Raw genomic sequence first — 55,261 nt, 5'->3', positions numbered from 1 at the left:
CGCAGGAATTGCAGGACATCATCAATGAGTTCGGCGGCGCCATGCCGCAAACCTTCGGGGTGCCGGTCGAGGAAATCGTGCGCGGTATCAAGATGGGGGTGCGCAAAGTCAATATCGACACCGATTGCCGGATGGCGATGACCGGCCAGTTCCGGCGCATCGCACAGCAAAGCCCCGCCGAATTCGACCCGCGCAAATTCCTCAAACCCGCGATGGATGCGATGCGCGATCTGTGCCGCGACCGGCTCGAGGCCTTCGGCACCGCGGGGCATGCCAGCCGGATCAAGGTGATCCCGCAAGACGAGATGGCGCGGCGCTATGCCAGTGGCGCGCTCGACCCGAAAACCGCCTGACCCCAGCCTGAACAGGAGAGAAAGATGGACCAATCGAACCGTTACGCCCGCCTCGACCTGCGTGAAGAGGATCTGATCGCCGCCGGGCGCCATGTGCTCGTCGCCTATATCATGCGCCCGAAGGCCGGTTACGGCTATCTGGAAACCGCCGCGCATTTCGCCGCAGAAAGCTCGACCGGGACCAATGTCGAAGTCTCGACCACCGACGATTTCACCCGCGGCGTCGACGCGCTGGTCTACGAGATCGACCCGGACCGCGAACTGATGAAGATCGCCTATCCGATTGATCTATTTGACAGAAACATCACCGACGGGCGCGCGATGATCTGCTCGTTCCTGACCCTGGCCATCGGCAACAATCAGGGCATGGGCGATGTCGAATATGCCAAGATGCACGATTTCTGGGTGCCGCCCGCGTTGCTGCGGCTGTTTGACGGGCCCTCCACCACGATTTCGGATCTGTGGCGCGTGCTGGGCCGCCCGCATGTCGATGGCGGCTTCATCGTCGGCACGATCATCAAGCCGAAGCTGGGCCTGCGTCCGAAACCCTTTGCCGATGCCTGCTATGATTTCTGGCTGGGCGGCGATTTCATCAAGAATGACGAGCCGCAGGGCAACCAGATCTTCGCGCCGATGAAGGAAACCATCCGGCTGGTGGCCGATGCGATGAAACGCGCTCAGGACAAGACCGGGCAGGCAAAACTGTTCTCGGCCAATATCACCGCCGACGACCCGTTCGAGATGATCGCGCGCGGCGAGTTCATCTTGGAAACCTTCGCCGAGAATGCCGAACATGTGGCCTTTCTGGTCGATGGCTATGTCACCGGCCCCGCCGCCATCACCACCGCGCGCCGCCGCTTCCCGCGGCAATACCTGCACTATCACCGTGCAGGCCATGGCGCGGTGACCAGCCCGCAGTCGATGCGCGGCTACACGGCCTTCGTGCTGTCGAAAATGGCGCGGATGCAGGGTGCCAGCGGCATTCACACCGGCACGATGGGCTTTGGCAAGATGGAGGGCGAGGCCGCCGACAAGCTGATGGCCTATATGATCACCGACGATTCCGCGCAGGGCCCCTATTTCCATCAGGACTGGCACGGGATGGCGCCCACGACGCCGATCATCTCGGGGGGCATGAACGCGCTGCGGATGCCGGGCTTCTTTGCCAATCTGGGGCATTCGAACTTGGTGATGACGGCGGGTGGCGGCTCGTTTGGCCATATCGACGGGGCGGCGGCTGGGGCAACCAGCTTGCGTCAGGCCGAGCAATGTTGGAAAGAAGGGGCAGATCCCGTGGAATTCGCCAAGGATCACAAGGAATTCGCCCGCGCGTTTGAAAGCTTCCCGGCCGATGCGGACAAGCTCTATCCCGGCTGGCGCGAGAAACTGCGGATCAACTCCGCCGCATAACTGACTGATTGGCGGGCAGAATTGCCCGCCACCCCTGCCCCTCTGGAGGATGCGCCCATGACCGAGTTTGACCGTTCCATCAAGATCGCGCCGTCGATCCTCAGCGCCGATTTCGCCAATTTCGGCGCCGAGATCAGGGCTATCGAATCGCAGGGCGCCGATTGGGTGCATGTCGATGTGATGGACGGCCATTTCGTGCCGAACCTGACCTTCGGCCCGCCCGCGGTCGCGGCGTTCCGCCCGCATGTGAAAACCTTCATGGACGTACACCTGATGATCGCGCCGGTCGACCCCTATATCGAGGCCTATGCCGAGGCGGGCGCCGATATGATCACGGCCCATGTCGAGGCCGGCCCGCACATTCACCGCACCCTGCAAGCCATTAAGGCGACAGGAAAAATGGCCGGTGTCAGCCTGAACCCGGGCACGCCGCTGGACAGCATCGAACATGTTCTGGATCTGGTCGACATGGTGCTGATTATGACGGTGAACCCGGGCTTCGGCGGGCAGAAATTCATCCACTCCGGCGTGGAAAAGACCCGTCGCCTGCGCCAGATGATCGGCGATCGTCCGATCCATATTCAGATCGACGGCGGCGTGACCACCGAAACCGCGCCGCTGGTCGCGGCGGCCGGGGCCGATGTTCTGGTTGCGGGGTCTGCCGTGTTCAAGGGCGGCTCGGTCAACACCCCCGAGGTCTACGGCGCCAATATCGCGGCGATCCGGGCGGCGGCCGAAGCGGCGCGCTGAACGCTTGCCCCGGGGCGCGGCCTCGTTCATATTCGCATGAATGAATACCAGTAAGGGAGGACTGGCTATGATCTTCACGCGACGGACGATCCTGCGGATGGGGGCTGCGGCGGGCGCCACCGCCCTGCTGCCCCTGCGCAGCTTCGCTGCCCAGACGATGACCCTGGGCAGCGCCACGCTCGACACCCTGTCTGACGGAAATCTGGTGCTACCGATGGGGTTTGTCACCGATCATCCGGGCGCGGCCGAGGTGATGGCGCGCTATGGCATCACCGGCCCGCAGGTCGAGCCGCCCTGCAATGTCACGCTGTATCGCGATGGCACCAACACCGTGCTGTTCGACGTGGGCGCCGGCCCCGATTTCATGCCGACCGCCGGCAAACTGCACGAGGCGCTGGATGCGCTTGGTGTTTCGGCGGATGAGATCACGCATGTCGTCTTCACCCATGCCCACCCCGATCATCTGTGGGGCGTACTGGACGAATTCGACGAGCCGATCTTTGCCAATGCCCAGCATATGATGGGCAAGGCCGAGTGGGATTTCTGGATCGACCCCGAAACGCAGAACACCATCGACGAGGGCCGCAAGACCTTTGCCGCCGGGGCGCTGCGGCGCATGTCCATGCTGGAAGATCGCATCGTAACCTTTGGGGATGGCGAGGAAATTCTTCCCGGTGTCGGGGCGCGTGCAAGCCACGGCCACACCCCGGGCCATATGGCCTTCGAGGTCCGCCAGGGCAATTCGGCCTGCATGGTGGTGGGTGACGCGATCGGCAACAACCACCTGGCCTTTGCCGAGCCGCTCTGGGCCTCGGGGTCCGATCAGGATGCCGAGATGGGCGCGCAGACCCGGCTCGGGCTGCTCAATCAGCTGGCCGACGCGCAGATGCCGATGATCGGCTATCACCTGCCCGAAGGCGGCATCGGGCGGGTCGAACGCGACGGCGCGGCCTTCCGCTTCGCGACCGAGGTGTGACATGAAGTATATGCCTCTTTTCAGTGCTTTAATGGCCATTCCTGCACTGGCTTTCCCGGCGTTCGCCTCCGAAGACATTCCCGATCAATACCCGCAATCGGTGCTGTATTCCAAACCCTACGAGGTGATCCCCGGGGTGTTTTCGGCAATCGGCGCCACCGCGCCGCCGACCTATGAAAATGCCGGTCATAACAACAACTTGTCGTTCATTGTTACGGGCGATGGCGTGGTTGTCGTGAACTCTGGCGCCTCGTATCTGCTGGCGCGCGCGCTGCATGATGAAATCAAGGCCGTGACCGATCAGCCGGTGAAGCTGGTGATCAATGAAAACGGTCAGGGCCATGCAATGCTGGGCAATAATTACTGGATCGAACAGGGCGTGCCGGTGCTGGCCCATGTCGAGGCCGCAGCCGAGTTCGAACATTCGATGGCCGGCGCCTGGACCGCGCTGAAGGGCTATGCCAAGGAAAACGCCGAGGGCACCGACCCGATGGGCCCGACCGAGACCTTCGAGGACGAGCGCGTCATCACCATGGGCGACTTCGACATCCATGTGATGCATCTGGGCCCCGCGCACAGCCCCGGCGACACCCAGGTCTGGCTACCGAAACAAGGCTTCATGATCGCGGGTGACATCGCCTTTCACGAACGCATGCCGCCGATTTTCGAGGGCACCTGCACCAGCTGCTGGATCGAGACCTGGGAGACGAAATTCGTCCCCCTCGCGCCGACCTATGTGATCCCGGGCCATGGTCATCCGACCAATCTGGCACAGGTCACCCGCTACACCCATGATTACCTTGTCTATTTGCGCGGCAAGATCGCCGAGCATATCGAGGCGGGCGGCGATCTGGCGGGCGCCTATTACGTCGACCAGACGCCCTATGCGCATCTGGATACCTACGAGGAGCTTGCGACCAAGAACGCGGGCGTCGTCTATTCCGAAATGGAATTCGAATAGGAGAGAACATGGCCGTCACCCCCCCGGTTTGCGATTTTGGCTGGAAGGCGCCCGGTTTCTGGCTGGGCGGTACCGATGGCAAGATCTGGTCGCTCGATGACATCCGCGGGCCGAAGGGCACGCTGATCATGTTCATCTGCAACCACTGCCCCTATGTGCAGGCAATCCTGGACCGGTTGCAACGCGACGCCGAGGCGTTGCGGGCGCAGGGCATCGGGGTGGCGGCGATTTCCTCGAACGACGTGACGGCCTATCCGCAGGACGATTTCATCAACATGGTGCGCCTGTCCAAGGAGCGCGGCTTCGCCTTCCCTTACCTGTTTGACGAAACGCAAGAGGTAGCAAAGGCTTACGGGGCGGTCTGCACTCCGGATTTCTTCGGCTTCGACGCCACGGACGGGCTGCAATACCGTGGACGGCTGGACGCCTCGGGGCGCAATCCGGGGCCTGTGGACGCCCGGCGTGAATTGTACGAGGCGATGTTGCAAGTGGCCGAAACCGGCCGCGGCCCGACAGAGCAGACCCCCTCGATGGGTTGTTCGATCAAATGGAAGGACAGCTGATGCGCCCCTGCGCGGTGATTTTCGACCTCGACGGCACGCTGATCGATTCCGCCCCCGATATTCATGCGGCCTCGAACGCGGTGTTGGCCGAGCATGGCTTCGCACCGCTGACCTTGCCGCAGATCCGCAGCTTCATCGGGCGTGGCGTGCCGCATCTGGTGCATTGCCTGCTGCAGGCCTCCGAGGCCGACCCGGCCGGGCCGCTGCATGCCCGCATGGTGGCCGATTTCACCGCCCGCTATGAAGAGGCGGTGACCCTGACCGCGCTGTATCCCGGGGTGCGCGAAACGCTCGACGCGCTGAAGGCGGCGGGGCATCAGCTGGGCCTGTGCACCAACAAGCCGATCGGCCCCACGGTCGCCGTGCTGCGCCACTTCGCCATGGAGGATCTGTTCGACACGGTGATCGGCGGCGACAGCCTGCCGGCCCGCAAACCCGACCCGCAGCCGTTGCTGCGCGCGCTTTGGGATCTGGGGGATGGCCGGGCGCTCTATGTCGGTGACAGCGAGGTCGACGCCCAGACCGCGCAGGCCGCGGGCCTGCCCTTCGCCCTGTTCACCGAGGGCTACCGCAAAACCCCGGTGGCCGAACTGCCCCATGCCATCGCCTTTTCCGATTTCGCCATGCTGGGCGGGATCGTCACGCAATTCCCCTGGGACTGAGCGTCGCAGCGCAACCGGATTGATCCCTGCGCGCGATACCCCATATCTGGACACAGACGCAAAAGACGGAGACTGCCATGCCGAGCCCCGAGATCGTGATCCCCGAGGTCAAAGCCTTCTTCGACGAGGCCACCTTCACCGTGACTTTCGTGGTCAAGGACCCGACCAGCACCGCCTGTGCCGTGGTCGACAGCGTTCTGGATTTCGACTATGCCTCGGGGCGCACCGATACCCGGTCGGCCGATGCGGTGATCGCCTATATCCGCGATCAAGGCCTTGATGTGCAATGGATTCTGGAAACCCATGTGCATGCCGACCACCTGAGTGCCGCCCCCTATATCCAGCAGCGCCTGGGTGGCAAGATCGGCATCGGCGACCGGATCAAGGTGGTGCAGGACACCTTCGGCAAGATCTTCAACGAAGGCACCGAGTTCCAGCGCGACGGCAGCCAGTTCGACAAGCTGTTCGTCGAGGGCGACACCTTCGAGATCGGCGCGCTGAAGGGGCATGTGCTGCACACGCCCGGTCATACCCCCGCCTGTCTGACCTATGTGATCGGCGATGCGGCCTTCGTGGGCGATACGCTGTTCATGCCCGACTTCGGCACCGCGCGCTGCGATTTCCCGGGCGGCTCGGCCGAGGCGCTTTATGCCTCGATCCAGAAAATCCTGGCGTTGCCCGATGAGACGAGGATCTTCGTGGCGCATGACTACAAGGCGCCCGGTCGCGACGAATACGCCTGGGAAACCACTGTGGCCGAGGAAAAGGCCCGCAATATCCACGTCGGCGCCGGAAAATCGGCCGAAGAATTCGTCAAGATGCGCACCGAACGTGATGCCACCCTGGCAATGCCCCGCTTGATCATCCCCTCTCTGCAGGTCAACATGCGCGCAGGCCAGATGCCGCCCCCCGAAGACGACGGGCGGACCTATCTGAAGGTGCCGGTCAACGGCCTCTGAGCTGGCAATACCGCCCGAGGGAGAACCGGGCCAAGGGAGACTGACATGGATTTGCGGCAGATTACGCCGGATTTTGCGGTTGCGCCGCAGATCACCCCAGAAGACGTCGCGCAGGCTGCGGCCCTGGGTTATCGCACCCTGATCAACAACCGCCCCGATACCGAGGTGGATGACCAGATCGACAGCGCGGCCATGGCCGCTGCGGCCGCTGCGGCGGGCATGGCCTATCACCACCTGCCCTATTTCCCCGGCGCCCTGACCCCCGAACTGGTGGCCGGTTTCGAGGGGGTCATGGCCGAGGCCGAAGGCCCGGTTCTGGCCTATTGCCGTTCCGGCACGCGCAGTTCGCACCTGTGGGCGATGTGGCAGGCGGGCCAGCAACAGCCGATTCCGGCCATCGTGGGCGCCGCCGCCGCTGCCGGATATGACCACACGGGTCTGGTGCCGCTGCTGCAGCAGCACGCTGAAAACAACTGAAAGAATGCCGCGTAATACCCCATGATAAAACGATATTTTCCGATCCTTACATGGGGGCGCGACTATACGCGCGCTACGCTTGAAGCTGATCTGGTCGCCGCGATCATCGTGACGATCATGCTGATCCCGCAGTCGCTGGCCTATGCGCTGCTGGCCGGGCTGCCGGCGGAGGTCGGGCTTTACGCCTCGATTGCCCCGTTGCTGATTTACACGCTTCTGGGCACCTCGCGGGCGCTGGCCGTCGGGCCGGTGGCGGTGGCCTCGTTGATGACCGCCGCGGCGGTGGGCGAGATCGCCGCCAAAGGCACGCCGGAATACCTAGGCGCGGCGATCGCACTGGCCTTCCTGTCGGGGGCGATGCTGCTGGCGATGGGCTTGCTGCGACTGGGCTTCATCGCCTCCTTCCTCAGCCATCCGGTGATTTCGGGCTTCATCTCGGCCTCTGGCATCCTGATCGCCGCCAGCCAGATCAAGCACCTTCTGGGGGTGTCGGCCGGGGGCAAGACCCTGCCCGACATCCTGTCCGGTCTGGCCGGTCACCTGACCGAGATCAACCTGCCCACGGTCGTGATCGCGATTTTCGCGACCGGGTTTTTGTTCTGGTCGCGCAAGGGGTTGAAACCCGTTCTTGAGGCGCGCGGGGTCAAGCCGCGCCTGGCCGCGCTGCTGGTGCGCACGGCCCCTGTGGTGGCGGTCATCGTGACGATCGTCGTCACCTGGGCGCTCGGGCTTCAGGAGCATGGCGTCAAGGTCGTGGGCGCCGTACCGCAGGGCCTGCCGGTACCCTCGCTGCCGCCGTTCGATCTGGCGCTCTGGGGGCAGCTGGCCATGCCTGCCCTGCTGATTTCCATCGTGGGCTATGTCGAGACGATCTCGGTCGCGCAGACACTGGCCGCGAAACGCCGCCAGCGGATCGACCCGGATCAGGAACTGGTGGCGCTTGGCGGTGCCAACCTGTCTTCGGCGCTGTCGGGCGGGTTTCCGGTGACGGGGGGCTTTGCGCGTTCGGTCGTGAATTTCGATGCGGGGGCGGCAACCCCGGCGGCGGGCGCATTCACGGCGATCGGCATGGCGCTGGCGACGCTGCTGCTGACGCCCGCGCTCTATTACCTGCCTCAGGCGACACTGGCCGCCACGATCGTGGTTGCGGTGCTGACGCTGGTCGATCTGGGGGCGATCCGGCGCACCTTCTCTTACAGCCCGGGCGATGCGGCGGCGATGGTGGTCACGATCCTGGTGACGCTGACGATGGGGGTTGAAACCGGCATTTCGGCGGGCGTCGGGCTGTCGATCCTGCTGCATCTGTGGCGCAGCTCGCGCCCGCACTATGCGGTGATGGGCCAGGTGCCGGGGACCGAGCATTTCCGCAATGAACGCCGCCACCGTGTTGTGCTGGCCCCCGAGGTGCTGTCGATCCGGGTGGACGAAAGCCTGTGGTTCCCGAATGCGCGGTTTCTGGAAGACACGATTTACGGCCATGTCGCCGCCGATCCGGCGATCCGCCATGTCGTGCTGAACTGCCCGGCGGTGAATTTCATCGACACCTCGGCGCTGGAGGCGCTGGAGGCGGTGAATGCCCAGCTCAAGGATGCCGGCGTCCGGTTGCACCTGTCCGAGGTCAAGGGTCCGGTGATGGACCGCCTCGTGCGTTCGGACCTGCTGACCCATCTGGGCGGGCAGGTCTGGCTGACCCATTTCGATGCGCTCAGTGCCCTGGCCCCGGAGCTGACGCGCGAGACCCTCGGTCAGGCCCGCTGCGAGACGGCGCGCTGACGCGTCGTAGCGTCACGCAGGACAACCCTGCCCCCGATGCTTCACAAATGCTTGATTGACACGCGCGATGCGTGCAAAACAACCGTTGGAGGAGCGGTCCCCCATTCTGGTGCCGCTGCTTGTTGCATGAGGGCGCGATGCTGGATCACCTCGAAAAGCTGTTGAATTTGCACGAAATTGACCAGATCTGGGCCTTGCACTGTGCGCGGATGGCGGACTTCGGATTCGACCGGCTATTCTATGCCTTCACGCGGTTCCGCACCGGCAATGGGTTTGGCAGCCTGGAAGACACGCTGGTTCTGTCGAACCATGACGACGCCTATCTGGAGCAGTTCATCGGTGGCGGATTGTTCAACGACGCGCCGATGGTGAAATGGGCCGCCCAGAATGTCGGCGCCTGTTCGTGGCGCTGGATCGAACGGGAACTGGCCGCAGGCAGGATGACGGCGGCAGAGCAACGCGTGATCGACTTCAACCTGCGCTACGGTGTGCGGGCGGGCGTCTCGATCTCTTTCCCCGACCGCAACGTGCGCAGCAAGGGCGGCATTGGGCTTTGTGCCAGGGTCGGGCTGCGCCAGCATGACGTCGACGAAATCTGGGAAGAGCACCACCGCGAACTGATGGTGATCAACACGATCACCCATCTGCGGATCTCTTCGATGCCCTTCGCGACTGCACGCCGCCCCCTGACGGCGCGTCAGCGCGAGGTTCTGGAATGGGTGGCCGACGGCAAGACGACCGCCGATATCGCGCTGATCATGGGCCTGACGGTGGCGACGGTCGAAAAGCATCTGCGTCTGGCCCGCGAGGCGCTGGATGTGGACACGACGGCGCAAGCGGTGCTGAAGGCCTCGGTGCAGAAACAGATTTTCCTGTCCGCCCCCGGCCCCGGCACGCAGGCTCACTGAAGACGCATGCTGCGCCCGCAAAATAACTGACGCAAGGTCAGGGATACCGGACTAGGCGCGGCATCGGAAATTCGGTCTTATGGCCTCGTTCCAAGAGTGGTGGCTTTGGCCAGGAACAGAAGACGGTCAGTCGTGGGTTTTTGGTCACGGGTCTGCCCCTCTTTTCCGGGAAACCGGATACGGCCCGACGGCGCATTTTCGCATGTTTGGGTCGTGACCTTTTTACGATCATTCCTTGTATCAGTGTCTGCGGTGTGCCTTCGGCGCACCGCAGATATTTGATCTGCGCACCGGCCCAAAAGCAAAACGCCGCCCCGGACGGGACGGCGTTTGCAGATCTTGCGATCGAAGAAGCGATCAGCTGCCCTGCAGGGTCTTGGCGACCTCGGCGGCGAAATCTTCTTCTTTTTTCTCGATGCCTTCGCCAACGGCGACGCGGGCATAGCCGGTGATTTCAACGCCAGCGTCTTTCGCGGCCTGTTCCACGGTCACGTCGGGGTTGATGACGAATGCCTGACCGAGCAGCGTGTTCTCGGCAAGGAATTTCTTCATCCGGCCCGGGATGATGTTGTTGTGGATCACGGCGTCGGGCTTCGGCTTGGCCGAGGCGGCGTTCTCTTCCAGCGCCTTGGCGGTCTGCACCTGCAGCTCGCGCTCGATCAGCGCCGGGTCCAGGGTCGCTTCCGACAGCGACAGCGGCGCGGTGGCGGCGATGTGCATGGCGAATTGCTTGCCGATTTCCTGCGCCTTGTCGGCCGGGCCCTTCACCGCGACCAGAACGCCGATCTTGCCCATGCCTTCGGCCGCCGCGTTATGGACGTAGGACACGACAGTGTCGCCTTCCAGAACGTGCATGCGACGCAGGGTCATATTCTCGCCGATACGGGCGATCGCGTTGGTCAGCACTTCCTCGACCGGGGTGCCGTTCAGATGCGCCGCTTTCAACACTTCGATCGACTCGCCGGTTTCCAGCGCGACTTTCGAAATCTCGCGCACGAGGTTCTGGAAGTCGGCGTTCTTGGCCACGAAGTCGGTTTCCGAGTTCAGCTCGACCGCGACGCCACGCCCGTCGGTCACAGCCACACCCACCAGACCTTCGGCGGCCACACGGTCGGCTTTCTTGGCGGCTTTCGCCAGACCCTTGGTGCGCAGCCAGTCGACGGCGGCTTCCATGTTGCCGTCGTTTTCGGTCAGCGCTTTTTTCGCGTCCATCATGCCTGCGCCGGTCGACTCGCGCAGTTCCTTCACCATAGCAGCGGTGATCGCCATCTGGGCTCTCCTCGAATTGGAATGTCGCAGGCGGGGTATCCCCGCCCCGTGTCAGTGGTGTGACGGTCGCACCGTCCCACGCAATCGGGGGCCCGCAGTGCGAGCCCCCGTCAAGATCAGGCCTCGGCCTCTTCGGTGGCTTCCTCGACCGGCGCTTCTTCCAGCGCGCCAAGGTCCACACCCGCCGCGCCCATCTGCGCGGTCATGCCGTCCAGCGCCGCGCGCGAGACCAGGTCGCAATAGAGCGCGATCGCACGGGCCGCGTCGTCGTTGCCCGGGATGATGTAGTCCACGCCCTTGGGCGAGCAGTTGGTGTCGACCACGGCCACGACCGGGATACCCAGTTTCTGGGCTTCCAGGATCGCCAGGTCTTCCTTGTTCACGTCGATGATGAACAGCAGGTCCGGCAGGCCGCCCATTTCACGGATGCCGCCGAGCGAGGCTTGCAGTTTGGCCTGCTCGCGTTCCATGTGGAGACGCTCTTTCTTGGTCAGGCCTTCGGCGCCCGAAGCCATGACTTCGTCGATGTGCTTGAGACGCGCGATCGACTGCGACACGGTTTTCCAGTTGGTCAGCGTGCCACCCAGCCAGCGGTGGTTCATGTAGTATTGCGCGCATTTTTCAGCGGCGTCCGCGACGGCTTTCGAAGCCTGACGCTTGGTGCCGACGAACAGCACGCGGCCGTTCTTCGCGACGGTGTCGCGCACGACCTTCAGCGCCGCGTCCAGCATCGGAACGGTCTGCGTCAGGTCGAGGATGTGGATGCCGTTACGCTCGCCATAGATGAACTCGCCCATGCGGGGGTTCCAGCGTTGCGTCTGGTGGCCGTAGTGAACGCCAGCTTCAAGCAGCTGACGCATCGTGAATTCGGGAAGCGCCATTCTATTGGTCCTTTTCCGGTTTACGCCTGAGCGGAGGGTCAAGGGCATGCGCCCAACCGGTGGACCGTTCAGGGATGTCTCCCCCGAGGGCCCGCCTCCGCCTGTGAAGTGCGCGCCCTTTAGCCGGGTTTTCGCGCCCTTGCAAGCCCCGGATGCCATTTTGGCAGCGGTCGGATGCCTCCGGCGGGGATATTGGGGCCAGAAAGAAGATCGCAGCTTTCTCTTTGGCACAAATATCCCGGGGGGTGAATGGCGTAGCCAGAGGGGGGCGGCGCCCCCCTGCCCGCTCTGCGCTCTTGCGCACGGGCCGAAGGCGGGGCACCAAGGGGCATGGACAAGACACCTGATATTCTGTGCATCGGATCGGCGCTGTGGGACATCATCGGCCGCGCGCCGGTGCATATGCGTGCGGGGTCGGATGTGGCGGGGCGGATCACCCGCATCCCCGGGGGCGTTGCGATGAATATCGCGATGACGCTGACGCGCTTCGGGCTGCGCCCGGCTCTGTTGACCGCGATCGGGCGCGACAGCCAGGGGGCCGATCTGATCGCCGAGGCCGAGATGCTGGGTATCGACTGCGCGCATGTCTACCGCTCGGACGATCTGCCGACTGATCGCTACATGGCGATCGAGGGCGCGAACGGTCTGGTGGCGGCCATTGCCGATGCGCATTCGCTGGAATCCGCGGGCGACAAGATCCTGCGGCCGCTGGCCGACGGGCGGCTGGCCGATGCGGGCGCGCCCTGGGCCGGGCTGGTGGCGCTTGACGGCAATCTGACGCAATCGCTGCTGGCGCAGATCGCGGCGGCGCCGATGTTTGCGCAGGCCGATCTGCGGGTGGCGCCCGCCAGCCCCGGCAAGGCCGAACGTCTGGCCCCCCTGCTGGCCCATCCCCGCGCGACGCTTTACGTCAATCTCGAAGAGGCGGGCATCCTGTGTCAGCGCGATTTCCCCGATGCGCCGAGCGCGGCCGAGGGTCTGCTGGCGCGTGGTGCGCAGCGCGTCCTGGTGACCGATGGCGGCAGGCCTGCTGCCGATGCCGCGCGCGAAGGTGGCCAGATGATCGTGCTGATCGAGGCCCCGCCCCCCGTGCTGGTGACCCGTGTGACCGGCGCGGGCGATACCTTCATGGCGGCGCATATCGTCGCCGAACGCGAAGGCGCACCCCGCGCCGAAGCCCTGGCCCGCGCGCTGCGCGCCGCCGCCCGCTACGTTTCAGGAGATATGGCCACATGACCGCCCCCCTCACCTATGCCCCCGAAGTCCGTGCCGCGCTGGACGCAGGCCGCCCGGTCGTCGCGCTGGAATCGACGATCATCACCCATGGCATGCCCTTCCCGCAGAACCTTGAAACCGCCCGCGCGGTCGAGGCCGAGGTGCGCGCCGCAGGCGCCGTGCCAGCCACCATCGCGGTGATGGGCGGGCATATCCATGTCGGCCTGACCGAGGCAGAGCTGGAGCGGCTGGCACAGGCGCAAGACGTGATGAAGCTGAGCCGTGCGGATCTGGCGGTCTGTCTGGCCAACAACGGTGTGGGCGCCACCACGGTTGCCGCCACGATGATCTGCGCGCAGCTGGCGGGCATCGCGGTTTTCGCCACGGGCGGCATTGGCGGCGTGCATCGCGGCGCCGAGGACACATTCGACATTTCCGCCGATCTGGCAGAACTGGGGCAGACCGCGGTCACGGTCGTTGCGGCGGGCGCCAAGGCAATTCTGGATCTTCCGAAAACTCTGGAAGTTCTGGAAACCAACGGCGTGCCGGTCATCGCCTATGGCCAGAACGATCTGCCTGCCTTCTGGTCGCGCAGTTCCGGTCTGCGCGCGCCGCTGCGCGCCGATACCCCGGCCGAGATCGCGGCGGCGCATCTGATGCGCGCGCGTCTGGGTCTGCCCGGCGGGCAGCTGATCGCCAACCCGATCCCGCCCGAGGCCGAGATCCCGCGCGCCGAGATCACCCCGCTGATCGAAACCGCCCTGGCCGAGGCTACCGCACAGGGCATTGCCGCCAAGGCGGTGACGCCTTTCCTGCTGGCGCGGATTTTCGAACTGACCGGCGGCCGCTCGCTTGCGGCCAATATCGCCCTCGTTCTGAACAATGCGCGGCTTGCCAGCCGCATCGCGGCAGAAATCGTGGCGCAACGTTAGCGCCCCCATTGCGGCGGGGGTCCGCTGCGCCTACCTATCGGGCAGACCGCACAGGACCCTTCCAACATGACCATTCCCCCGCATGAGCCCTCCCGCCGCAAAAGCCGCTTTGCCGGGTTGCGTGCCTCGTTTCTGACCGGGTTGGTGGTGATCGCCCCGATCGGGCTGACGATCTGGCTGATGTGGACGGTTGCGGGCTGGGTCGACAGCTGGGTTTTGCCGCTGATCCCCGCGCAATACCGCCCAGAACATTACATCGGCATCAATCTGCGCGGCATCGGCGTGCTGATCTTTCTGATCTTCACGGTGATCGTGGGCTGGCTGGCCAAAGGGCTGATCGGGCGCTCGCTGATCCGATGGGGCGAACATCTGGTCGACCGCATGCCGGTGGTGCGTTCGGTCTACAACGGGCTGAAACAGATCGCGGAAACGGTGTTCTCGACCTCGGACGAGGCAAAATTCGACCGTGCCTGCGTCGTCGAATACCCGCGACCCGGGTTGAAGGCGATCGCCTTCGTCTCGTCGCGCGCCAAGGGCGAGGTCGCCGGGCAGGGCACGGCGGAGGACCCGCTGATCTCGGTCTTCCTGCCGACCACGCCGAACCCGACCTCCGGCTTTCTGCTGTTCGTGCCCGAAAGCCAGATCACCTATCTGGAGATGTCGGTCGAAGATGCCGCCAAGCTGATCATTTCGGCCGGGCTGGTCTATCCCAGCCCGAAGCCCGCCAAACTCGCCGCTGGCAAGGTTCAGGAAAACAAGGCGGCAAGATCGACCGAGGCGCGCTGACCCAGATCGGTGCCATGCGCGCTCAGGAAGCGGTCCGCCGCCGCCTGCCCCGCCTCTTTCAGCCGTCTCAGCGTGCCCAAGGCCGGGGTCGCCTTGGATGCCGCGCCCAGATCGGTCATCGTCGCGTCGTCGCTGACCATATGGATCAGCACATCCTTCATCGTGCCCTCGGGCAGGCGTTGATCGGCCAGCAAGCGGCGCACGAAACTGATCGCGCGCAACTCGCGCAGCAGCGACGAGTTGAAGCTGATCTCGTTGATCCGTTCCTCGATCTCGGCGGGGGTGCGCGGCACGCCCTCGCGCAGCAGGGGGTTGATGTTCACGATCACGATGTCGCGCGGGAACTGCGGTTCGAACAGGGGAAACAGCGCCGGGTTGCCGGTATAGCCACCGTCCCAGAAGGCCTCGCGCCGGCCCGTCGTCGGATCGTCGATCTCGATGGCGCGAAACAGGTTGGGCAGGCAGGCCGAGGCCAGGATCGCATCGGCGCTGACCTCGGCGCCCGAAAACACCCGGATCTTGCCGGTGCGCACATTGGTGGCTGACACGAAGAAGGCAGGCCCCGCCTCGGCGCAGACATGTTCATATTCGAACCGCGCCACGATCCGCTCCAGCGGGTTGATGTAGAACGGCCCGGAATCATAGGGCGAGACCATCCGCGCGAGCTGATCCATCCAGGTCGCGGGGGCGAAAGCCTCGATCCAGCGGTTGATGGCCTGCGGATAGGGAAACAGCGCCGAAACCCAGCGGTCGAGCCGCAGATCGTTGACCTCGGCCACCTGCGACCAAAGCCAGTCGAGGTTTTCGCGCGCATGGCGCCGCCCGGCCTTGGGCCCGCCCCGCACCAGCCCCGCCTTCAGGGCCGCACCATTCAGCGCGCCCGCCGAAGTGCCGGAAATCGCCGCGAATTCGAGCCAGCTTTCATCCAGCAGACGATCCAGAACGCCCCAGGTGAAGGCGCCATGCGCGCCCCCGCCCTGCAGTGCCAGATTGATGCGCCTTTCCTGCATGCGTCACACTCCTGTCATGGGAAGGAAGGGGGCGCCGCCCCCTCGGGCCTTGCGGCCCTCACCCCCGGGATATTTCGGCCAGAAAGAAGGGCAAAGCCCGTGTCCCGTTCTTTCTGGATCAAATATCCCGGGGGGTGCGGGGGGCAGCGCCCCCTGCCCTGTCCGGCTCAGAGCGCGGTCCAGCCGCCGTCGACCGAGATCGTGGTGCCGGTGATCTGCGCGGCATAGTCCGAGCACAGGAAGACCGCGGTGCCGCCCATCTGTTCGGTGGTGGCGAACTCGCGCGAGGGCTGGCGTTCCAGCATGACCTTCTTGATCACCTCGTCGCGGCCCATGTTGTGGGTTTTCATCTGATCGGGGATCTGCGCCTCGACCAGCGGCGTCAGCACATAGCCCGGGCAGATCGCGTTGCAGGTGATCGGCTCTTCGGCGGTTTCGAGTGCGGTCACCTTGGTCAGCCCGACGACGCCGTGCTTGGCCGCGACATAGGCCGATTTGAACGGCGAGGCGGTCAGACCATGCGCCGAGGCGATGTTGATGACCCGGCCCCAGCCCGCCTTGCGCATCATCGGCAGCGCGGCGGCCGTGGTATGGAAGGCGGAACTGAGGTTGATCGCGATGATCCGGTCCCAGGTCGCCGGGGGGAAGGTGTCGATCGGTTCGACATGCTGGATGCCGGCGTTGTTGACCAGAATATCGCATTTGCCCGCCTGTTCGACCAGCGCGCGGCATTCATCGCCCTTCGACATGTCCGCCTTGATGTAGCGCGCGGACACGCCGAATTCGGCACCCAGATCGGCGGCCAGCTGGTGATCCTCGGGGCGGTCGGTGAAGGAGTTGAGCACGACATCCGCCCCCGCCTTTGCCAGTTCGCGCGCGATCCCGAGCCCGATGCCCGAATTCGAGCCGGTGATGATGGCGGTCTTGCCCTTGAGCGTCATTTGGTCTGCCTCCTGCAGTTTGCGTTTGCGGCAACCTTAGCCCAAGGCGCGGCAATATCCATGACCGAAGAACAAAGAACCGTGAGCATGCCGCATGGCGTCTTGCCCTGTCCCGGGCGGCAGGCCAAAAAAAACGCCCGCGCAAGGCGGGCGTTAAGTCATGAGGCAGGTTTCATACAGGCAAGAAACCTATCGAGCAGTGAGAACTTTATAAGCGTTTCGTTGCCCGCATCCAAGGGAAAAGTTTGCGTCCCCCCTGTCGCACCGCTAGCTTCCTGTCTGAAAAGACAGGCAAACCAAGGATTGTTGCGATGACGGGATCGGTGTTTTTCCATGCTCTTCGGGGCGCTGTCCTCGCTCTGGGCCCTGTTTTGCTTGGCGCTGCGGCTTGGGCTGCGCCGCAGCACGGGATTGCCATGTATGGCGCCCCCGCGCTGCCCGCGGGGTTCGATCATCTGCCCTATGCCAACCCCGATGCCCCCAAGGGTGGGCGGATTCGGATGGGAGAATCGGGCAGTTTCGATTCGCTCAACCCCTGGATCCTGAATGGCCGCGCCGCGCAGGGCATTTCCGCCTATGTCACCGAATCGCTGATGGGCCGCTCGATGGACGAGCCCTTCACGCTTTACGGTCTGCTGGCCGAAAGCGTCGATACCGACGAGGCCCGCAGTTGGGTCGAATTCACCCTGCGACCGGAGGCGCGGTTTTCCGATGGCACGCCGGTCACCGTCGAGGATGTGATGTGGTCCTATGAGACGCTCGGCACCCAGGGCCATCCGCGCTACCAGAACGCCTGGCGCAAGGTTGCGAAGATGGAACAGACCGGCCCGCGTTCGGTGCGCTTCACCTTTGCCGAACCCGACCGCGAGCTGGCACTGCTGATGGGGATGCGCCCGGTCTTGCAAAAGGCGCAATGGCAGGGCCGCGATTTCGCCAATGAAACGCAGATCGTGCCGGTGGGATCGGGCCCCTATGTCATCGACCGTGTCGAGCAGGGCAAATACATCAGCCTGAAGCGCAATCCCGACTGGTGGGGCAAGGATCTGGGCTTCAATCGCGGCCTGCATAATTTCGATGAAATCCGCTACGATTACTTCGGTGACGGTGGCGTCGTGTTCGAGGCCTTCAAGGGCGGAGAAATCGACACCTGGCGCGAAACCAACGCCGCGAAATGGGCGCGCGATTACGATTTCCCGGCGGTGAAATCCGGCGCGGTGGTGAAATCGGAAATCCCGCATCAGCGACCCTCGGGCATCGCCGGTCTGGTGATGAACACCCGCAAGCCGCTGTTCGCCGACTGGCGCGTGCGCGAGGCGATGACGCTGGCATTCAATTTCGAATTCATCAATGCGACGCTGAACAACGGCACCGAGCCGCGGATCACCTCGTATTTCTCCAATTCGGTGCTGGGCCTGAAACCGGGCCCGGCCGAGGGCAAGGTCGCGGATCTGCTGGCGCCCTTCGCCGCCGATCTGATCCCCGGCACGATCGAGGGCTATGCGCTGCCGGTGTCGGACGGGTCGGAACTCAATCGCGCCAATACCCGCAAGGCGCTGAAACTGCTGAACGAAGCGGGCTGGAAGGTGGATGACGCCGGTGTGCTGAAAGATGCGCAGGGCCGTCCTTTCCGTTTCGAGATCCTGCTCAAGCAGGGCGCGGCCGAGACCTCTTCGGTGGTCGATATCTATGTCGAGGCGCTGTCGCGGCTGGGGATCTTCCCACAGGTGACCTCGGTCGACGACGCGCAATATCAGGCGCGCACCAACAGCTACGATTTCGACATGGCCTGGTATCTGAGCGCGACCGGGCTGGCGCTGTCGCTCTCGCCGGGCAACGAACAGATGCTCTACTGGGGCGCGCGTGGCGTGACCGAACCGGGCAGCCGCAACTGGATGGGCATGAACGTGCCCGCCGCCGAGGCGATGGTGCAGGCGATACTGAACGCGCGCGATCCTGCGGATTTCACCGCCGCGGTGCAGGCGCTCGACCGGATCCTGACGGCCGGGCGTTATGTCATTCCGGGCTGGTATGCGCGGGTTTCCCGCCTGGCACATATTCGTGAACTTCACTTCCCCGCCCGGCTTCCGCTATACGGGGATTGGCCGGGCTTTCAGCCCGATGTCTGGTGGTATGAGGCAGATCAATGAAGAAACTGGTCCTTCTGACCGCTCTGGCGGTCGCAATCGCAGGGTGCAACACCGTGGCCGGTGTCGGCGAAGACGTGGCAGGCGGTGCCCGCACGGTTCAGAACTGGTTCTGATCGCGTAACCCTTCACGAACCCTGCCGCGCGATTTTGCTTTGCAACCCCGCCGCGCAGGCGCAAACTTGAACCCGACAGCGCAAGGCCGCGCCGTCAGGGAGGATGACGACTATGAAATGGCATCATGTTCAGGAAAACTGGGCCGCATTTGCTGACGCAATTCTGGACCGCTGGCCCGATGCGGACGAAACCGAACTCGAGGCAGTCGATGGCGATCAGCGCGCCTTCATCGCCTATATCGCGGAACTGACCGATCAAAGCGCCGCCGAGGCGCGCGAGGAAATCCTCGACTGGCTGCGCGGCGAATTGCCCTCGGACGTGGTGATGGACCCGCGTCACGACAATCACTCGATCCAGCTGAGCGCGAAATTCGTGCCCGAGGGCGAAGACGAATCCGACGACGACGCCCGCTTCGGCGACGATCGCTGAGGCGCCTGCGCACGCCCTTTCCCTCTGGCTCAAATATCCCGGGGGTAAAGGGCCGCAGGCCCGAGGGGGCAGCGCCCCCTGCCCGGCTTCCCCAGGCTCAGACCAGCGATGTCACCCACAAGACGGTGGCATCCTCGTCGCTGATTGAAATCAGGTTGTGCCCCATCGTCGCGTCGTAATAGGCGCTGTCCCCGCGCTTCAGATCGACCGGCTCGTAGAATTCCGTGTAAAGCCGCACGATCCCGGTCAGGACATACAGAAACTCCTCGCCGTCGTGGCGCACCCAGCCGTTGAACTCCTCGAACGATCGCGCGCGGATGCGGGCGCGGTAGGGCAGCATCTGCTTGGCGCGCAGCGACCCGGCCAGCAATTCGTGCTCGTAGGTGGTGGTGATATGCGCCTGTCCCTCGCCCGATTTGGTCACCGCCATGCGTCCGGTGATCTGCCCCTTGCTGGGCGGGGTGAACAGTTGCGGCACCGAAATCTCCAGCCCTTCGGCCAGTTTCTTCAACGCCTCGTAGGTCGGCGACATCAGCCCGTTCTCGATTTTCGACAGCGTCGAACGTGCCAGACCCACCGCCCCCGCCGCCTGTTCCAGCGTCCAGCCGCGCGCGCGGCGCAGCTCGCGCACCCGATGCGCCAGGTCGATCGGCTCGGGCGTGATCTCTTCGCCGGTCTCGCGCGCGATCCGAATGATTTTGGCGTGTTCGATTTCGCTCATGGCCGCCTCTGGCTTGCATCGCTCAGACCCCTGACGTAGCAGAAAGCCATGAACTCTGTCCACGCATCAGCACCGTTGCCGCCGCCGCCCGCCAGCTTCAACCTGGCCGCGCATGTGCTGGCGCGCGCGCCCGAACTGGCCGAGAAATCGGCGCTGCAGATCCTGCGCCCCTCGGGGGCGGAACGCTGGTCCTATGCCCGGCTCGAGGCCGCCGTGCGCGGCGCGGGCACGGGTTTTCTGGCCGCGGGACTGGTGCCGGGGGACCGGGTTCTGCTGCGGCTGGGCAATACGCCGGAATTTCCGGTGGCCTATCTGGGGGCCATCGCCGCAGGTCTGGTGCCGGTGCCCACCTCGTCGCAGCTGACCGCGGCCGAGATCACCAAGATGGCCGCACAGATCACGCCCGCCGCGATTGTCGCCGGAGAGGGTATCGCCCTGCCCGAGGCGGACCCCGACCACCCTGCCCGGATCATCCCCGAGTCCGATCTGCGCAGCTTCGAGGCGCTGGCGCCCTGTGCCTATGACATGGGGCCGCCCGACCGGCTGGCCTATATCATCTTCACCTCCGGCACCTCGGGGCAGCCGCGCGCGGTGATGCATGCGCATCGGGCGATCTGGGCGCGCAAGATGATGCATCAGGGCTGGTATGGGCTGGGCGAGGCTGACCGTCTTTTGCATGCGGGCGCCTTCAACTGGACCTATACGCTGGGCACCGGGTTGAAGGACCCATGGACGCTTGGCGCGACGGCCCTGATCCCCGGCGCCGGCGTCACCCCCGATCAGTTGCCGCTGCTGCTGCGCCGCTTCGATGCGACGCTTTTTGCTGCGGCACCAGGGGTTTACCGGCAGATCCTGAAACATCACGACAGGCTGTCGCTGCCGAAGCTGCGCCATGGGCTCAGCGCGGGCGAGGCGCTGCCCGACACGCTGCGCGCCCGCTGGAACGCGGCGACCGGCACCAGGATCTACGAGGCCCTGGGGATGTCGGAATGCTCGACCTTCATTTCCGGCGCGCCAGACCGCCCGGCGCCGCCCGGCACGGCGGGATATCCGCAGGACGGGCGCCGGATCGCGGTGCTGGACGACGCAGGCCAGCCGGTGCCCCGCGGCACGCCCGGCACGCTTGCCGTGCATCGCTCCGACCCCGGGTTGTTCCTGGGCTATTGGGGCGCGCCCGAGGAAACCGCCGCACGGTTTGCCGGCGAGTGGTTCGTCACAGGCGACACCGTGGCGATGGTCGGCGATGGCGCGATCACCTATCTGGGGCGCGACGACGACATGATGAACGCGGGCGGTTTCCGGGTTTCCCCGCTGGAAGTCGAGGCCACGATGGCCAGCTGCCCCGGTGCGGGCGAGGTGGCCGCGGTCGAGATCCGCATCTCGGCCGAGACCAGCGTGATCGCCCTTGCCTGGACTGGCCCCGCGACACAGGCCGACCTTGCCGCACATGCCGCAGCCCGGCTTGCCCGCTACAAGCAGCCGCGGATCTGGCGTGCCTTGCCCGCCCTGCCGCACAACCCCAACGGCAAGATCGCCCGGCGCAGCCTGCGCGAAAACTGGCCGGTCGCAGAGTGACCTGCGGATCTATCTGAAAAATCCGAATACGGATGTATTTCCGGGCATTTAAAGCATATTTGTGAATATCTGGCGTTTACTGAACTACACGCTATGGTAGATTTATTACAATTGAACGCTGGGACGGGGCCGTAATGATTACACTCGACATCTTCGCCGATCCGGTTTGTCCCTGGTGCCTGATCGGCAAGGCACGGCTGGATCGCGCGCTTGAGGCGCGCCCCGATCATGGCATTGTTCTGGCCTGGCATCCGTTTCAGCTGAACCCGACCATGCCGCCCGAAGGGATGGAACGGAACGCCTATCTGGACGCCAAATTCGGCCGCGAGGCATTGGCGAAAAAGCAGATGCCCGTGCTGGAGGCTGCGGCGCAAAGCGGCGTAACGCTGAACCTCGCGGCGATCGGGTGGATGCCCAACACCATCGACGCACTGCGGCTGCTGCACTGGGCCGGGATCGAGGGCTGCCAGACGCCGGTGATGGCCGCGCTGATGCGGGCCTTCTGGCAGGAAGGGCGCAATATCGGTGACCCCGAGGTCTTGACCGAGATCGGCGCCGCCTGGGGGCTCGACCGTGCGTTGATCGCGCGGCTGCTGGCTTCGGATGCCGACCGGGACACCGTGCTGGAGCGGGACACGCATGCGCGCGAACGTGGCGTGCGGGCGATGCCGACCTTCATCCTGGGTGAACGGCATGTGATCGAGGGCGCGCAAAGCACCGAATTCTGGCTGACGGTGATTGACGAGCTGGCCGAACTGGCCCGGGCGCGTGCCGCCGATGGTGGGACCGAACGTTCCGCGCAGCGCTTGCAGGCTTGACGCCACCCGCCGCCTGCGCACAGAAAGCCACGATTCTGCGCGGCAGCTGCGCTTGGTTTCGAGGCCGAACTCTGGTTCTTTCGCTGGCAGGCATGCCTTTCAGGCGTGAATTTTCGAAAGACCCTCCGTGACTCAGCCCCTCTCTTCCGCCACTCCGGCCCCGCGCCGCCTGGCCCTGCCGGAATTCACCGCGATGCTGGCCTCGCTGACCGCGACGGTGGCGTTTTCGATTGACGCGATGCTGCCGGCCCTGCCCGAGATCGCAGCCCAACTCTCGCCCGGCGATGTCAATCGCGCGCAGCTGGTATTGACCGCCTTCGTGTTGGGCATGGGGATCGGCACCTTTATCGTCGGGCCGGTGTCGGATGCCTTCGGGCGCAAGCGCACGATCACTGCGGGCATCCTGATCTACATGATCGGGGCCTTTCTGGCCACGCAGGCCGACAGCCTGGAAACCCTGCTGTTCGCCCGTGCGCTGCAGGGCCTGGGCGCCGCCGCACCGCGGATCGTGCCGATGGCGCTGGTGCGCGACCTCTATTCCGGGCGCGAAATGGCGCGGGTCACCTCGATCATTATGATGATCTTCATTCTGGTGCCCGCCGTGGCGCCCTCGGTCGGCGCGGTGATCATCGGGCTGAGCGACTGGCGCGGCGTTTTCTGGGCCTTCATCGCCTTCGGCACGGTCGGGATGAGCTGGGTCAACCTGCGCCAGCCCGAGACGCTGTCCCCTGACCGTCGCCGCCCGCTGCGGATCGGCACGCTGGTCGCCGGCGTGCGCGAGGTGCTGGCCGAACGCGAGGTGCGGCTTTACACGCTGATCCTGACGCTGGGCTTCGGGCAGATGTTCGCGCTGCTGTCCTCGTCGCAGCAGCTGTTCACCGCCTATGGCGCCTCTGCCGGGGCTTTCCCGAAATGGTTTGCGCTGATGGCGCTGCTGGCCGGGTCTGGGTCGGTCCTGAATGCGAAATTCGTGGTGCATCTGGGCATGCGCCGGATCGCGACAGCAGCCTATCTGATGCAGGTGATCTGCTCGGCTGTGATGCTTGCGCTGGTGCTGCTGGGCCTGCCGATGGGCGGTGTGGGCTTTGCCGCGGTGTTCCTGTGGTCGGTCACGGTGTTCTTCATGGCGGGTGTGACCTTCGGCAACCTGAACGCCCTGGCGATGCAGAAGATGGGCCATCTGGCGGGGATGACCGCCTCGGTCGTGACCGCCTTGTCCACGGTCGGGGCCGTGCTGATCGCAGCGCCTGTCGGCCTGATGTTCAATGGCTCGGCCCTGCCGATCGTCTGTGCCACGCTGATCTGCTCGGCGCTGGCTTGGGCGCTGATGCGCCGCACGGTCGATCTGGGGTAAGGGCGGCAGGGGGCGCTGCCCCCTCGCCCGTTCCGGGCTCACCCCCGGGATATTTTCACCAGAAAGAAAGCAGCCGCGTTTTTCCTGTTCTTTCTGGCGGAAATATCCCGGGGGGTGAATGCGGCGCAGCCGCAGAGGGGGGCAGCGCCCCCCCATCTTTGGTCGGTAAAGCGCCGGCCCGATCAGCCCTTGGCGGCTTTCTCGCCCGCGATGACCTTCTCTGCCAGATCGCGCGCAATCGCGAAGGCGCCCTTGATCTTGTCGCCATCACTGGCCCAGTCGCGGCGCACCACGACCTTGTTGCCCTGAATTTTCGCCAGCCCGTTTTGCGCCTGCAGGAATTCCACCAGCCCCGCTGGGTTGGGGAATTTGTCCATGTGGAACTGCACCGTGGCGCCTTTCGGCCCGGCATCCATCCGCGCGATATGGGCGCGTTTGCACATCGCCTTGATCCGCACGACCAGCAGCAGGGTGTTCACCTCTTTCGGCAGCGGGCCGAAGCGGTCGATCAGTTCGGCGGCAAAGCCTTCCAGCTCGACCTTGGTCGTCAGCGAGGACAGGCGGCGATACAGGCCCAGCCGGACATCCAGATCGGGAATATAGGCCTCGGGGATCATCACCGGCACGCCAAGGTTGATCTGCGGCGACCATTCGCCATCGTCGCCCGCCTCGGTCAGCTCGCCCGATTTCAGCTTGGCGATGGTTTCCTCCAGCATCGCCTGGTAAAGCTCGTAGCCGACTTCCTTGATATGGCCCGACTGTTCCTCGCCCAGAAGGTTCCCTGCCCCGCGCAGGTCAAGGTCTTGCGAGGCCAGGCTGAACCCCGCGCCCAGGCTGTCGAGGCTGCCCAAAAGCCGCAGCCGTTTCGTGGCCTGCGGCGTCAGCGGCAGGCGCGGTTTCGTCGTCAGGTAGCAATAGGCCCGCGCCTTGGACCGCCCGACCCGCCCGCGGATCTGATAAAGCTGGCTGAGCCCGAACATGTCGGCGCGGTGTACGATCATCGTGTTCGCGGTTGGAATATCGAGCCCGCTTTCAACGATGGTCGTCGCCAGCAGCACGTCGAACTTGCCGTCGTAGAAGGCGTTCATCCGGTCGTCGAGATCACCCGCCGCCATTTGCCCGTGGGCCACCAGATAGCTGACCTCGGGGACATGGGTTTTCAGGAATTCTTCGACCTCGGCCAGATCGGAAATGCGCGGCACGACGTAAAAACTCTGCCCGCCGCGGTAGCGTTCGCGCAGCAGCGCTTCGCGGATCGTCACCGCGTCGAATTCGCTGACATAGGTGCGGATCGCCAGACGGTCGACCGGCGGCGTGCCGATCAGGCTCAGGTCGCGCACGCCGGTCAGCGACAGTTGCAGCGTGCGCGGGATCGGCGTGGCGGTCAGCGTCAGCACATGGATTTCGCTGCGCATCTCTTTCAGCCGTTCCTTGTGGCTGACGCCGAAATGCTGTTCCTCGTCGATCACCAGCAGGCCAAGATGCTTGAAGCGCACGGCCTTGGCCAGCACCGCGTGGGTGCCGATCACGATGTCGACCGTGCCCTCAGCCAGCCCTTCGCGGGTTTTCGCGGCCTCTTTGGCCGAGACGAAACGCGACAGCGGGCGCACGGTGATCGCGGTGCCGCGGAAGCGTTCGGCGAAGGTCTTGTAATGCTGGCGCGCGAGCAGGGTCGTGGGCGCGATCACCGCGACCTGCACCCCCGATTGCGCCGCCACGAAAGCCGCGCGCATCGCGACCTCGGTCTTGCCGAAGCCCACGTCGCCCACGATCAGCCGGTCCATCGGCCGCCCCGAGGCCAGATCGCTTACCACATCCTCGATCGCGGCCATCTGGTCGTCGGTCTCGGTATAGGGGAAGCGGGCGGCGAAGGCCTCCCATTCGTGATGCGGCGCCTCCAGGATCGGCGCCGCGCGCAGCAGCCGTTCGGCGGCGATCCGCATCAGCTTGTCGGCGATCTGGCGGATACGTTCCTTCAGCCGCGCCTTCTTGGCCTGCCAGGCCCCGCCGCCAAGCTTGTCGAGCAGCCCTTCCTCGTGGCCATAGCGGCTGAGCAGTTCGATGTTTTCGACCGGCAGGAACAGCCGGTCGCCGCCGGCATATTCCAGCGCCACGCAATCATGGGGCGCACCAAGCGCGGTGATCGTTTCCAACCCCTTGTAGCGCCCGACGCCGTGATCGACATGCACCACCAGATCGCCCGGGCTGAGCGATTGCGCCTCGGTCAGGAAGTTCTCGGCCTTGCGCTTCTTGCGCGGTGCGCGGATCAGCCGGTCGCCCAGCACGTCCTGTTCGGAAATCACGGTGAGCGGATTGGCCGGTGCGCCCGCCTCGAACCCCTGATCGAGCGGCCAGATGCACAGGTTCACCCCGGGGCCGATTTCGCGCGCGTCGCGGATCAGCCGCGCGCCGGTCAGGCCCTCATCCTCCATCAGCCCCTTCAGACGTTCACGCGCGCCTTCCGACCAGCTGGCGATGACCACCGGCCCCGCCGCAAGACGTGCGTTAACATGGTCTTTCAAGGCGCTGAAAAGGCTTACATTCTCAAGCTGTCGTTCAGGCGCGAAATTGCGCCCGATGCGCCCGCCCATGGCCAGAACGCCGGGGCCCGGCGGGGCGGCCAGCACCTGCAGCCGCAGCACCCTGCGCGGCGCCAGCGTGGCGGTCCAGTCGGCCTCGTCCAGATACAGCAGCCCCGGGGCCGCGGGTTTATAGACGCTGTCGACCCGGTCGCGGCGGGTCATCGCCTCGCGCCGGGTGTCGTATTGATCGGCGATGCTGACCCAGCGGGCGGCACGGATCGCCTCGATCTGATCGTCCAGCACGACGGCGGCCTGCGGCAGGTAATCGAACACCGTCTCCAGCCGTTCGTGGAAGAAGCCCAGCCAATGTTCCATCCCCGCGTGCTTGCGCCCGGCGCTGACCGCTTCGTAAAGCGGATCGTCGGCGCCGCCTGCGCCGAATTCCACGCGGTAATTCTGCCGGAACCGGGTGATCGCGGCCTCGTCCAGAATGACCTCGCTGACCGGGGCCAGCTCGATCGTCTTCAGCGGTTCGATGGTGCGCTGGCTGACCGGATCGAAACGGCGCGCCCCGTCCAGCACATCGCCGAACAGATCCAGCCGCACCGGCCCGCCCTCGCCCGGCGGGAAGATGTCGATGATGCCGCCGCGCACTGCGTAATCGCCCGGTTCCGACACTGTTGAGGCGGGCGAGAAGCCCATCCGCACCAGAAACTGCCGCAGCGCCCCCTCGTCGATGCGACCGCCCACCTTGGCGGTGAAGCTGGATTGCGCCAGCACCTCGCGCGCGGGCACCCGCTGCATCGCCGCCGACAAGGTGGTCAGCAGGATGAACGGCCCCGGCAGCCCGGCCTGCAGCGCCGCCAGCGTGGCCATCCGCGTGGCGGAAATATCGGGGTTGGGCGAGACCCGGTCATAGGGCAGACAATCCCAGGCTGGCAGTGTCAGAACCACCGCCTCGGGGGCGAAGAAGGCCAGCGCGGCGCGCATCGCCTCCAGCCGCCGGTCATCGCGGGCGACATGCACGACGGGTTGGCCCTTGGCAAGTTCCCGCGCCAGAAGCTGCGCATCGAACCCCTCGGGGGCACCGGAAAGAAGATAATGCTCCATCGCGTCTTCGCTAGCCGCTTGAGCGCTGCTGTCAAGCCCGCGCCGCCGCCCTGCCCCTTGTCAGTTCAGCACCGAGATGCTGAAATTATGCAGCATGCCCCACATCGTGGTCACCAGAATGGCCACCATCCCCACCGCCTGGATCGAGACCCGGTGGCGCGCAAGCAGGCGCGCCAAGGCATCGGGCGCGATCCCGTCGTTCAGAAGCGGTTCGAACCGGGCGGCGGCGCGCAGGCTCAGCAGGCCGACGAACGACAGCGGAAAGGCGATCAGGAACACCGCCTGCGCGAATTCCATGCCATAGCCGAAGCCCAGAACCCCAAGGCAGGTCAGCACGAAGGACACCCCCACCGACAACACCACGCCCCCTTCGCGCCCGATCGTCAGCAGGCGCGCCACATTGACCCGGGTCAGCGTAACCAGATCCTCGGCCGCGCGCCCCCCCTTGCGGCGCGCGCGCAGCACCATGTCGAAAGGCACCCCCAGCACCCAGTGCGAGGCCGATGACCACGTCACCGCCAGTGCGATCCAATACCACAGATTGGAAAACGACCGCATGTTGATCAACTCGAACACGGTATCGAAAATATGCACGCAGCGCCTCACACAACGGGCCGTTCCGGCCTGATTTGGCGTGAGACTAGACCAAGTTTTCCCGCAGCGGAACACCCGTTTCACGCATCGGTGCGCGCGCAAGGCTTGAGCCTGCCGCCGATCCGTGGCACCTCAGGCACAGCCAGAGGAGTGAGCCCATGCATCCGATCCTTCCGCCCTTTCCCCATACCCGCCTGCGCCGTCTGCGCCGCACCGCAGCCCTGCGCGATCTGGCGCAGGAGCACCGGCTGAGCGTGAAAGACCTGATCTGGCCGATCTTCATCACCGATGTGCCCGGTGCCGATGTCGAGATTTCCTCGATGCCGGGCGTGGTGCGCCGCACGCTCGACGATGCGATCCGCGCCGCCGAAGAGGCCGCGACCCTTGGCATCCCGGCGATCTGCCTGTTTCCCTACACCGACCCGGGCGTAAAGACCGAAAGCTGCGAGATGGCCTGGGACCCGGGCAATTTCGTCAACCGGGTGATCCGCGCGATCAAGGCGGCCGTGCCCGAGGTTGCGATTATGACCGACATCGCGCTTGATCCCTACAATGCCAACGGCCATGACGGGCTGGTGCGCGACGGGGTGATCCTGAACGACGAAACCGTTGAATGCCTGGTGAAAATGGGCGTGGCGCAGGCCGAGGCGGGCGCCGATATTCTGGGCCCCTCGGACATGATGGATGGCCGGATCGGCGCGTTGCGCACGGCGCTGGAGGCCGCGGGCCATGCCGATGTGACGATCCTGAGCTATGCCGCGAAATACGCCTCTGCCTTCTATGGCCCGTTCCGCGACGCGGTCGGCGCCTCGGGGGCGCTCAAGGGCGACAAGAAGACCTATCAGATGAACCCCGGCAATTCGGACGAGGCGCTGCGGCTGGTCGCGCGCGATCTGGCCGAGGGCGCGGATATGGTGATGGTCAAGCCTGGCATGCCCTATCTCGACATCTGTCACCGGGTGAAGGACGCATTCGGCGTACCGACCTATGCCTATCAGGTCTCGGGCGAATACGCGATGCTGATGGCGGCGATCCAGAACGGCTGGCTCGACCATGACAAGGTGGTGCTCGAAAGCCTGATGGCGTTCCGCCGGGCGGGATGCGATGGCGTGCTGAGCTATTTCGCGCCCACGGCTGCCCGGCTGCTGGCGCAGGGCTGAGCCCTAGCGCCTGCGCCGCAGATGTGCGGGCGGAATGCCTGCCTGCGCACGGTATTTCGCCACCACCCGGCGCGACACCCGCATCCCCGCAGCGCCAAGCGCCTCGCTCAGCGACGCATCCGACAAAACGGCGGTTTCTGCCGCGATCAGGGCGCGCAGCTGCGCGGTGACGGCGGCGGCACTGGCCGTGCCGTCGCCGCGTGACGCCCGCCCGCCGAAAAAGGCGCGCAGGGCCACCGTGCCCGCGGGCGTGGCCGCCGAACCGCTGTTGACCATCCGCCCGACCGAACTTTCATGCATGCCGATTTCCTGCGCGACCTGACGCATCGTCAAAGGTTGCAGCGCCGCCACGCCCCGCGTCAGAAATCCCGCCTGCGTGCGCGCCAGAACTGCGCCCAGCAGCAGCAAGGCGCGGTTGCGCTTTTCAAGCGCGCGCAGCAGCAGGCGCGCCTGCTGGCGGCTCTGGCTGAGCGCCGATCCGCGCGGGGCAGCCCCCGCCAGCGCCGTGTCGAGCCAGGCCTGCGGCAAGGTTTCGGGGTTCAGCCGTGCCTGCCAGCCCCCGGCCTCGAATGCGAAGATCAGATCCGGCACCCGGGTCCGCGCCGGACCCTGCGCGAATTGCGCCGCCGGGCGCGGGTCAAGCCCGCGCAGCTGCGCCAGATGCGGCGTCAGACGCGCGGCGCTCAACCCGGTTTGCGCGGCCAGCGCGGCCATCCCGCCTTCGGCCAGCACGGGCAGATGATCCAGAACGCGCTGCATTTCGGCGCCGACCGGCCCGGTTTCTGCCAGTTGCAGCGCCAGACATTCGGTCAGCGAACGCGCAAACAAACCCCGCGGCTCGATCCGTTGCAACGCGGACAACACCTGCGTGACCCGCGGCACGCTGCATCCCAGCCGCGCGGCGATCTGTTCGAGCGGCGCGGTCACGAAGCCCGCCGCGTCCAGCGCCTCGGCCAGCGCCAGCGCCACGGTCTGGTCGGCGGCGCGCGGCACAAGATGCGGCAGCTGCGCCAGCACATGCGCGCTCAGCGAGGGGCCCTGCGCCTCGGCCTCTGGCGCCTCGGCCATCGGCGGCAGCCGCAGCCGCAGCACGGGATTGTCCGAGGCCGCCTCGCGCAGCAGTTCGGTCAGATCGCTGTTGGTCAGGCTCAGAAACCCGATCGCGCGGCGCGCCTCCAGCCCGAGCTTGAGGCCGGTGGTCTGCCGCAGCGTGGTTTCATGGCCGAGTTTCATCACCCGGCCAGACTATGCGTCCGCAGGAAATCCGCAAAGCCTTTCGCCACCCGCTCGCCATCCAGCGGTGCGGCAAGGCTGTCCAGCGCGGTTTGTGCCAGATCCTGCGGCACCCGGATGCCCGCCGCCGCGACCAGAAGATCGCGGATATAGGCAGGGGCGAATTCGGGGTGGAACTGCACCGACAGCGCCGGAAAATCATAGCGAAAACCACCGTTGGGCGAGGCGGCGTTGGACAGCACGCGCCGGGCACCGGCCGGCGGGGTGACGACCTGATCCTGATGGAACGACAGCGCCGCCAGCGGCCCCGCCCCGAACAGCGCGGCACCATCGTCCGTCAGCGCGTGTTCCTGACGCCCGATGACCCAGCCCCCTTTGGATTTGCGCACCTCGCCGCCGAAGGCCTGTGCCATGATCTGATGCCCGAAACAGACCCCGGTCAGCGGCACACGGGCGGCGCGCGCGGCGCGCAGAAAGTCCATCAGCGGCGCAATCCACGCGTGGTCTTCATAGACGCCGGCCCGCGCGCCGGTAATCAGATAGCCGTCGAAAGCGGTCGGATCTTCGGGCAAGGCCTCGCCGCCCGCGACGAAGATCCGGCTGAAGCGGGCCTCGGGCAGTGCCGCCCCCAGCCAGCGTTCGAACATGCCGGCATAGGTGCCGTGCGCGGGTTGAAAGGCTTCGGCGGGGCGGTCGGCTTCGAGAATGCAAATTTTCATATTGATATCGGCAGGGGCGCGCAAAGGCGCCCCCGCCCTGCCCCCTTAGCCCAGCTCGATCCAGACCGATTTGGTCTGGGTGTATTGCGTCAAAGCCTCCAGGCATTTGTCACGGCCATTGCCCGATTGCTTGAACCCGCCCCAGGGCGTCGTGGCGTCACCCGCCTCGTAAGCGTTGACCCAGACGATGCCCGCCTCGATGTCTCGCGCGAAGCGATGCGCGGTCTTCAGGTTCGAGGTCCAGATCGACGCCGCCAGCCCGTAGATCGTGTCATTGGCCACCTCGATTGCGTGCTCGATGCCGTCCACCGGAATGATCGAGGCGACAGGGCCAAAGATTTCCTCTTGCGCGATGGTCATCTTGTTGTTGACCCCGGTGAACAGCGTGGGTTCGACATAGCAGCCGGCATTGAAGGCCGCGGGCACGCCGCCGCCAAAGGCCAGCGTGGCGCCTTCCTTCTTGCCCGCCGCGATATAGCCCAGCACCCGCGTCTGCTGTTCGGGGGTGACCAGTGGCCCCATCGTGGTGTCGGGGTCCAGCGGATCGCCCGGCACATGCATGTCTTTCGCGGCCTCGGTGAACATCGCGACATAATCGTCATAGACCTTGCGTTCGACAAGAATGCGCGAGCCGGCCGAGCAAACCTCGCCCTGATTGCCGAAGATGCCCGCAACACCCGTCGCCGCGGCTTTCGCAAGATCCTCGCAATCGGCCAGCACGATCTGCGGGGACTTGCCGCCGCATTCGGTGGTGACGCGCTTCATGTTCGACTGCCCGGCATAGATCATCATCAGCTTGCCGACCTCGCCCGAGCCGGTGAAGCCGATCTTGTCGACCTCCATATGCAGTGCCAGCGGTTTTCCGGTTTCTTCGCCAAAGCCGGTGACCACGTTGAACACGCCATCCGGCCCGCCCGCTTCGCTGAACAATTTCGCCAGCAGCAGTGCCGACAAGGGCGATTGTTCGGCCGGTTTCAGCACGACCGAATTGCCGCAGGACAGCGCCGGCGCCAGTTTCCAGGCCGCCATCATCAGCGGATAGTTCCACGGCACGACCAGCCCGCACACCCCCAGCGGCTGACGCAGGATGTAATGCAGCGCATCGGCGTTGGTGTTGGTGACGACGCCCTCCATCTTGTCGATGGTTTCGGCAAAGAAGCGGATCGTCATCAGCGACCCGGGAATGTCGATATTGAGCATGTCCGAGACCGGCTTGCCCATGTCGAGCGTGTCGAGCAGCGCGAAATCCTCGGCATGGGCCTCGATCAGATCGGCAAAACGGCGCATCACCGCCATCCGGTCCGAGGGCGCCATCCGCGACCAGACGCCCGATTTGAACGCCTTGCGGGCGGCTGCCACCGCGCGGTCGACATCCTCGGACGCGCCCCGGGCCACCTCGGCCACGACCTCGCCATTGGCCGGATTGATCGTCTGGAATTTCGCCCCCGAGGCCGCCTCGACGAACTTGCCGTCAATGAACATCCGGGTTTCGGGGCGCAAGGCGGCGGCGCGGGCGGTCCAGTCTTTGTGGGTCAGTGTCATGTCATACCTCTGGATTATTTGGTGCGGTCGCGGGTGGCGATCACCGAGACGATGATCAGCACCAGCGACATCAGAACGATCAGCGAGCCCACGGCGTTGATTTCCGGGGTCACGCCACGGCGCAGCGTCGAGTAGATATACATCGGCAGCGTGTTGTCGCGTCCGGTCAGGAAGAAGGTCACGGGGATTTCGTCGAAGCTCAGCACGAAAGACAGCAACCCCGCGCCGACGATCGCCGAGCGGATATTGGGCAGCGTGATGTCGATGAAACTGCGCCACGGCCCCGCGCCCAGATCGAAGGCGGCTTCCTCCAGCGATTTTGGCAGGCGTTGCAACCGGGCGAAGACCTGCGTCACCACCACACCCAACAGCGCCGTGGCATGCCCCAGGATCACCGTTTCCAGGCTCAGCTGAAATCCGAACAGGCGGAACATGTTGAGCATCGAAATCCCGGTGACGATCCCCGGCAGGGTGATCGGCAACAGGATCAGCCGCCGGAAGATCACCTTTCCCGGAAAGTGAAACTTGTGCAGCGCAAGGGCCGCGGGCACGCCCACGATCAGGGTCAGCACGGTCGCGCCCGAGGCCACATAAAAGCTGTTGCCGATGGCGGTCAGCAGATCGCCATTGTGCCAGAGCTTCTCATACCACTCGAAGGTGAAGCCCGACAAAGGCCACGTCAGCGAGCGCGAGCTGTTGAAGGAAAACGCGATCAGCACCCAGATCGGCACATACAGGAATGCCATCAGCGCCGCGACGAAGGTCATGAAGGCGGTATCCGCCCCATACCGCGAGATCAGGTTGGGATTACGGTTTGCCATCTCAGAACCCTCCTGCCGTGCCTTTGCGCTCCAACCGGTCGGACATCGACACGATGGACAGCACCACCACCAGCATCACGATCGCCAGCGCAGACCCCAGCGGCCAGTTCAGCGCCGCACCGAATTGCGTCGCGATCACATTGGCCATCAGGTTGCCATCCGGCCCGCCCACCAGAAACGGCGCGACGAAATCGCCAAACGACAGGCAGAAGGTCAGCGTGAAACCGGCGGCTACCCCGGGCAGCGACAGCGGCAGCGTGACATGCCAGAAACTGCGCCACGGCCCCATCCCCAGATCAGCCGACGCCTCGGTCAGGTTATGCGGGATCTTCTCCAGCGCGGTGTAGATCGGCATCACCATGAAGGGGATGAAGATATAGGTCAGCGTGACCACCATCGCGAACTGGTTATACAGGAAGATATCCGATGGCTGGTCGATGAGCCCCACCGACATCAGAAACGAATTCAGGATGCCTTCGGTGCCCAGAATGGTCTTCCAGACATAGGCGCGCAGCAGATAGCTGACCCACAGCGGCGCGATCACCGCCATGTAAAGCCAGGTCCGCAACGCCGCCGATTTGCAGCGGAACACCAGATAGAACGCGAAGGGATAGGCCAGCAGGAACGAGCACAGCGACACCAGCAGCGCGATCTTCAGCGTGCGCAGCATCACCTGCAGATACTGGGGATCGGTGAACAGCGTCAGGTAATTGCCGAACTGGAAGGCCGGTTTGAACGTCGGGTAGGTTTTGATCCAGAACGAATAGGTGACGATGATGCCATAGGGCAGCAGCATGAACAGGGCGATCCACAGAAACGGAATCCCCAGCACCAGCGCGCCCGCAAGGTTGCGGCGGATCAGGGTCATGGCGCCACGCTCCCTTCGAAGACGAAGACGTTATGCGGCTCGACCGCGACGCGCGCGGGCGCGCCCACGACCGGAACCGCCGACAGGGCCAGTCGGTCGGGCAGCAGGCTGTCGACGAAGACCCGCTCGCCATTTCCGATCTCGACCGCGACCCGCAGCCCGAGCCCGTAATAGATCACCTCGGCGATCCGGCCTTCGAGGATGTTCTGCGCGCCTTCGCCATCGGCCAGCAGTCGCGCTTTTTCCGGGCGGAAGCCCACGGTGACCACACCGCCCGCAGGCCGCGCGCCGTCGGGCAGCGCCGAAATCGTGCCGGCGCCGATCTCGACGCGGATCAGATCGTCCCCACCGGCGGCGATCTGGCCGGGCAGGAAATTCGTGGTGCCGATGAAATTGGCGACATAGGGCGAGGCCGGGTGATCGTACAGATCCTGCGGCTTGCCCTGCTGCGCGATCCGACCCTTCTCCATCACCACCACACGGTCGGACATCACCAGCGCCTCGCCCTGATCGTGGGTGACCATGATGAAGGTGATGCCGACCTTTTCGTGCAGGTGTTTGAGTTCCAGCTGCATCTGCTCGCGCAGTTTCGCATCCAGCGCCGACAGCGGTTCGTCCAGCAACAGGACCTTGGGTTTGCGCACGATCGCCCGCGCCAGCGCGATCCGCTGGCGTTGCCCGCCCGACAGTTGCTGCGGGCGCTGATCGACCTTGTCATAAAGCCCGACCAGCGTCAGCGCATCGCGCACATGATCCGCAATCTCGGATTTGGCCACCTTCATGGTCTTCAGCCCATAGGCCACGTTCTGTCCCACGGTCATATGCGGAAACAGCGCATAATCCTGAAACACCATGTTGACCTCGCGTTTGTAGGGCGGGTCCCAGGTAACGTCCTTGTCGGCCAGACGGATGGTGCCTGCGGTCGGCTCTTCGAAGCCTCCGATCATCCGCAGCAGGGTGGATTTTCCGCAGCCGGAGGGGCCGAGCAGCGTGACGAATTCGCCATCCTCGACCGCAAGCGAGACCTTGTCCACGCCGATGATCGTCGGGCTGTAGTGCTTGGAGATATTCTCCAATTCGATGATTGCGGCCATTGCGCCTTTTCCCTGAAGTTCGCGCTGCGGGCTCTCCTCCCCCGAAATCCCGCACGCTTATTGATTGGTGGTCTGCCCCGGGGCCGTTGACGCCCGGGGCAGACAGATCGCGGCGCTTATTGCGCCTTCACGGCGTTCCAGGCGTTGGTATAGGCCTCGAAGCGATCGCCCAGCGGCTGCCAGACCAGCAGGCTGTCCAGATAGGCCGGGTCTTCCTGATGCAGGGCGGCGTATTGCTCGGGGCTCATGCAGGCCTTCGCCGCGACCGGATTGGCGACGGAGTAGCCGTTGACATTGGCCACCCCGCACTGGCCCAGTTCGGACAGCTGCATGTTCAGGAATTTATAGGCGCATTCCGTGTTGGGCGTGCCCTTGACCACCATCCAGCTGTCCATCCAGCCTTCGGCGCCCTCGGTCGGGATGAATTCGGTGACCTTCACGCCTTCGGCCGCCAGCAGCCCCGACTGATAGCCCGCCCAGGTGTTCGAGATCACGACCTCGCCCGCCTTGTACAGATCGACCAGTTCGCCCGCCGTGGCCCAGTATTTGCGCACCAGCGGCTTTTGCTCCAGCAGCGCGGCCTGCGCCGCGGCGATCTGTTCGTCGCTCAGATCGTAGATGTTCATGTCGCCATTCTTGCGCGCCGCAACATAGATCGAGCTTTTGTCATCCCACAGCGAGATCTTGCCCTTCAGCTCGGGGTTCCACAGATCGGCAATCGAGGTCGGCGGCGTGGTGAAGGCGCTGTCAAGATACATGAAGGCGATCGCGCCCCAGACATAGGGCATGCCGTAATAGGCGCCGTCCTTCTGAATTCCGTCGAGGCCCAGGAATTTCGGATAGATCTTGTCCCAGTTGTCGATCTTCGCAGTGTCCAGCGGTTCGACGAAATCCAGGTCGATCATCAGCTTGGTGGTGTCGATCGAGGGGGTAATCAGGTCATAGACGCCGCCACCCGCCATCAGCTTGGGTGCGAAATCGTCGTTCGATCCGACATAGGTCGCATTGACCTTGCAGCCCGACTGTTCCTCGAATTTGCTGATGAACGAGGGATCGGAATATCCCTCCCAGGTCAGCACGTTGATCGTGTCTCCGGCCAGCGCGGTGCCGGTCGAAAGGGCCAGCAGGACGCCCGCGGTCGTCAGTGTGTTCCGTGTCATGTGTCGCTCCATCTGTTGGGTCATTCGGCCTCTTCAGGGCTCTTTTCGGGTCTTTCTGGAAATGGTGCCGATATCGACACCCAGGGCGGCAGCGGCCTTGCGCTTGCTGCCGTGGCTGCGGATCGCCTCTTCGATGATCCGCAATTCGTATTCGGCCACCGCATCGCGCAGGCTCTGGCCCGGTTCGGGTCCGGGGTCGGCGGCGCGTTCGGGGGGATCGGTGCGCGGCTCGACCCGCGGCGTGGTCGTCATCAGGCGGCGCGGCAGTTCATCCTCGTCCTCGCCCAGCACCGAGATTTGCTGCATCAGGTTCCACAGCTCGCGGATATTGCCCGGGTAGTGATAGGCGCGCAGCCGGGCGTGCAGATCGTCCGACAGCGCCAGCGGCACCGAGCGGCGCTGGTTGATCGCGGTCAGGAAGCGCTCGATCAGATGATCCAGCAGTTCGGGCACCTCGCGCAGCGGGCGCATCGGCATGTTCACCACCGCCAGCCGGTAATAAAGATCCAGCCGAAAGCGGCGCTCATCGGCCATCGCCAGAAGATCGCGGTTGGTGGCGGAAATCACCCGCACATTGACACGGCGCGGACGCGTGCCGCCGATCCGCAGGATCATCCCGTCTTCCAGGAAACTCAGCAGCTTGGCCTGCAACGGCAGCGGGATTTCCCCGATCTCGTCCAGAAACAGCGTGCCGCCCTCGGCCGCCTCGATCAGCCCGCGCTTGCCCTCGGTCAGCGCGCCGGTGAAGGCACCCTTCTCGTATCCGAAAAGTTCGGATTCAAACAGGCTTTCGGGGATCGCCGCACAGTTCACCGCGATGAACGGATCGCTGCCATTGGCCACGAAGGAATGCAGATGGCGCGCGATCTCGGTCTTGCCGACGCCGGATTCGCCCGTGATGATGACACGCGCCCCCTGCAGCAACGCCCGTTCGCCGCGCGACATCATCTTGTCGAGCCAGGCCGAGATATGGCGCTGGCGCGCGAAATCGGGGCGCAGGCGGCGCTCGGCCGTGCCCGAAAACGCCACCGCCTCGCGCTGGCCGCTGGCCTGGCGGCGGGCGTGATCGAACACCGCCAGATCACGCAAGGTGATGGAATAGCCGGTGCTGGCGCCGCTGCCGGGCTCTGTCATCCGGCGCACGATCACGAAGACCGCGCCCACCGCCTCGCCGCGCAGCATCAGGTTGCCACTGCGCCCGGCCTCGATCAGTTCCAGCACCGAAACCCAGTTCAGTGCCGAACAGCCCTGCAACTGTCCGATGCTTTGGCCGATGACCGCGGCGGGGGCGCATCCGGCGATCGTGCCGGCCTCGCGGTTGCAAAACCGGACAATCCCCGCCTGATCGAGCACGATGAGCCCGTCGGGCAAGGCGTTCAGCGCGATGTCCAGGCCAAAGCCCGCAGCGTCGGTGTCGGAGCGTCGGCTCATATCCTGGCCTCCCATCGCTCAGCCCTCCGCCCGCAGCCGCGCGACCCGGGGCGCCCCGCCCCCGGCGCCCGCCGTGCCGATCCGTGCGCGCAGGCTCAGCACCAGAAAATCGGTCTCGCGCAGCCGCAGCGGGCGTGCCGTCATCTCGGCGCGCAGCGCGGCATCGGGACGGCAGACCGCAACGGCGAAAATCCGGTTCGGATGGCCCGGCATCTGCGCATCGGCCGCCGTGAACAACTGCGACAGCGGCAGGTGCATCTCGATCAGATCGCCCAGTTCGCGCGCTGGCAGGGTTTCGCTGCTCAGCCCCAGCAATTCCTCGGCGGCCAGATTGGCGCGCAGGACATGGCCGGCGCGGTCCACCACCAGAACCGCATCGGGCAGCGCCGCAAGGATCGCTTCGAGCGTGTCGATCTCGTCGCGCAACACGGCGGCACGGCGGGCATGTTTGGACACGTCGCGCACCGTGCCCCACATCCGATACAGCCGGTTGCCCCGGATATGGCCGCGCACGTCATTTTCCACCTCGATATAGACCCCGTCATAGCGCAGATCGCGCGACGGCTGGGCGTTGATGTCGAAACTGGCGCGCACCAGACCGCGCACGAAAGCCTCATTTTCCTCGGTGCGCGGGAAGGTTTCATGCACCGGGCGGGCGTTGAAATCCTCACCCTCGGGTGTGCGGTAAAGCCGCGCCATGGCGCCGTTGCAGAACCGCCAGCGCGGGCCGTTCTCGAACACCTGACGGATGATTTCCTGCTCGGGCGCGGACAGGTCGACCGGGTCGGCCCATTCCATGCACCAGCCCGCATCGTCCGAGGTGGCCAGGATCGAGGTCAGGATCTCGTTAGCCTCGGCCAGGTGCGCCACTTCATCCAGTGTGCTGCCCGCAGGCCATTTCGTCAGGTCCAGACAGGTGCCGTGCTCGGGGTGCTCGACCCGTTCGATCACCGCGCTGACCGCCATCATGGCCCCGTCGGCGCGGCGCAGATCCAGCGCCACCACATGCGGCCCCGGCGCGGGCGCGGCCAGCGCCGCCGTCAGCTGCTCTCGCGCCTCGAGCGGATAGATAAGAGACCAGGGCGCGCCGGTTGCCGCGCCGGGGGCCAGCCCCAGCGCGGTTTCCTGTGTCCTGCAAAGCTGCACGATCCGCCCGTCCGCGCTCAGCAGATCGGTCATTGCGGTGCGGTCAGTCTTGCGTGCAGTCATGCGGTTGGTTCTCCTCGGGTGTTCAGGCGTGAGCGTGTTACGGGACGCAGTGCAGGTATTGCTCCACATCCCAATTGGTGACCTCGCGCAGGAAGCGCGTCCACTCGTCTTGCTTGTATTCGTCAAACACTTCGTACAAACGCCCCGGAAGTGCCGAACGGATGACCTCGTCCTTTTCCAAAGCGGTCAGGGCATCGCGCAGATTGAGAGGTATCAGCTTCACCTCGCCGCCGGACTGCCAGACCTCAGTCACGTTACGCGATTCGGGGGCGCCCGGGTCAATCTTGTTGCGGATGCCGTCATCCATCGCCTTCAGCAGCGCGCCGCAGAACAGATGCGGGTTCACCATGCTGTCCACCGCGCGGAATTCGAACCGGTCGGGCGACGAGATGCGGATCGTGCAGCTGCGGTTCTGCAGGCCCCAGTTCGCCCCGATCGGCGCCCACAGCCCATAGTCGTTGAACCGCCGGTAGCTGTTCACCGTCGAGGCGCCCAGACAGGTCAGCGCGTCGATATGCTTGAGCGACCCGCCCAGGATGTGATGGCCCAGTTCGGTCGGCAGCCAGCCGCCTTCCTTGTTTTCGAATTCATTCACCCCGCCTTTGGAGTAGAGCCAGTTTTCCTCCATCCCCGGCAATTCGCCCGGGATCAGATCCTGCAATTCGCGCGACCCGCCGGTCCAGACCGAGCAGTTGTGATGGCAGCCGTTCGCGGCATAGCCCATGAAGGGTTTCGCCATGAAACAGGCGATCAGCCCATGCTGGCGCGCCACTTCGGCGCAGATCTGGCGATAGGTCGTCATCCGGTCGCAGGTCGGCAGCGCGTCGTCGAACTGGTAGTTCAGCTCGATCTGGCCGGGCGCGTCCTCGCAGTCGCCCTGGATCATGTCGAGCCCCATGGCGCGGGCGTAATCGCTGACCTGCATCCAGATGTGGCGGGCGCTTTCGAACTGGCCGATGTGATAGGCGAAGGCTTCGGTGATGCCTTCATAGGGGCGCACCTCGCCGGCCTTGGGTTTGAGCCACAGCATCTCGGGTTCCAGCCCCACGCGCAGATGCAGGCCGTTGTGCTCTTTGCGGAACTGGGCATCGAACCGCTTCAGGTTTCCGCGCGTGTCGTGTTCGTAATACATGCCCGGGGTGTGATGGTCCTCGAGGCTGTAGAACAGCGTGCAGAACACGCGGGCCACGCGCTTGTCCCAGGGCAGCTGCACGAAGGTATCCGGGTCGGGCAGCGCGATGCATTCCATCGCGTTGCTGTCAAAGCCGATCAGATTGCCCTTGAAGTCCGGGGTGACGTTGGTGACGCCGCCCATCCAGGTTTGCACCCCCTTGCGCGCCTGGGTTTCCCAATGCCGCGCGGGGGCGGCCTTGCCCATCACCCGCCCGGTGATCGAGATATACTGGTAATAGATATACTCCACCCCCAACGCGTCGATCTTGGCGCGCACGCGGGCCACCATTTCGGCCCGTCCGGGGGCGTCCATTTCGCGGTGATAGTCGGTATCCGTGGTCATTTAAGTCTCCCTGTTATGATTTTGCGCTCAGCCTTCGAGGTAGCGGGCGCGCTCTTCGGCGCTGACCGCTTTCGCGAGGCTGGCGTATTCGGCGCGGCAGGCGGCCGCGAAATTCCGGGTGAAGGCGGCGCCAAAGATCCGCGCGGCATCGGCGCTGTCCTCCAGCCGCTCGGCCGCTTCCAGCAGATCGCGCGGGAAGCGTTGCGCGCCCTCGGCAACGGTATCGGGATGGCCTGCGGCGGTGGCGGGCGGCGCGGGAAGATTGCGCTCGATCCCGTCGAGCCCTGCCCCCAGCATCAGCGCCAGCGTCAGATAGGGGTTGCAATCGGCGGGCGGCACGCGGAATTCCAGCCGCGCCCCCGACCCCGCCTGCGGCACGGACCGCACCGCCACCGTGAACGGATATTCCGCCCAGGTCAGCGATTTCGGCGCCCAGGTGCCCGGCGCCAGACGGCGGTAGGCATTGACGGTGCTGGTGCACATCGCAAAGGCCTGCGGCACGATCGCCATCATCCCGGCGATGAAGCGTTGCGCCAGCGCGTTGGTCGCCCCGTCCGGGCTGGAAAACAGGTTCTGTCCGGTTGCCTTGTCGCGCAGGCTCAGCGTGCAATGCCCGCCGATGCCCGGGTACTCGGCGCCCATATAGGGCATGAAACTGGCGGTCTTGCCCTGTTTGCGGGCGTAAGAGCGCGCCGCCATCCGCAAGAAGGCCGCGTCATCGGCGGCGCGCAACCCTTCGGTCGCGCCCAGCGTCGCCTCAAGGCAGCCCGGCCCCAGTTCGACCCCCAGCCCGAACAGATTCACGTCATGGCCAAGGATTTCGGCCTCCATCCCGGCGATGAATGCGGCATGGGTGTTGGCGGTGGCCCCCGACCAGCACTTGTTGTCCGGCGCGAATTTCGCGAGCCCCGCGAACCCCTTGTCGCGCGCCGTGCCGGCGTCTTCGTCCAGCACGATCAGTTCGAATTCGAAGGCCGCCTCGACACCATAGCCCATCGCCGCCGCCCGCTCGATCTGGGCGCGCAGCACCTGGCGGGGCATCAGCTCGCGCGCCGCCCCCGACAGCTCGGCAATCACCGAGACCGCGCCGGGTTCGGACGGATTGCGCCGGACCGAGGCGGGGTCGATCGCGACCGTTTCGGTGTAATAGGAACTGCCCCCGAACAGCGTGTCGGCACTGTCCCAATAGGCCAGAACATTGGCAAAGCGCGGGTCTTGCGCCCAGTCCAGAAACTGCGCGCGGCGCAGACGGCGTTCGCGGAACACCGAGGCCAGATCGAACTGCCCGACATGCACGACCTCGGCATTCAGGGCATCAAGGGCAGCGGTCAAATCCTGGGTCATGGCGTCCTCAACAGGCAAGAGATGCGGAAAGTGCGGCGTCAAGCCGGGCACGGTGGGCGGCCAGCGCGGCAGGGTTGGCGCCCAGCCCCAGCACGCCCACCGGCGTGCCGTCGCGCAGATATTCAACAATGATCGGATGGCGCCCGATCTGGGTCAGGTCGCCCTCGACCACCCGGCAGGCATCGGCCAGCGCAGGCGCGCCGAACGCCTGCAGGCGCATTCCGTGCTGATCGCTCCAGAAGCTGGGCATCGGGGCGAAGCCGGGGGTCTGCGGCAGACCGAGTTCAGCGGCGGCGATGGTTTCGGCGGCGCGGCGCGCGGTCTGACCGGGTACGCACCAATGCTCGACCCGGCGCGGCACCGCATCGAACAGCGGGTTGGCAAAGCGCGCCAGATCCCCCACCGCCAGAATTCGGGCGGCCCCGATGGCCTGCATCCGGTCGTCGACCAGCACGCCATCGCCCAGATCCGCGCCGGTGCCCGCCAGCCATTCGACATTCGGATGCGAGCCCATCGCCTCGACGATCACCTCGGCTTCCAGCGCCTGCCCGTCGTCCAGGATCACATGTTCGGGCGTGATCCCGGCAACGGACCTTCCCGTCAGCACGACCACGCCATGCGCGCGATGCAGCGCCGCCATGCCCCCCGCGACACGCGGCCCGAGCGCGCGCTGCATCGGATGCGGCGCGGGTTCGACAATCGTCACATGCAGACCCAGCTTGCGGGCGGTCGCGGCGATCTCGCAGCCGATGAACCCACCGCCCACCACGACCATGCGCGCCCCGGGGCGCAGATCGCGCGCAAGCCTCAGCGCATCGTCGAAACTGCGCAGCACATGGCGGTGCGCCTCGGCGCCGGGCAGTGCCAGATGGCGGGGCCGCAACCCGCTGGCCGCAACGATCCAGTCACCGGGCACCAGCGTGTCATCGGCCAGCCGCACCGCGCGCCCCTCGACCGCAACGGCCGCCTGCCCGAGCCGCATCTGCACCGCGCCTTCGGGGATCTTGGAGCGCAGCACCAGCCGGGCGAACTGCGCCTCGGCTTCCGCCGCGTCCCGGGCCAGCGCCTGCGGCACCTCCTTGGACAGCGGCGGGCGGTTGTAAGGCACCCTGGCCTCGTCGCCGATCAGCGTTACCTGCGCCTCGGGCAGAAGCGCCAGCACCGCCTCGGCGGTCCGCAGCCCCGCCAGCGAGGCCCCGACAATCGTGATACGCGGCGCAGCCCCCATCGTTCAGCCGATCAGGATGGCTTGTTCGGGGCAGGCATCGGCGGCGGCCTCGACATCGCCGCGCAGACCCTCATCGACCTCGGCGACCCAGACCAGCCCGCCCGCATCGTCAAAGGAAAACACCGCAGGCGCGGCAATCACGCATTGCCCGTGCAGCAGGCAGATCGACATATCGACATCAACTTTCATCGTCAGGGCTCCGTTGGGTGGGGATCAGGAAGGGTCAAAGGCAATCGGCATCGAAATCGCGCCGGTATTGCCGCTGTCGGGCAACCAGCTGACCGTGCCGTTGAACCGCGGGTTGCGCAGTCGCTGCGCCAGCAGTTTCAGCGCCTCGGTCATGTCTCCGCGTGCGATGAAATGGCCCAGACAGTGATGCGCCCCGCCGCCGAAACCGAAATGCGGCTTGCGATCCGCCGTGATGTCGAAATCGGGGTTGGCAAACACCGCCGGGTCGGAACAGGCCGATTGCGAGAACAGATGCAGCGTCGTGCCCGCCGCGATCGGCAGGTCGTTATAGGTGAAATCCTCGGTCGCCTCGCGGGTGACCCAGGTGACGGTCGGGCGCACGCGCATCACCTCTTCCACCGCCGCTTTCGCCAGATCGGGTTGCTCGGCCAGCAGGGCCCATTGATCGGGATGTTCGATGAACATCGCCATCGCCAGACCGATCTGGTTGCGCGTGGTGTCGATGCCGCCAAAGATCGCCAGCACGATCATGTCGATCAATTCCTGATCCGACAGCTGCGACTTGTCGGCATTGGCCTGCACCAGCATGCCGATGAAATCATCCGAGGGCGCGGCGCGGCGCGCGGCCACCAGATCTTCGGCATAGGCCATCAGACGCGCGGTCGCCGCCTCGACAACCGGCAGATCCTGCTTGAAGGTCACCCCCAGAGCGAGCCCCATTTCGCCGGCGATATCGGCCAACTCGCGCCATTTCTCGAACGGCAGGCCCAGCAGATCGCAGATCACCCCGGTCGCGTAGGGTTCGGTGAAATCGGCGATGAAATCGCATTCGCCTTTGGCGGCGAACTGGTCGATCAGCCGGTTGGCCAGCGCCTGGAATTTCGGCCGCAGATCGGTAATCAGCTTGGGCGAGAACGCCGGATTGGCCATCCGCCGCAGCCGGGCATGGGTGTCGCCCTCCTGGCTCAGCAGCATGCTTTCCCACCAGCGCGCGAAAATCCCGCCGGTCACCCCGCTATGCGCGGGCCAGCGATAAGAGCCCTGCCGCAGCTTCGGATGACGCAAGAGTTTCTGCACATCCTCATAGCGCAGCGCCGCCAGACCATAGGGCGTGCGCGCATACCAGCTGGCGTCGCGCGCCTCCATCACCGCCCGAGAGCGGATCGAAAAGGTCGGATCGGCCACATCCAGATACGGCGCATCATCTTTGTGAAGGTCGGCTTGCGTCATTACGGGCTCCCATGCTGCGGTCAGCGTCTGAGGGAGCTATTTGCAAGTTACGTTCCAGTTTTCGCGGAAAACGCGGAGCAATATGATATTAAATGATAATTATTTTTTTACGGGTATTTTACCCTTATTCCGGATGCGGCAAACCCCTTCGCGACATGGCGCATCTGCAATGGGCCCTGCAAAACGATGCAGTTTCGCAGCACACCCCCGCCCCGCAGGCACCGGGGTCCCTCGCACAAGGCTACGGCGAAGCTGGCGTAGTACAGATACTCGGTCGTCTTGACCTTGCCGCCTCCGCCGCCCTTGCCGCCGCCCTGCGTGGTGGTCTTAGTCTCCTCGCGGAAATCGGTGGCCCAGATGATGTTGCCGCCGATGCGCATGCGACCGTAGAGGCGCGGGATCACCGCCCCCTCGGTGGAGGACGTGATGCGCAAGCTGTCGAGCCGCGCCCCTTCGATCCGCTGGGTCGGCGCGAGCGAGGACACGATCCAGCTGTCGACGACCGAGCCAATGGTCGAGCCGATGAAGCCGCCAATGGTGGCAGCGCTGACGCCGAGGATCGCGCCACCGATCGAGCCGCCGATGGCGGCACCGGCAGCGCCGAGAATGAGGGTGGCCATGTCGGGGTCTCAGCGTTGCGGGAAGAGGAAGGCGAAGGCGATGCGCCGCCGCCAGGCTTGGGTCAGCGGCTCCTCGATCACGCCGAGCCGCTCGTAGGCATGGAGGAAGGTGTCGGGGCCAGTGACGATCCCGACATGCTTGGCGATGGCGCGCGGTACCATCCGAAAGAGGACTAGGGAGCCGGGACCGGCATCGGCCGGGGCGATCTCGGGCATCATTCGCCGCGCGCCCTCGGCCAGCACCTCGCGAGGGCCCGTCTCGCCCCAGTCCCGGCTGTAGGGCGGGATCGGGAAAGGCTCGGGGCCGACGACATCGCGCCAGACGCCACGCGCGAGCCCGAGGCAGTCGCAGCCGACGCCCTTGAGGCTCGCCTGGTCGTGATACGGCGTGCCGAGCCAGGCCCGCGCCGCCGCGATGACCTTGTCGGGATCGGCGGCGTTCACAGCACACCCCCGTCGTGCCCGCCATCCTTGGTGGCGTAGCGCAGAACGGCATCCTGGCCGGGGATATGCGGGAAGCCCCGGAAACTGGCGGTATTGGCGAACTTCGCACCGCAGGTCTCGATCCGCTTGTCGCAGCCCGCGCGGATGGTGAAGGCGTCGCCTTCGCTGATGGCCCGTACCGGCGCCTCGAGCAGGGTCAGGACGGCGATGCCGTCCGTGACGTCATGGCCCAGCACCTCGGTGCGCCGCCCTGCGTTCGCGCCGCTCGTCCAGTCCAGCGTGCCAAAGTTGAACCAGCCGGCAGTAAAGCTGCCGAGCCCAGAGGCAGTGAACGCGCGATCCCGCAGCAGATCGACCACCGCGCCTGTGCCCTTGTAGGCCGGGTCCACAAGATCGACACCGCACCGGTTATCGCCAAGCGCGGCGTCGCAACTCGCCTGGAATGTCCGCCCAACCGTCTGGCCCAGTACATGGGCGAGCGAGCGCACCTCCGCCACGAAGGCGAGCCGCCCGCGCCGGATCTGGCCGATGGCTCCGCGCCGCATCAGAACGCGTTGGCCAGTGTCGGCCCAGTTCACGCGCCAGACCTCCACCGACGCGTTATCCCAGCGGCCGTCGAGGATGTCGGTCTCGGTGATGCGGTCCGAGGTCAGCACGCCTTCCGCATCCTGCGCATCGACCGAGAGGTCCGAGCCCGAGCGCACCTCGGACGCCGTCAGGCCGCTCTCGGGCTCGAAATCCGTGCCGTCGAAGCTGAGCGTGCGGTCGTGATCGGTGAAGCCGAAGGTGACGCCATCAGCCCGGACGATCCGCCAGCACCAGGCGAGCGTGGTCGTGCCCTCGTCGAGATGGGCCTGCAGGGCGGGCGAGAGGGATTTCATCGGCAGGTTCCTGTCATGCGGTCGTCGAGATCGGCGATCCAGTCGGCCCAGTCCGGGGGCACGGCGGCGACGGCAGTGGCAGGCGGCCGGGCCAGCCGCGCCTCGGCATAGGAGGCGCAGCCCGCATCACCACTGTCCGTCGTTGCGGCGCAGCCGGTCAGCAGGATCGCCAGCGCCGCGGCCGTCGCGAACCGCCTCGCGGCCGCGCCCGACGCGTTCGCTCTTATCTTCCATCGCATCGCGTTCCGCCTCCCGTTTGCCCGTGCGCTCCCCTTCCACGCGCCCCCAGACCCGGCCGAGGACGATGCCTCCGACCGCTCCCAAGGCCGCAACCAGCCAGATCAGGAACTCAGCCATCGTCGTGATTCCCGCGCGCGGCGGCGACGCAGAGGGCGACGACGAAAACGCCGAGCGCCCCGCCCACGACCATCCCTGCGAGAAACTCAAGCATCGCCGCGGAACCCGCGCTCAACCCGGTCACGCAGGCCGATCAGGCCCAGCCCGAGGAACATCAGCCCCGCAGGCGAGGCATCGCCACTGCCGGCAAGCAGCGCGACGAAGCGGGAGAGTTCGCCGAGCGGCCCGGTGGCGGGCAGCGCGAGCGAGGCAATGCCGGTGAGTATGGCGAGGCACCCCGCCCACCAGGTGAGCGAGGTCAGTCGGATGTAGCGCATGGATCAGGCCTTCCGGATAAGGGTGGAGAAGAAGGAGGTCAGCCGGGTAAACCAGCTGATTGCGGGATCAGGTTTGGCGGCAGGCACGGATGGTCTCGGTATCGGCACGCTTGCGGGGCGCAGCAGCGCCAGCGCTTCGTCCTCGGTCAGACGCCGGATCGGACGCGAGAAATCGACCCGGCCGTTGCGGTCGACCGACCAGACCGGGATGGTACCGGCGGGATAGCGGCCCGTGGCGAAGAGATCGCGTTCGGCCTCACGGCGCGGGCGGATCGCGGCGGGCTTGAGCCAGCCCATGAAGGCTGCTGCGGCGGCAGCCCGGTTGCCCGCGTTTAGGTGCCGGGTGAGCGCCGCCTTGGCGATGCCGCCTGTGTTGTAGTGAAACGAGACCAGCGCATCGAATTCGTGCGGCTCGAGCGGCACCTTCACGGCGTGCAGGACGGCGGCCTCGTAACGCGCGAGATCGTCTCGGAAGACCCGGAACGCTTCGCGGATCCCGGCCTCGAGATCGGCAGGCATGCCGCGCGGCATCGTGTCTGGATCGGGCAGACCGGCTGCGGCCGTGTGGCCGATGCCGAAGGTCCAGACCTGTTTCACATCCGTGTAGGGTCCGGGCACGATCCCTTCGTGCCGGACGAGGGCCAGAAGCCCCCGGTCGGTCATCTGCATGGAAATTACCCCAGAAGAGAGAGGATCAGGATCAGCGCGGCGACGGCGATGCCGACGCCCAGGCGGTGTCGGAAGGCGTGGCCGGGATCGGCCGGGTCGCAGCGCAGGGAGCGCGCGAGGCGGAGAAGGTCATGCATCGCCATCGCCTTTCCCGGCATGGCGCAGGCGGGCGAGCAGCACCTCGATAAAGGCGGGACCGAAGACGCCGACCAGATAGGCGGCCGATCCGGCCGCGCCCCCGGCCGGGATCGCCTCGGGCGGCAGGCCGAGCCAGCGGGTGATGATCGCCATCGACAGGCTGCCCATCCCGGCCGCGATCAGACCGCCGAGCAGGATGTGGCGCAGAGCGTCGCGAAGGCGCATTTTCGTCGTCAGCGCATTGGTCGCGCCGCCGAGCGCGCCCCAGGCGGCGAGGATCACGGCGGTAGAGGCGAGCAGTTCCTTCAGCGCCGCCGCCAGAAATCCGGTTTCATCATTCATCGTCGGATCTCCAGAAGTGGGATGGAGGTGATCGAGCCCAGCCGCTCGAGGTCGAGCGTCACGTCGAGCACGTCCGTGTCGAAGCGGACCGGGACATCGAACTCGAAGCCTGCGGTGACCGCGACGCCGGACCCCGGCGCGGTGGTGAAGGTGATGACGCCGGTCGTGGCATCGACGGACCAGCCGGACGCCTGGGGCGCGCCATTCAGGGCGACGATGACCGAGCCCGCGACCGGCTTGGCAATGTTCCGCACCCAGGACTGGCTGCCCGAGGCGTAGCGCTTCACCAGCTGGAAGGCGGTCGTCGTGCCATCGCCGGTGCCTATCATCTGGTCTGTCGGTGCGGGTGTCCCCGAGGGCAGGCAGGACTTGTGGTCTCCCCAATCCTTGAACCGGAAGCCATGCAGGCGACCGTTCCGCGCCTCGAAGAAGGCGACCACCGCCGCCAGATCGTCGGCGCGGCGGATGCCATAGGCGACATCGTAGCGGCGGCGCGAGTTCGACACCGCGACACTGCGCCAGGCGACCGAGGACGTGCTTGCCTTTGGGGTCGTCGTCTCCGAACAGGATGCCGACCAGATCGAGCGGACGAATGACGCGATCTCCCGGCTCGGGCTGATCTGGCGCGGGCTGTCGAACCAGCTCGCCGTCGCCGCAGCCCCCGCGCTGGAAGCGGTCGCCAACGCCATGGCCGCCATCGCCAGCCGCACCGGCCCGCTCGGCATCGCCATTCGCGGCCTTTTCGACAATATCGGCCGCCTGACCACCTATGCCGCGACCTTCGCGACCTTCCTTGCCGGGCGCTGGGTCGCCGGACTGGCCGCCGCCGCGCTGTCGGTGCGTGGGTTCGCAACCGCGCTCGTCGTGCTGCGCGGGGCTCTGATCCGCACCGGCATCGGCGCTCTGATCGTCGGCGTCGGCGAGCTGATCTATCAGCTTTACCAGCTCGTCGCCCGCGTGGGCGGGGTCGGCGAAGCCTTCCGGCTGCTTTCAGATCTGGCCTCCGAGGTCTGGTCGCGGGTCGGGCTTGCGCTCGACGCCGCACTGGCCCGCATGGCGGCCGGATGGGAGGGGCTGAAGGCCGCAGCACTCTCGGCGCTCGACGGAACCGTCGCGGGCGTCGTGGGGTTCGGGGACCGCACTGTGGCGATCTTCCAGGGGGGCTATGACGGCGCGGTGGCGATCTGGGGCAGCCTGCCGGGTGCCATCGGCGACTTCGCCTACCAGGCTGCCAACGGGTTGATCGGCGGGGTCGAGGCGATGCTGAACGGCGTCGTCACCCGCATCAACAGCTTCATCGAGGCGCTGAACGCCGCGCTGGCCCTGTTGCCGGAATGGGCGACCGGCGAGGGCGGCGTGCGGATCCCGGAAAGCTGGGCCATGGGGTCGTCTCCGCGTTCGGGTCGCGTCCGTCGCGATCCCTTCTACGACCCCAAGCCGCGCCCGCGCGCGGCAGAGGTTCCGGATAAGCCGGAGGTCAGTCTGCGAATTCGCCTTCGCCGAACGCGCTGTCGGTGATGCGCTTCATAAGGCTCGCGTAGTGTTCGAGGGTGCCGACGTGGCCCCAATTGATCTCGTCGGGATGGGCGTTGAAGTGGTCAACGCTCAGCCTCTGCAGTCGGGCGAGCATCGCGTCGATCTCGGCCTTCTTTTCAATGAAGGCCGCCAGTGCGGCTTCTTGGTTCCTGCGGGCCTTTTCGGCGCGGAGTTGGTGGCGGTCGGTCATCATCCTGCCCCTCAGTTCTTCAGCTCGATCATCGCGAGGATCGCGCAGGCCATGCCGCCCAGAAACTCGCCGCGTCGGAAGACGATCTCGTCGATCTCGGTCGCGCGGGTGATGGCGGGATCGACCTGAAGGTCGGCGGCCATGTGCGGAAGAAGGCGGGCGGCTTCAAGGTTGTAGCGTTCGGCGAGGGTCATGGCAGGCTCCGTGGGGTGGATCGTTCTCGTAGGATCAGCTTCGCTCTGCCGGGGCACATCATCCAGTATAATCGCAGCAATTACATGGCTTTAATCGGAGCGCGCGGATCATCTCATGTCGTCAGCCACGCAACCCATCGGCGTGATCGCGCGGCTTCTTGATCTCTCGGAGCGCCGGGTCCAGCAGCTGAGCCGAGAGGGCGTGATCCCGAAGGCGGAGCGCGGCCAATACGACCTGATCGGCTCGGTGCGCGGCTATGTCCGCTACCTGCGCGAACAGGCATCGAAGGCGCAGGCCGGTGCGCCGGATTACGCGGCCGAGCGGGCGCGCTTCATTCGGGCGCGGGCTGATCTTGCCGAGATGGAGGCCGAGGAAAAGCGTGGCGCGCTGATCGCGGCAGAAGAGATCGAGGCCGCCTGGATCGCCGTTCTGGCACTTCTGCGCACCCGCTTGCTCGCGCTGCCGGACCGGCTGGCGCCGCAGGTTTTTGAACAATCAACCGTCGGAGACACCCGGAATCTGATCCGAATGACCATCCGCGAGGTGCTCGATGATCTCGCGCAGCCAGATGTCCAACTCGAAGCCATCGCTGACATTGACGGGCTCGCCGATCCTGAAGCGGACGGTGGAGACGGCGCTGAAGGTGCTGCGCCCGCCGCCGGAACTGACGATCAGCGATTGGGCGGACCAGAACCGACGGCTGAGCTCTGAGGCCAGCGCCGAACCCGGGCAATGGCGCACGAGCCGGGCTGAATATCAGCGCGGGATCATGGAGGCGATCTCGGACGCCTCGACCGAGACGGTGGTCATCATGTCTTCCGCCCAGGTCGGCAAGACCGAGGTGCTGAACAACGCCTGCGGCTATCACATCGATCAGGATCCCGCGCCGATCATGGTGGTGATGCCGACCGAGCGCGACGCGGAAACCTGGTCGAAGGACCGCTTCTCGCCGATGGCCCGTGACACGCCCTGTCTGCAGGGCAAGATCGCCGATCCGCGCTCGCGCGACGGCAACAACAAGATCCTGCACAAGCGCTTTCCGGGCGGGCATCTGACCATCGTGGGTGCGAACGCACCCTCGGGTCTGGCCAGCCGCCCGATCCGCCTGCTGCTTTGCGACGAGGTGGACCGCTACCCGTTCAGCGCGGGTGCCGAGGGTGATCCGGTCAACCTCGCCCGGAAACGCACGGTGACTTTCTGGAACCGCAAGATCGTGCTGGTCTCGACGCCCACGAACAAGGGCACCAGCCGGATTGAGGCAGCCTTCGAAGAAAGCGACCAGCGCCGGTTCTGGGTGCCATGCCCGGACTGCGGGGCGGAACAGCTGCTGACCTGGACACAGGTGCGCTGGAGCAAGGGGCCCGAGGGCGACCACCGGCCCGAAACGGCGCGCTACCACTGCGCCGATTGCGATGCGGCTTGGCGGGACGAGACCCGCTGGGCGGCCGTCTCAAAAGGACATTGGGTGGCGGAGCAGCCCTTCGCGGGCGTGGCGGGCTTCCACCTGAACGAGATCTACTCGCCCTGGGTCAGACTGGAGGCGATGGTGCGGGCCTTCCTCTCGGCCCGCTCCGGCGGGGACGAGACGATGAAGACCTTCGTCAACACGTCGCTGGGCGAGACATGGGTCGAGACCGGGGAAGCCCCCGACTGGCAGCGGCTCTACGACCGGCGCGAGGCTTGGAAACCGGGCACGGTGCCCGCGGGCGGGCTGTTCCTGACCGCCGGGGCCGATGTGCAGAAGGACCGGATCGAGGTCGATGTCTGGGCTTGGGGTCGCGGGCTGGAAAGCTGGCTCGTCGATCACGTCGTGATCGAGGGCGGGCCGGACCGGCACGACGCATGGTCGGAGCTGACCGCGCTGCTCGACCGAAGCTGGCCGCATGAGCGCGGCGCGCATCTCAGGATCGCGCGGCTCGCCATCGACACTGGCTACGAGGCCCCGGCGGTCTATTCCTGGTCGCGAGCGCAGGGGTTCGCGCAGGTGTCGCCGGTCAAGGGCGTCGAGGGGTTCAACCGCTCGAGCCCGGTGTCGGGGCCGACCTTTGTCGATGCGACCGAGGGCGGCAAACGTCTGCGGCGCGGGGCGCGGCTCTGGACCGTGGCGGTGTCGACCTTCAAGGCCGAGACCTACCGCTTCCTGCGGCTGGCGCGGCCGACCGAAGAGGAGATGACCGACGGGGCAGCGTTCCCGCCCGGCTCGGTGCACCTGCCGCACTGGGTCGAGAACGAATGGCTGAAGCAGTTCGTGGCCGAGCAGCTGGTGACGGTGCGCACGAAGCGCGGCTTCGCCCGGCTGGAATGGCAGAAGCTGCGCGAGCGCAACGAGGCGCTGGATTGCCGGGTCTATGCCCGCGCCGCCGCCTGGATCGCGGGCGCGGATCGCTGGCCCGACGAGAAGTGGCGCGACCTCGAGGATCAGCTCGGGGCTGCGCCATACGGTGACACCGATCCGGCCGGGCAAATTCACCGGCCTGGACAAGCCCCGCAGGGCAAGCGCCGTTCCGACTGGCTCGGGCGGCGCGAAGGATGGTTTTGATGACGGACTGGACGGAAACCGAACTTTCGGCGCTGCGCCGGGCCTATGCCAGCGGCACGACGCGGGTGAGCTATGACGGCAAGTCGGTGGACTACGGCTCGGCCGAGGATCTGCTCGCCCGCATCCGCACCATTGAACGTGCCATCGCTGGGACCACGCGGCCCTTGCCGGTGGCCGGGCTCGCGGGCTTTAGCCGCGGGGATCGCTGATGTCGGCCAACTGGTTCGACAGGGCCATTGCCTCCGTCGCCCCTCGGGCCGCCGCCAGGCGCGTGCTGGCCCGTCAGGCCTTCGAGACCCTGACGCGGGGCTATGATGGGGCCGCGAAAGGGCGACGGACGGACGGTTGGCGCGCGCCGGGATCCTCTGCTGACACGGAGATCGGCGTGGCCGGGGCGCTGCTACGCGACCGGATGCGGGATCTGGTGCGCAACAACCCGCATGCCGCAAAGGCCGTCGCGGTGCTGGTCAACAACATCATCGGCGCGGGGATCATGCCGCGCGCCGCGAGCGGTAATGAGGCGTTGGACCGCAAGGTGGACGCACTCTTCGAGCGCTGGACCGCGGACTGCGATGCCGACGGCCAGCTGGACTTCTACGGGCTGCAGACACTGATCTGCCGCGAGATGGTCGAGGCGGGCGAGGTCCTGGTGCGCCGCCGCCTGCGGCGATCCTCGGACGGCTTGGCCGTTCCGCTGCAATTGCAGGTGCTGGAGGCCGACTTCCTCGACGCCACCAAGTCCGGCGTCCTCGGCGCGGGGCGGCTGGTGCAGGGGATCGAGTTCGACCCGGTCGGCAAGCGCCGGGCCTACTGGCTGCATGCCGAGCACCCGGGCGACGCGTGGGGTGCGCTGAACGGTGGGCTCGGGTCGCGCCCGGTCCCCGCGACCGAGATCGCCCACATCTATGAAAAGCAGCGCACGCAGGCCCGCGGCGTTCCCTGGGGTGCGCCGGTGATCCGGTCCTTGCGCGATCTCGACGACTACGAGGTGGCCGAACTGGTCCGCAAGAAAACCGAGGCCTGCGTCACCGCCATCGTCTTCGGCGACGACGAGGCGCAACAGGGCATCGCGCCTTCCGTGGTCGATGCCGATGGCAATCGGGTCGAGCAGTTCGAGCCAGGGCTGATCGCCTATGCCCGCGGCGGCAAGGACATCCGCTTCAACCAGCCCTCTGCCACCGGCGGTTACGGCGAATACAAGCGGGCGAGCCTGCACACGATCTCGGCGGGGTTCCGCGTGCCCTACGAGCTGCTGACCGGCGATCTCAGCCAGGTCAACTATTCCTCGATCCGGGCGGGGCTCGTCGAGTTCCGCCGCCAGATCGACGCCGTCCAATGGCAGCTGTTCATCTCGCGCCGACCCGCCTGCCAGCGGGCATGGTCGAGGACGCCATCGTCACCGAAGTGCGGCGCATTCTGCAGGCCCCCGAGGTGGTTACGCAGGTGCTGGCGGCGCTGAAGCGCGATCAGGTGTCCGAGGCCGAGGCCATCGCGGCGCTGCATGATTTCAACACGCTCTGGGCGCAGCTGTTTCCGCTCGAGCAGGCGCGGATCATCCAGCTTCTGGTTCGGCGCGTCACCGTCACCGCCGCCGGGCTCGAGGTCGACATCCGCCGCGAAGGCGTCGCGGGCGTCATCCGCGAGATGATCGCGCCGCGCAACATGGAGGCCACCGAATGACCCGAGGCAATGACACGATCCGCGTGCTGATCCCCCTTAAACTGCGCAAGAAGAACGGGCGGCCCAAGATCATGCCGCCCGCCGATTACAGCCCGAGCGAGGATCAGACGCAGGACCCGCACATCCTGCGCGCCATCGGCCGGGCATGGGGCTGGCGGCGGCGCATGGAGGCAGGCGAGTTCGCCACGATCCAGGAACTGGCCGAGGCCGTCGGTCTGGCCGAGCGCCACGTCAGCCGCCAGCTGCGCCTCGCCTATCTGGCGCCAGAAGTGCTAAACCCACATTTCCCAAGTAAGGCGCTGATTTCGCTGTCCTGACCATTATATTTCCTATATAAAACATGGTGTTGAAGGCTGCGAGGGGCGCGTTTCATGGATCACCCAGAGGGTGCGGGCTTGC

The 55,261-nt window shown here is 65.7% G+C and carries 57 protein-coding genes and 3 pseudogenes (1 of these 60 cut by a window edge); 28 read left to right on the top strand and 32 right to left on the bottom strand.

Annotation, left to right across the window (positions count from 1 at the left end; translation table 11 throughout):
- The 11 genes from fba to P2G62_RS13520 all read left to right on the top strand — a co-directional run.
- On the top strand, positions 1-353 hold the end of the coding sequence (gene fba / locus P2G62_RS13570) for a class II fructose-bisphosphate aldolase (protein ID WP_275735439.1). Its footprint begins 712 nt before the window's first position; only the last 353 of its 1,065 coding nucleotides appear in the window; the start codon falls outside the window, past its left edge; the stop codon is at positions 351-353.
- Between the two features lie 24 nt (positions 354-377).
- Entirely contained in the window at positions 378-1,763 is a 1,386-nt protein-coding gene (locus P2G62_RS13565) for a ribulose-bisphosphate carboxylase (RefSeq protein WP_275735438.1), read from the top strand.
- 57 nt (positions 1,764-1,820) lie between these two features.
- Entirely contained in the window at positions 1,821-2,513 is a 693-nt protein-coding gene (gene rpe / locus P2G62_RS13560; protein ID WP_275735437.1) for a ribulose-phosphate 3-epimerase, read from the top strand.
- Between the two features lie 67 nt (positions 2,514-2,580).
- Positions 2,581-3,489 (top strand): MBL fold metallo-hydrolase, encoded by a 909-nt coding sequence (locus P2G62_RS13555; protein ID WP_275735436.1) that lies wholly within the window; start codon positions 2,581-2,583, stop codon positions 3,487-3,489.
- Positions 3,490-3,520: 31 nt separating this feature from the next.
- Positions 3,521-4,450, top strand: coding sequence for an MBL fold metallo-hydrolase (locus P2G62_RS13550; RefSeq protein WP_275735435.1), 930 nt, complete (start codon positions 3,521-3,523; stop codon positions 4,448-4,450).
- An 8-nt stretch (positions 4,451-4,458) separates the two neighbouring features.
- Positions 4,459-5,013 carry a thioredoxin family protein gene (locus P2G62_RS13545; protein WP_275735434.1) on the top strand — a complete coding sequence of 185 codons (555 nt, stop codon included), beginning with the start codon at positions 4,459-4,461 and terminating at the stop codon, positions 5,011-5,013.
- Complete coding sequence (gene gph / locus P2G62_RS13540) at positions 5,013-5,675, top strand: phosphoglycolate phosphatase (RefSeq protein ID WP_275735433.1); 663 nt, start codon at positions 5,013-5,015, stop codon at positions 5,673-5,675. The genes P2G62_RS13545 and gph overlap by 1 nt, the downstream gene beginning before the upstream one ends.
- Positions 5,676-5,770: 95 nt before the next feature.
- Positions 5,771-6,634, top strand: coding sequence for an MBL fold metallo-hydrolase (locus P2G62_RS13535; RefSeq protein ID WP_275735557.1), 864 nt, complete (start codon positions 5,771-5,773; stop codon positions 6,632-6,634).
- A gap of 45 nt (positions 6,635-6,679) precedes the next feature.
- Complete coding sequence (locus P2G62_RS13530) at positions 6,680-7,111, top strand: TIGR01244 family sulfur transferase (protein WP_275735432.1); 432 nt, start codon at positions 6,680-6,682, stop codon at positions 7,109-7,111.
- Positions 7,112-7,132: 21 nt separating this feature from the next.
- A complete protein-coding gene (gene sulP, locus P2G62_RS13525) occupies positions 7,133-8,884 on the top strand; it encodes a sulfate permease (RefSeq protein WP_275735431.1) in 1,752 nt (583 codons plus the stop codon).
- A gap of 137 nt (positions 8,885-9,021) precedes the next feature.
- Positions 9,022-9,792: a LuxR family transcriptional regulator gene (locus P2G62_RS13520; protein ID WP_275735430.1), complete on the top strand. Its 771-nt coding sequence runs from the start codon at positions 9,022-9,024 to the stop codon at positions 9,790-9,792.
- A 357-nt stretch (positions 9,793-10,149) separates the two neighbouring features.
- Here P2G62_RS13520 and tsf read toward each other — a convergent pair whose 3' ends face one another.
- Both tsf and rpsB read right to left on the bottom strand, forming a co-directional pair.
- Positions 10,150-11,061: a translation elongation factor Ts gene (gene tsf, locus P2G62_RS13515; RefSeq protein ID WP_275735429.1), complete on the bottom strand. Its 912-nt coding sequence runs from the start codon at positions 11,059-11,061 to the stop codon at positions 10,150-10,152.
- 116 nt (positions 11,062-11,177) lie between these two features.
- A complete protein-coding gene (gene rpsB, locus P2G62_RS13510; protein WP_275735428.1) occupies positions 11,178-11,942 on the bottom strand; it encodes a 30S ribosomal protein S2 in 765 nt (254 codons plus the stop codon).
- A gap of 330 nt (positions 11,943-12,272) precedes the next feature.
- Here rpsB and P2G62_RS13505 point away from each other — a divergent pair, with 330 nt between their 5' ends.
- From P2G62_RS13505 to P2G62_RS13495, 3 genes are all read left to right on the top strand, one after another.
- Positions 12,273-13,178 carry a PfkB family carbohydrate kinase gene (locus P2G62_RS13505; protein WP_275735427.1) on the top strand — a complete coding sequence of 302 codons (906 nt, stop codon included), beginning with the start codon at positions 12,273-12,275 and terminating at the stop codon, positions 13,176-13,178.
- The gene (locus P2G62_RS13500; protein ID WP_275735426.1) at positions 13,175-14,089 is read left to right on the top strand and encodes a pseudouridine-5'-phosphate glycosidase; all 915 of its coding nucleotides are present in this window, start codon (positions 13,175-13,177) and stop codon (positions 14,087-14,089) included. Before P2G62_RS13505 ends, P2G62_RS13500 begins: the two co-directional genes overlap by 4 nt.
- A 66-nt stretch (positions 14,090-14,155) precedes the next feature.
- Positions 14,156-14,875: a DUF502 domain-containing protein gene (locus P2G62_RS13495; protein ID WP_275735425.1), complete on the top strand. Its 720-nt coding sequence runs from the start codon at positions 14,156-14,158 to the stop codon at positions 14,873-14,875.
- On the opposite strand, the gene P2G62_RS13490 is transcribed toward P2G62_RS13495, so the two are convergent.
- A complete protein-coding gene (locus tag P2G62_RS13490) occupies positions 14,836-15,885 on the bottom strand; it encodes a patatin-like phospholipase family protein (RefSeq protein WP_275735424.1) in 1,050 nt (349 codons plus the stop codon). The genes P2G62_RS13495 and P2G62_RS13490 overlap by 40 nt on opposite strands.
- 167 nt (positions 15,886-16,052) lie before the next feature.
- Positions 16,053-16,826 (bottom strand): 3-hydroxybutyrate dehydrogenase, encoded by a 774-nt coding sequence (locus P2G62_RS13485; protein ID WP_275735423.1) that lies wholly within the window; start codon positions 16,824-16,826, stop codon positions 16,053-16,055.
- A gap of 311 nt (positions 16,827-17,137) precedes the next feature.
- Here P2G62_RS13485 and P2G62_RS13480 point away from each other — a divergent pair, with 311 nt between their 5' ends.
- The 3 genes from P2G62_RS13480 (at position 17,138) to P2G62_RS13470 (ending at position 19,516) form a co-directional block, all read left to right on the top strand.
- The gene (locus P2G62_RS13480; RefSeq protein WP_275735422.1) at positions 17,138-18,973 is read left to right on the top strand and encodes an extracellular solute-binding protein; all 1,836 of its coding nucleotides are present in this window, start codon (positions 17,138-17,140) and stop codon (positions 18,971-18,973) included.
- The gene (locus P2G62_RS13475) at positions 18,970-19,086 is read left to right on the top strand and encodes an entericidin EcnA/B family protein (protein WP_275735421.1); all 117 of its coding nucleotides are present in this window, start codon (positions 18,970-18,972) and stop codon (positions 19,084-19,086) included. Before P2G62_RS13480 ends, P2G62_RS13475 begins: the two co-directional genes overlap by 4 nt.
- Positions 19,087-19,198: 112 nt before the next feature.
- Positions 19,199-19,516, top strand: coding sequence for a hypothetical protein (locus P2G62_RS13470; RefSeq protein ID WP_275735420.1), 318 nt, complete (start codon positions 19,199-19,201; stop codon positions 19,514-19,516).
- 97 nt (positions 19,517-19,613) lie between these two features.
- Here P2G62_RS13470 and P2G62_RS13465 read toward each other — a convergent pair whose 3' ends face one another.
- The gene (locus P2G62_RS13465) at positions 19,614-20,237 is read right to left on the bottom strand and encodes an XRE family transcriptional regulator (protein ID WP_275735419.1); all 624 of its coding nucleotides are present in this window, start codon (positions 20,235-20,237) and stop codon (positions 19,614-19,616) included.
- 48 nt (positions 20,238-20,285) lie between these two features.
- On the opposite strand from P2G62_RS13465, the gene P2G62_RS13460 reads away from it, so the two are divergent.
- The 3 genes from P2G62_RS13460 to P2G62_RS13450 all read left to right on the top strand — a co-directional run bounded on the left by P2G62_RS13460 (position 20,286) and on the right by P2G62_RS13450 (position 23,984).
- A complete protein-coding gene (locus tag P2G62_RS13460) occupies positions 20,286-21,812 on the top strand; it encodes a class I adenylate-forming enzyme family protein (protein ID WP_275735418.1) in 1,527 nt (508 codons plus the stop codon).
- Between the two features lie 134 nt (positions 21,813-21,946).
- Complete coding sequence (locus tag P2G62_RS13455) at positions 21,947-22,630, top strand: DsbA family oxidoreductase (RefSeq protein WP_275735417.1); 684 nt, start codon at positions 21,947-21,949, stop codon at positions 22,628-22,630.
- Positions 22,631-22,757: 127 nt separating this feature from the next.
- Positions 22,758-23,984 (top strand): multidrug effflux MFS transporter, encoded by a 1,227-nt coding sequence (locus P2G62_RS13450; RefSeq protein WP_345799272.1) that lies wholly within the window; start codon positions 22,758-22,760, stop codon positions 23,982-23,984.
- Positions 23,985-24,166: 182 nt separating this feature from the next.
- On the opposite strand, the gene mfd is transcribed toward P2G62_RS13450, so the two are convergent.
- Positions 24,167-27,616, bottom strand: a complete 3,450-nt coding sequence (mfd, locus tag P2G62_RS13445; protein ID WP_275735416.1) for a transcription-repair coupling factor — start codon at positions 27,614-27,616, stop codon at positions 24,167-24,169.
- Between the two features lie 60 nt (positions 27,617-27,676).
- Entirely contained in the window at positions 27,677-28,210 is a 534-nt protein-coding gene (locus P2G62_RS13440) for a component of SufBCD complex (protein ID WP_275735415.1), read from the bottom strand.
- Between the two features lie 158 nt (positions 28,211-28,368).
- On the opposite strand from P2G62_RS13440, the gene hemB reads away from it, so the two are divergent.
- Positions 28,369-29,370, top strand: coding sequence for a porphobilinogen synthase (hemB, locus tag P2G62_RS13435; RefSeq protein ID WP_275735414.1), 1,002 nt, complete (start codon positions 28,369-28,371; stop codon positions 29,368-29,370).
- Between the two features lie 3 nt (positions 29,371-29,373).
- Here the strand turns inward: hemB and P2G62_RS13430 are convergent, their stop codons facing one another.
- The 23 genes and pseudogenes from P2G62_RS13430 to P2G62_RS13320 all read right to left on the bottom strand — a co-directional run.
- A complete protein-coding gene (locus tag P2G62_RS13430) occupies positions 29,374-30,603 on the bottom strand; it encodes an RNA polymerase sigma-54 factor (protein ID WP_275735413.1) in 1,230 nt (409 codons plus the stop codon).
- On the bottom strand, positions 30,603-31,322 hold the full coding sequence (locus P2G62_RS13425; RefSeq protein ID WP_275735412.1) for a type 1 glutamine amidotransferase: 720 nt from the start codon (positions 31,320-31,322) through the stop codon (positions 30,603-30,605). The genes P2G62_RS13430 and P2G62_RS13425 overlap by 1 nt, the downstream gene beginning before the upstream one ends.
- Positions 31,323-31,367: 45 nt before the next feature.
- A complete protein-coding gene (locus P2G62_RS13420; RefSeq protein ID WP_275735411.1) occupies positions 31,368-32,864 on the bottom strand; it encodes an aldehyde dehydrogenase in 1,497 nt (498 codons plus the stop codon).
- A gap of 14 nt (positions 32,865-32,878) precedes the next feature.
- Positions 32,879-33,685: an ABC transporter permease gene (locus tag P2G62_RS13415; protein ID WP_275735410.1), complete on the bottom strand. Its 807-nt coding sequence runs from the start codon at positions 33,683-33,685 to the stop codon at positions 32,879-32,881.
- Between the two features lies 1 nt (position 33,686).
- Positions 33,687-34,553 (bottom strand): ABC transporter permease, encoded by an 867-nt coding sequence (locus P2G62_RS13410; RefSeq protein WP_275735409.1) that lies wholly within the window; start codon positions 34,551-34,553, stop codon positions 33,687-33,689.
- Positions 34,550-35,647, bottom strand: a complete 1,098-nt coding sequence (locus P2G62_RS13405) for an ABC transporter ATP-binding protein (protein WP_275735408.1) — start codon at positions 35,645-35,647, stop codon at positions 34,550-34,552. The genes P2G62_RS13410 and P2G62_RS13405 overlap by 4 nt, the downstream gene beginning before the upstream one ends.
- A gap of 116 nt (positions 35,648-35,763) precedes the next feature.
- On the bottom strand, positions 35,764-36,807 hold the full coding sequence (locus tag P2G62_RS13400; RefSeq protein WP_275735407.1) for an extracellular solute-binding protein: 1,044 nt from the start codon (positions 36,805-36,807) through the stop codon (positions 35,764-35,766).
- A gap of 33 nt (positions 36,808-36,840) precedes the next feature.
- Complete coding sequence (locus P2G62_RS13395; RefSeq protein ID WP_275735406.1) at positions 36,841-38,238, bottom strand: sigma 54-interacting transcriptional regulator; 1,398 nt, start codon at positions 38,236-38,238, stop codon at positions 36,841-36,843.
- 18 nt (positions 38,239-38,256) lie between these two features.
- Entirely contained in the window at positions 38,257-39,447 is a 1,191-nt protein-coding gene (locus P2G62_RS13390; protein ID WP_275735405.1) for a PAS domain-containing protein, read from the bottom strand.
- Positions 39,448-39,484: 37 nt separating this feature from the next.
- Positions 39,485-40,963, bottom strand: coding sequence for a glutamine synthetase family protein (locus tag P2G62_RS13385; protein WP_275735404.1), 1,479 nt, complete (start codon positions 40,961-40,963; stop codon positions 39,485-39,487).
- A gap of 27 nt (positions 40,964-40,990) precedes the next feature.
- Positions 40,991-42,307, bottom strand: a complete 1,317-nt coding sequence (locus P2G62_RS13380) for a hypothetical protein (RefSeq protein ID WP_275735403.1) — start codon at positions 42,305-42,307, stop codon at positions 40,991-40,993.
- Positions 42,308-42,314: 7 nt separating this feature from the next.
- A complete protein-coding gene (locus P2G62_RS13375; protein ID WP_275735402.1) occupies positions 42,315-43,535 on the bottom strand; it encodes an FAD-dependent oxidoreductase in 1,221 nt (406 codons plus the stop codon).
- Between the two features lie 3 nt (positions 43,536-43,538).
- Positions 43,539-43,724, bottom strand: coding sequence for a ferredoxin (locus tag P2G62_RS13370; RefSeq protein WP_275735401.1), 186 nt, complete (start codon positions 43,722-43,724; stop codon positions 43,539-43,541).
- Positions 43,725-43,748: 24 nt separating this feature from the next.
- On the bottom strand, positions 43,749-44,954 hold the full coding sequence (locus P2G62_RS13365) for a cytochrome P450 (protein WP_275735400.1): 1,206 nt from the start codon (positions 44,952-44,954) through the stop codon (positions 43,749-43,751).
- 224 nt (positions 44,955-45,178) lie between these two features.
- Positions 45,179-45,574 (bottom strand): annotated as a pseudogene (locus tag P2G62_RS13360) (host specificity protein); the annotation flags it as partial.
- A gap of 9 nt (positions 45,575-45,583) precedes the next feature.
- Positions 45,584-46,018, bottom strand: coding sequence for an NlpC/P60 family protein (locus P2G62_RS13355; protein WP_275735399.1), 435 nt, complete (start codon positions 46,016-46,018; stop codon positions 45,584-45,586).
- Positions 46,015-46,899, bottom strand: a complete 885-nt coding sequence (locus P2G62_RS13350; protein ID WP_275735398.1) for a DUF2163 domain-containing protein — start codon at positions 46,897-46,899, stop codon at positions 46,015-46,017. The genes P2G62_RS13355 and P2G62_RS13350 overlap by 4 nt, the downstream gene beginning before the upstream one ends.
- A gap of 126 nt (positions 46,900-47,025) precedes the next feature.
- On the bottom strand, positions 47,026-47,256 hold the full coding sequence (locus tag P2G62_RS13345) for a hypothetical protein (RefSeq protein WP_275735397.1): 231 nt from the start codon (positions 47,254-47,256) through the stop codon (positions 47,026-47,028).
- Positions 47,257-47,342: 86 nt separating this feature from the next.
- Positions 47,343-47,573, bottom strand: coding sequence for a hypothetical protein (locus P2G62_RS13340; RefSeq protein WP_275735396.1), 231 nt, complete (start codon positions 47,571-47,573; stop codon positions 47,343-47,345).
- Between the two features lie 3 nt (positions 47,574-47,576).
- Positions 47,577-48,242 (bottom strand): lysozyme, encoded by a 666-nt coding sequence (locus P2G62_RS13335; RefSeq protein WP_275735395.1) that lies wholly within the window; start codon positions 48,240-48,242, stop codon positions 47,577-47,579.
- A gap of 5 nt (positions 48,243-48,247) precedes the next feature.
- Positions 48,248-48,379, bottom strand: coding sequence for a hypothetical protein (locus P2G62_RS13330; protein WP_275735394.1), 132 nt, complete (start codon positions 48,377-48,379; stop codon positions 48,248-48,250).
- Positions 48,372-48,722 carry a hypothetical protein gene (locus P2G62_RS13325; protein WP_058248933.1) on the bottom strand — a complete coding sequence of 117 codons (351 nt, stop codon included), beginning with the start codon at positions 48,720-48,722 and terminating at the stop codon, positions 48,372-48,374. The genes P2G62_RS13330 and P2G62_RS13325 overlap by 8 nt, the downstream gene beginning before the upstream one ends.
- Positions 48,719-49,240 (bottom strand): annotated as a pseudogene (locus P2G62_RS13320) (DUF2460 domain-containing protein); the annotation flags it as partial. The pseudogene P2G62_RS13320 and the gene P2G62_RS13325, both read right to left, overlap by 4 nt.
- Here P2G62_RS13320 and P2G62_RS13315 point away from each other — a divergent pair.
- Positions 49,224-50,087: pseudogene (locus P2G62_RS13315) on the top strand (phage tail tape measure protein); the annotation flags it as partial. The pseudogenes P2G62_RS13320 and P2G62_RS13315 sit on opposite strands and share 17 nt — an antisense overlap.
- Before the next feature lie 112 nt (positions 50,088-50,199).
- Here P2G62_RS13315 and P2G62_RS13310 read toward each other — a convergent pair.
- Both P2G62_RS13310 and P2G62_RS13305 read right to left on the bottom strand, forming a co-directional pair.
- Positions 50,200-50,448, bottom strand: a complete 249-nt coding sequence (locus P2G62_RS13310; protein ID WP_275735393.1) for a hypothetical protein — start codon at positions 50,446-50,448, stop codon at positions 50,200-50,202.
- An 11-nt stretch (positions 50,449-50,459) separates the two neighbouring features.
- Positions 50,460-50,642 (bottom strand): hypothetical protein, encoded by a 183-nt coding sequence (locus P2G62_RS13305; RefSeq protein ID WP_275735392.1) that lies wholly within the window; start codon positions 50,640-50,642, stop codon positions 50,460-50,462.
- Between the two features lie 115 nt (positions 50,643-50,757).
- Here P2G62_RS13305 and P2G62_RS13300 point away from each other — a divergent pair, with 115 nt between their 5' ends.
- From P2G62_RS13300 to P2G62_RS13275, 6 genes are read left to right on the top strand one after another with little or no spacing between them, the layout of a single operon-like run.
- Positions 50,758-51,354, top strand: coding sequence for a terminase small subunit, Nu1 (locus tag P2G62_RS13300; RefSeq protein WP_043869403.1), 597 nt, complete (start codon positions 50,758-50,760; stop codon positions 51,352-51,354).
- On the top strand, positions 51,269-53,182 hold the full coding sequence (locus tag P2G62_RS13295; RefSeq protein ID WP_275735391.1) for a phage terminase large subunit family protein: 1,914 nt from the start codon (positions 51,269-51,271) through the stop codon (positions 53,180-53,182). The genes P2G62_RS13300 and P2G62_RS13295 overlap by 86 nt, the downstream gene beginning before the upstream one ends.
- On the top strand, positions 53,182-53,391 hold the full coding sequence (locus P2G62_RS13290; RefSeq protein WP_028030714.1) for a hypothetical protein: 210 nt from the start codon (positions 53,182-53,184) through the stop codon (positions 53,389-53,391). Before P2G62_RS13295 ends, P2G62_RS13290 begins: the two co-directional genes overlap by 1 nt.
- The gene (locus tag P2G62_RS13285; RefSeq protein ID WP_275735390.1) at positions 53,391-54,641 is read left to right on the top strand and encodes a phage portal protein; all 1,251 of its coding nucleotides are present in this window, start codon (positions 53,391-53,393) and stop codon (positions 54,639-54,641) included. Before P2G62_RS13290 ends, P2G62_RS13285 begins: the two co-directional genes overlap by 1 nt.
- Positions 54,614-54,862, top strand: a complete 249-nt coding sequence (locus P2G62_RS13280; RefSeq protein ID WP_275735389.1) for a hypothetical protein — start codon at positions 54,614-54,616, stop codon at positions 54,860-54,862. Before P2G62_RS13285 ends, P2G62_RS13280 begins: the two co-directional genes overlap by 28 nt.
- Positions 54,859-55,179: a hypothetical protein gene (locus P2G62_RS13275; protein ID WP_275735388.1), complete on the top strand. Its 321-nt coding sequence runs from the start codon at positions 54,859-54,861 to the stop codon at positions 55,177-55,179. Before P2G62_RS13280 ends, P2G62_RS13275 begins: the two co-directional genes overlap by 4 nt.
- The last annotated feature ends 82 nt before the right edge of the window (positions 55,180-55,261 follow it).

It is taken from the genome of Paenirhodobacter sp. CAU 1674, from assembly GCF_029222945.1.
Taxonomy (GTDB): Bacteria; Pseudomonadota; Alphaproteobacteria; order Rhodobacterales; family Rhodobacteraceae; genus Rhodobacter.
This window is presented reverse-complemented; position numbering and strand designations above follow the sequence as displayed.

Bases quoted from the DNA above. Each gene is read 5' to 3' on its own strand.
- P2G62_RS13390 (WP_275735405.1), bottom strand. From the start codon at position 39,447: ATGACTGCACGCAAGACTGACCGCACCGCAATGACCGATCTGCTGAGC.
- P2G62_RS13420 (WP_275735411.1), bottom strand. From the start codon at position 32,864: ATGACACTGACCCACAAAGACTGGACCGCCCGCGCCGCCGCCTTGCGC.
- P2G62_RS13290 (WP_028030714.1), top strand. From the start codon at position 53,182: ATGACGGACTGGACGGAAACCGAACTTTCGGCGCTGCGCCGGGCCTAT.
- P2G62_RS13425 (WP_275735412.1), bottom strand. From the start codon at position 31,322: ATGAAAATTTGCATTCTCGAAGCCGACCGCCCCGCCGAAGCCTTTCAA.
- P2G62_RS13405 (WP_275735408.1), bottom strand. From the start codon at position 35,647: ATGGCCGCAATCATCGAATTGGAGAATATCTCCAAGCACTACAGCCCG.
- P2G62_RS13325 (WP_058248933.1), bottom strand. From the start codon at position 48,722: ATGAATGATGAAACCGGATTTCTGGCGGCGGCGCTGAAGGAACTGCTC.
- P2G62_RS13485 (WP_275735423.1), bottom strand. From the start codon at position 16,826: ATGACGCTCAAGGGCAAGACCGCCATCATCACCGGCTCGAATTCGGGC.
- P2G62_RS13350 (WP_275735398.1), bottom strand. From the start codon at position 46,899: ATGAAATCCCTCTCGCCCGCCCTGCAGGCCCATCTCGACGAGGGCACG.
- mfd (WP_275735416.1), bottom strand. From the start codon at position 27,616: ATGGAGCATTATCTTCTTTCCGGTGCCCCCGAGGGGTTCGATGCGCAG.
- P2G62_RS13500 (WP_275735426.1), top strand. From the start codon at position 13,175: ATGACCGCCCCCCTCACCTATGCCCCCGAAGTCCGTGCCGCGCTGGAC.
- P2G62_RS13410 (WP_275735409.1), bottom strand. From the start codon at position 34,553: ATGACCCTGATCCGCCGCAACCTTGCGGGCGCGCTGGTGCTGGGGATT.
- P2G62_RS13305 (WP_275735392.1), bottom strand. From the start codon at position 50,642: ATGACCCTCGCCGAACGCTACAACCTTGAAGCCGCCCGCCTTCTTCCG.
- P2G62_RS13505 (WP_275735427.1), top strand. From the start codon at position 12,273: ATGGACAAGACACCTGATATTCTGTGCATCGGATCGGCGCTGTGGGAC.
- P2G62_RS13310 (WP_275735393.1), bottom strand. From the start codon at position 50,448: ATGACCGACCGCCACCAACTCCGCGCCGAAAAGGCCCGCAGGAACCAA.
- P2G62_RS13555 (WP_275735436.1), top strand. From the start codon at position 2,581: ATGATCTTCACGCGACGGACGATCCTGCGGATGGGGGCTGCGGCGGGC.
- P2G62_RS13395 (WP_275735406.1), bottom strand. From the start codon at position 38,238: ATGAGCCGACGCTCCGACACCGACGCTGCGGGCTTTGGCCTGGACATC.
- P2G62_RS13370 (WP_275735401.1), bottom strand. From the start codon at position 43,724: ATGAAAGTTGATGTCGATATGTCGATCTGCCTGCTGCACGGGCAATGC.
- P2G62_RS13385 (WP_275735404.1), bottom strand. From the start codon at position 40,963: ATGACCACGGATACCGACTATCACCGCGAAATGGACGCCCCCGGACGG.
- P2G62_RS13460 (WP_275735418.1), top strand. From the start codon at position 20,286: ATGAACTCTGTCCACGCATCAGCACCGTTGCCGCCGCCGCCCGCCAGC.
- P2G62_RS13330 (WP_275735394.1), bottom strand. From the start codon at position 48,379: ATGCATGACCTTCTCCGCCTCGCGCGCTCCCTGCGCTGCGACCCGGCC.
- P2G62_RS13335 (WP_275735395.1), bottom strand. From the start codon at position 48,242: ATGCAGATGACCGACCGGGGGCTTCTGGCCCTCGTCCGGCACGAAGGG.
- P2G62_RS13275 (WP_275735388.1), top strand. From the start codon at position 54,859: ATGACCCGAGGCAATGACACGATCCGCGTGCTGATCCCCCTTAAACTG.
- sulP (WP_275735431.1), top strand. From the start codon at position 7,133: ATGATAAAACGATATTTTCCGATCCTTACATGGGGGCGCGACTATACG.
- tsf (WP_275735429.1), bottom strand. From the start codon at position 11,061: ATGGCGATCACCGCTGCTATGGTGAAGGAACTGCGCGAGTCGACCGGC.
- hemB (WP_275735414.1), top strand. From the start codon at position 28,369: ATGCATCCGATCCTTCCGCCCTTTCCCCATACCCGCCTGCGCCGTCTG.
- P2G62_RS13520 (WP_275735430.1), top strand. From the start codon at position 9,022: ATGCTGGATCACCTCGAAAAGCTGTTGAATTTGCACGAAATTGACCAG.
- gph (WP_275735433.1), top strand. From the start codon at position 5,013: ATGCGCCCCTGCGCGGTGATTTTCGACCTCGACGGCACGCTGATCGAT.
- P2G62_RS13300 (WP_043869403.1), top strand. From the start codon at position 50,758: ATGTCGTCAGCCACGCAACCCATCGGCGTGATCGCGCGGCTTCTTGAT.
- P2G62_RS13495 (WP_275735425.1), top strand. From the start codon at position 14,156: ATGACCATTCCCCCGCATGAGCCCTCCCGCCGCAAAAGCCGCTTTGCC.
- P2G62_RS13345 (WP_275735397.1), bottom strand. From the start codon at position 47,256: ATGGCTGAGTTCCTGATCTGGCTGGTTGCGGCCTTGGGAGCGGTCGGA.
- P2G62_RS13400 (WP_275735407.1), bottom strand. From the start codon at position 36,807: ATGACACGGAACACACTGACGACCGCGGGCGTCCTGCTGGCCCTTTCG.
- P2G62_RS13480 (WP_275735422.1), top strand. From the start codon at position 17,138: ATGACGGGATCGGTGTTTTTCCATGCTCTTCGGGGCGCTGTCCTCGCT.
- P2G62_RS13455 (WP_275735417.1), top strand. From the start codon at position 21,947: ATGATTACACTCGACATCTTCGCCGATCCGGTTTGTCCCTGGTGCCTG.
- P2G62_RS13545 (WP_275735434.1), top strand. From the start codon at position 4,459: ATGGCCGTCACCCCCCCGGTTTGCGATTTTGGCTGGAAGGCGCCCGGT.
- P2G62_RS13550 (WP_275735435.1), top strand. From the start codon at position 3,521: ATGGCCATTCCTGCACTGGCTTTCCCGGCGTTCGCCTCCGAAGACATT.
- rpe (WP_275735437.1), top strand. From the start codon at position 1,821: ATGACCGAGTTTGACCGTTCCATCAAGATCGCGCCGTCGATCCTCAGC.
- P2G62_RS13430 (WP_275735413.1), bottom strand. From the start codon at position 30,603: ATGAAACTCGGCCATGAAACCACGCTGCGGCAGACCACCGGCCTCAAG.
- P2G62_RS13340 (WP_275735396.1), bottom strand. From the start codon at position 47,573: ATGCGCTACATCCGACTGACCTCGCTCACCTGGTGGGCGGGGTGCCTC.
- P2G62_RS13415 (WP_275735410.1), bottom strand. From the start codon at position 33,685: ATGGCAAACCGTAATCCCAACCTGATCTCGCGGTATGGGGCGGATACC.
- P2G62_RS13285 (WP_275735390.1), top strand. From the start codon at position 53,391: ATGTCGGCCAACTGGTTCGACAGGGCCATTGCCTCCGTCGCCCCTCGG.
- P2G62_RS13365 (WP_275735400.1), bottom strand. From the start codon at position 44,954: ATGACGCAAGCCGACCTTCACAAAGATGATGCGCCGTATCTGGATGTG.
- P2G62_RS13375 (WP_275735402.1), bottom strand. From the start codon at position 43,535: ATGGGGGCTGCGCCGCGTATCACGATTGTCGGGGCCTCGCTGGCGGGG.
- P2G62_RS13465 (WP_275735419.1), bottom strand. From the start codon at position 20,237: ATGAGCGAAATCGAACACGCCAAAATCATTCGGATCGCGCGCGAGACC.
- P2G62_RS13565 (WP_275735438.1), top strand. From the start codon at position 378: ATGGACCAATCGAACCGTTACGCCCGCCTCGACCTGCGTGAAGAGGAT.
- P2G62_RS13470 (WP_275735420.1), top strand. From the start codon at position 19,199: ATGAAATGGCATCATGTTCAGGAAAACTGGGCCGCATTTGCTGACGCA.
- P2G62_RS13490 (WP_275735424.1), bottom strand. From the start codon at position 15,885: ATGCAGGAAAGGCGCATCAATCTGGCACTGCAGGGCGGGGGCGCGCAT.
- P2G62_RS13380 (WP_275735403.1), bottom strand. From the start codon at position 42,307: ATGACCCAGGATTTGACCGCTGCCCTTGATGCCCTGAATGCCGAGGTC.
- P2G62_RS13530 (WP_275735432.1), top strand. From the start codon at position 6,680: ATGGATTTGCGGCAGATTACGCCGGATTTTGCGGTTGCGCCGCAGATC.
- P2G62_RS13475 (WP_275735421.1), top strand. From the start codon at position 18,970: ATGAAGAAACTGGTCCTTCTGACCGCTCTGGCGGTCGCAATCGCAGGG.
- rpsB (WP_275735428.1), bottom strand. From the start codon at position 11,942: ATGGCGCTTCCCGAATTCACGATGCGTCAGCTGCTTGAAGCTGGCGTT.